Source organism: Vibrio sp. 10N.261.52.C11 (assembly GCF_041471405.1).
Lineage (GTDB): Bacteria > Pseudomonadota > Gammaproteobacteria > Enterobacterales > Vibrionaceae > Vibrio > Vibrio crassostreae_C.
In genome coordinates this window covers 1-57,671 of sequence record NZ_JBFROI010000070.1, presented here as the reverse complement: position 1 = coordinate 57,671, position 57,671 = coordinate 1, and the positions used below count along the sequence as shown (strand labels likewise).

General features: G+C 43.3%; 46 protein-coding genes. 27 read left to right on the top strand and 19 right to left on the bottom strand.

The annotated features are described in order from the left end of the window. Positions 1 to 287 precede the first annotated feature (287 nt). From AB4323_RS21235 to AB4323_RS21225, 3 genes are all read left to right on the top strand, one after another. On the top strand, positions 288 to 911 hold the full coding sequence (locus tag AB4323_RS21235) for a helix-turn-helix domain-containing protein (RefSeq protein ID WP_017064652.1): 624 nt from the start codon (positions 288 to 290) through the stop codon (positions 909 to 911). 448 nt (positions 912 to 1,359) lie between these two features. Further along, positions 1,360 to 2,493 carry a glycine cleavage system aminomethyltransferase GcvT gene (gene gcvT, locus AB4323_RS21230; protein ID WP_372153302.1) on the top strand — a complete coding sequence of 378 codons (1,134 nt, stop codon included), beginning with the start codon at positions 1,360 to 1,362 and terminating at the stop codon, positions 2,491 to 2,493. 279 nt (positions 2,494 to 2,772) lie between these two features. Further along, entirely contained in the window at positions 2,773 to 3,819 is a 1,047-nt protein-coding gene (locus tag AB4323_RS21225) for a trypsin-like serine protease (protein ID WP_372145723.1), read from the top strand. A 121-nt stretch (positions 3,820 to 3,940) separates the two neighbouring features. Here the strand turns inward: AB4323_RS21225 and AB4323_RS21220 are convergent, their stop codons facing one another. Next, positions 3,941 to 4,267, bottom strand: coding sequence for a hypothetical protein (locus AB4323_RS21220; protein ID WP_372145725.1), 327 nt, complete (start codon positions 4,265 to 4,267; stop codon positions 3,941 to 3,943). A gap of 199 nt (positions 4,268 to 4,466) precedes the next feature. On the opposite strand from AB4323_RS21220, the gene AB4323_RS21215 reads away from it, so the two are divergent. After that, complete coding sequence (locus AB4323_RS21215; RefSeq protein ID WP_017059843.1) at positions 4,467 to 4,784, top strand: helix-turn-helix transcriptional regulator; 318 nt, start codon at positions 4,467 to 4,469, stop codon at positions 4,782 to 4,784. A gap of 93 nt (positions 4,785 to 4,877) precedes the next feature. Here the strand turns inward: AB4323_RS21215 and arfB are convergent, their stop codons facing one another. Further along, positions 4,878 to 5,288 carry an alternative ribosome rescue aminoacyl-tRNA hydrolase ArfB gene (gene arfB / locus AB4323_RS21210; protein WP_017059842.1) on the bottom strand — a complete coding sequence of 137 codons (411 nt, stop codon included), beginning with the start codon at positions 5,286 to 5,288 and terminating at the stop codon, positions 4,878 to 4,880. Between the two features lie 87 nt (positions 5,289 to 5,375). On the opposite strand from arfB, the gene AB4323_RS21205 reads away from it, so the two are divergent. Then, positions 5,376 to 5,981: a beta-phosphoglucomutase family hydrolase gene (locus tag AB4323_RS21205; RefSeq protein ID WP_048608431.1), complete on the top strand. Its 606-nt coding sequence runs from the start codon at positions 5,376 to 5,378 to the stop codon at positions 5,979 to 5,981. A 63-nt stretch (positions 5,982 to 6,044) separates the two neighbouring features. Here AB4323_RS21205 and AB4323_RS21200 read toward each other — a convergent pair whose 3' ends face one another. The 4 genes from AB4323_RS21200 to AB4323_RS21185 all read right to left on the bottom strand — a co-directional run bounded on the left by AB4323_RS21200 (position 6,045) and on the right by AB4323_RS21185 (position 12,143). Next, entirely contained in the window at positions 6,045 to 7,949 is a 1,905-nt protein-coding gene (locus AB4323_RS21200) for a GGDEF domain-containing protein (protein WP_102331910.1), read from the bottom strand. 237 nt (positions 7,950 to 8,186) lie between these two features. Continuing rightward, positions 8,187 to 9,935 carry a formate--tetrahydrofolate ligase gene (locus tag AB4323_RS21195; RefSeq protein WP_017059839.1) on the bottom strand — a complete coding sequence of 583 codons (1,749 nt, stop codon included), beginning with the start codon at positions 9,933 to 9,935 and terminating at the stop codon, positions 8,187 to 8,189. Positions 9,936 to 10,229: 294 nt separating this feature from the next. After that, positions 10,230 to 11,534, bottom strand: a complete 1,305-nt coding sequence (locus tag AB4323_RS21190; RefSeq protein WP_017064646.1) for an inosine/guanosine kinase — start codon at positions 11,532 to 11,534, stop codon at positions 10,230 to 10,232. 129 nt (positions 11,535 to 11,663) lie between these two features. Continuing rightward, positions 11,664 to 12,143, bottom strand: coding sequence for a CreA family protein (locus AB4323_RS21185; protein WP_017064645.1), 480 nt, complete (start codon positions 12,141 to 12,143; stop codon positions 11,664 to 11,666). Positions 12,144 to 12,391: 248 nt separating this feature from the next. Between AB4323_RS21185 and AB4323_RS21180 the strand changes: the two genes are divergently transcribed. From AB4323_RS21180 to AB4323_RS21170, 3 genes are all read left to right on the top strand, one after another. Continuing rightward, the gene (locus AB4323_RS21180) at positions 12,392 to 12,886 is read left to right on the top strand and encodes a hypothetical protein (RefSeq protein ID WP_017064644.1); all 495 of its coding nucleotides are present in this window, start codon (positions 12,392 to 12,394) and stop codon (positions 12,884 to 12,886) included. A gap of 60 nt (positions 12,887 to 12,946) precedes the next feature. Next, positions 12,947 to 14,755, top strand: a complete 1,809-nt coding sequence (locus tag AB4323_RS21175) for an HD domain-containing phosphohydrolase (protein ID WP_372153300.1) — start codon at positions 12,947 to 12,949, stop codon at positions 14,753 to 14,755. Positions 14,756 to 15,058: 303 nt separating this feature from the next. Beyond that, positions 15,059 to 15,784 (top strand): HAD-IA family hydrolase, encoded by a 726-nt coding sequence (locus AB4323_RS21170; RefSeq protein ID WP_048612527.1) that lies wholly within the window; start codon positions 15,059 to 15,061, stop codon positions 15,782 to 15,784. Positions 15,785 to 16,192: 408 nt separating this feature from the next. Here AB4323_RS21170 and AB4323_RS21165 read toward each other — a convergent pair whose 3' ends face one another. Further along, a complete protein-coding gene (locus AB4323_RS21165; RefSeq protein ID WP_017072169.1) occupies positions 16,193 to 17,617 on the bottom strand; it encodes a methyl-accepting chemotaxis protein in 1,425 nt (474 codons plus the stop codon). 148 nt (positions 17,618 to 17,765) lie between these two features. Then, positions 17,766 to 18,989, bottom strand: a complete 1,224-nt coding sequence (locus AB4323_RS21160) for an aromatic amino acid transport family protein (protein WP_372153298.1) — start codon at positions 18,987 to 18,989, stop codon at positions 17,766 to 17,768. 445 nt (positions 18,990 to 19,434) lie between these two features. Here AB4323_RS21160 and AB4323_RS21155 point away from each other — a divergent pair, with 445 nt between their 5' ends. The 3 genes from AB4323_RS21155 (at position 19,435) to AB4323_RS21145 (ending at position 21,709) form a co-directional block, all read left to right on the top strand. Then, positions 19,435 to 19,563 (top strand): hypothetical protein, encoded by a 129-nt coding sequence (locus AB4323_RS21155; protein WP_017059831.1) that lies wholly within the window; start codon positions 19,435 to 19,437, stop codon positions 19,561 to 19,563. 205 nt (positions 19,564 to 19,768) lie between these two features. Then, positions 19,769 to 20,380 carry an ACP phosphodiesterase gene (locus AB4323_RS21150; protein WP_017059830.1) on the top strand — a complete coding sequence of 204 codons (612 nt, stop codon included), beginning with the start codon at positions 19,769 to 19,771 and terminating at the stop codon, positions 20,378 to 20,380. A gap of 57 nt (positions 20,381 to 20,437) precedes the next feature. Beyond that, entirely contained in the window at positions 20,438 to 21,709 is a 1,272-nt protein-coding gene (locus AB4323_RS21145) for a DEAD/DEAH box helicase (protein WP_017059829.1), read from the top strand. 115 nt (positions 21,710 to 21,824) lie between these two features. Here AB4323_RS21145 and AB4323_RS21140 read toward each other — a convergent pair whose 3' ends face one another. After that, positions 21,825 to 22,568 (bottom strand): TetR/AcrR family transcriptional regulator, encoded by a 744-nt coding sequence (locus tag AB4323_RS21140; RefSeq protein WP_017069888.1) that lies wholly within the window; start codon positions 22,566 to 22,568, stop codon positions 21,825 to 21,827. Positions 22,569 to 22,718: 150 nt separating this feature from the next. On the opposite strand from AB4323_RS21140, the gene AB4323_RS21135 reads away from it, so the two are divergent. Genes AB4323_RS21135 through AB4323_RS21125 form a run of 3 tightly spaced genes read left to right on the top strand, consistent with a single transcriptional unit; the run spans position 22,719 to position 27,918 of the window. Then, positions 22,719 to 23,807, top strand: a complete 1,089-nt coding sequence (locus AB4323_RS21135) for an efflux RND transporter periplasmic adaptor subunit (protein WP_017064636.1) — start codon at positions 22,719 to 22,721, stop codon at positions 23,805 to 23,807. Then, positions 23,807 to 24,862 (top strand): efflux RND transporter periplasmic adaptor subunit, encoded by a 1,056-nt coding sequence (locus AB4323_RS21130; protein ID WP_372153296.1) that lies wholly within the window; start codon positions 23,807 to 23,809, stop codon positions 24,860 to 24,862. Before AB4323_RS21135 ends, AB4323_RS21130 begins: the two co-directional genes overlap by 1 nt. Beyond that, positions 24,859 to 27,918 (top strand): efflux RND transporter permease subunit, encoded by a 3,060-nt coding sequence (locus tag AB4323_RS21125; protein WP_372153294.1) that lies wholly within the window; start codon positions 24,859 to 24,861, stop codon positions 27,916 to 27,918. The genes AB4323_RS21130 and AB4323_RS21125 overlap by 4 nt, the downstream gene beginning before the upstream one ends. 179 nt (positions 27,919 to 28,097) lie before the next feature. Here AB4323_RS21125 and AB4323_RS21120 read toward each other — a convergent pair whose 3' ends face one another. Both AB4323_RS21120 and AB4323_RS21115 read right to left on the bottom strand, forming a co-directional pair. Beyond that, positions 28,098 to 28,835 carry an EAL domain-containing protein gene (locus tag AB4323_RS21120; protein ID WP_104216360.1) on the bottom strand — a complete coding sequence of 246 codons (738 nt, stop codon included), beginning with the start codon at positions 28,833 to 28,835 and terminating at the stop codon, positions 28,098 to 28,100. Positions 28,836 to 29,410: 575 nt separating this feature from the next. Beyond that, on the bottom strand, positions 29,411 to 30,046 hold the full coding sequence (locus AB4323_RS21115) for a hypothetical protein (RefSeq protein ID WP_029236415.1): 636 nt from the start codon (positions 30,044 to 30,046) through the stop codon (positions 29,411 to 29,413). 252 nt (positions 30,047 to 30,298) lie between these two features. Here AB4323_RS21115 and AB4323_RS21110 point away from each other — a divergent pair, with 252 nt between their 5' ends. From AB4323_RS21110 to AB4323_RS21100, 3 genes are all read left to right on the top strand, one after another. Continuing rightward, positions 30,299 to 30,544, top strand: a complete 246-nt coding sequence (locus AB4323_RS21110; protein WP_017059821.1) for a DUF2164 domain-containing protein — start codon at positions 30,299 to 30,301, stop codon at positions 30,542 to 30,544. Between the two features lie 153 nt (positions 30,545 to 30,697). After that, entirely contained in the window at positions 30,698 to 31,237 is a 540-nt protein-coding gene (locus tag AB4323_RS21105; RefSeq protein ID WP_017059820.1) for a cytochrome b, read from the top strand. Continuing rightward, positions 31,234 to 31,803 (top strand): YceI family protein, encoded by a 570-nt coding sequence (locus AB4323_RS21100; protein ID WP_017059819.1) that lies wholly within the window; start codon positions 31,234 to 31,236, stop codon positions 31,801 to 31,803. The genes AB4323_RS21105 and AB4323_RS21100 overlap by 4 nt, the downstream gene beginning before the upstream one ends. A 334-nt stretch (positions 31,804 to 32,137) precedes the next feature. Here AB4323_RS21100 and focA read toward each other — a convergent pair whose 3' ends face one another. Continuing rightward, positions 32,138 to 33,589, bottom strand: coding sequence for a formate transporter FocA (focA, locus tag AB4323_RS21095; protein ID WP_372153291.1), 1,452 nt, complete (start codon positions 33,587 to 33,589; stop codon positions 32,138 to 32,140). Positions 33,590 to 33,863: 274 nt separating this feature from the next. Between focA and AB4323_RS21090 the strand changes: the two genes are divergently transcribed. Then, on the top strand, positions 33,864 to 34,769 hold the full coding sequence (locus AB4323_RS21090) for a LysR substrate-binding domain-containing protein (RefSeq protein ID WP_102333462.1): 906 nt from the start codon (positions 33,864 to 33,866) through the stop codon (positions 34,767 to 34,769). 205 nt (positions 34,770 to 34,974) lie between these two features. Further along, positions 34,975 to 35,469 carry a DUF1097 domain-containing protein gene (locus AB4323_RS21085; protein WP_017059817.1) on the top strand — a complete coding sequence of 165 codons (495 nt, stop codon included), beginning with the start codon at positions 34,975 to 34,977 and terminating at the stop codon, positions 35,467 to 35,469. A gap of 171 nt (positions 35,470 to 35,640) precedes the next feature. Here the strand turns inward: AB4323_RS21085 and AB4323_RS21080 are convergent, their stop codons facing one another. Further along, on the bottom strand, positions 35,641 to 37,398 hold the full coding sequence (locus AB4323_RS21080; protein ID WP_371725487.1) for an ATP-dependent endonuclease: 1,758 nt from the start codon (positions 37,396 to 37,398) through the stop codon (positions 35,641 to 35,643). A gap of 238 nt (positions 37,399 to 37,636) precedes the next feature. Here AB4323_RS21080 and AB4323_RS21075 point away from each other — a divergent pair, with 238 nt between their 5' ends. From AB4323_RS21075 to AB4323_RS21045, 7 genes are all read left to right on the top strand, one after another. Beyond that, positions 37,637 to 39,376: a bifunctional UDP-sugar hydrolase/5'-nucleotidase gene (locus AB4323_RS21075; protein ID WP_102333460.1), complete on the top strand. Its 1,740-nt coding sequence runs from the start codon at positions 37,637 to 37,639 to the stop codon at positions 39,374 to 39,376. Between the two features lie 574 nt (positions 39,377 to 39,950). Then, on the top strand, positions 39,951 to 40,952 hold the full coding sequence (locus AB4323_RS21070; protein WP_017059813.1) for a TerC/Alx family metal homeostasis membrane protein: 1,002 nt from the start codon (positions 39,951 to 39,953) through the stop codon (positions 40,950 to 40,952). Positions 40,953 to 41,265: 313 nt separating this feature from the next. Then, entirely contained in the window at positions 41,266 to 41,454 is a 189-nt protein-coding gene (locus AB4323_RS21065) for a hypothetical protein (RefSeq protein ID WP_017059812.1), read from the top strand. A gap of 175 nt (positions 41,455 to 41,629) precedes the next feature. Beyond that, the gene (locus tag AB4323_RS21060) at positions 41,630 to 42,370 is read left to right on the top strand and encodes a DUF1223 domain-containing protein (RefSeq protein WP_372153289.1); all 741 of its coding nucleotides are present in this window, start codon (positions 41,630 to 41,632) and stop codon (positions 42,368 to 42,370) included. Between the two features lie 201 nt (positions 42,371 to 42,571). Next, the gene (locus AB4323_RS21055) at positions 42,572 to 43,861 is read left to right on the top strand and encodes a DEAD/DEAH box helicase (protein WP_372153288.1); all 1,290 of its coding nucleotides are present in this window, start codon (positions 42,572 to 42,574) and stop codon (positions 43,859 to 43,861) included. Between the two features lie 214 nt (positions 43,862 to 44,075). Next, entirely contained in the window at positions 44,076 to 45,794 is a 1,719-nt protein-coding gene (locus tag AB4323_RS21050) for an autotransporter assembly complex family protein (protein WP_372153286.1), read from the top strand. A 228-nt stretch (positions 45,795 to 46,022) separates the two neighbouring features. Then, positions 46,023 to 46,787, top strand: coding sequence for an aspartate/glutamate racemase family protein (locus tag AB4323_RS21045; RefSeq protein WP_017070494.1), 765 nt, complete (start codon positions 46,023 to 46,025; stop codon positions 46,785 to 46,787). A gap of 101 nt (positions 46,788 to 46,888) precedes the next feature. Here AB4323_RS21045 and AB4323_RS21040 read toward each other — a convergent pair whose 3' ends face one another. From AB4323_RS21040 to AB4323_RS21015, 6 genes are all read right to left on the bottom strand, one after another. Continuing rightward, positions 46,889 to 48,346 (bottom strand): phospholipase D family protein, encoded by a 1,458-nt coding sequence (locus AB4323_RS21040; protein ID WP_372102681.1) that lies wholly within the window; start codon positions 48,344 to 48,346, stop codon positions 46,889 to 46,891. 79 nt (positions 48,347 to 48,425) lie between these two features. Then, positions 48,426 to 50,666 carry a carboxylesterase family protein gene (locus AB4323_RS21035; RefSeq protein WP_372153284.1) on the bottom strand — a complete coding sequence of 747 codons (2,241 nt, stop codon included), beginning with the start codon at positions 50,664 to 50,666 and terminating at the stop codon, positions 48,426 to 48,428. A gap of 129 nt (positions 50,667 to 50,795) precedes the next feature. Beyond that, positions 50,796 to 52,454: a hypothetical protein gene (locus tag AB4323_RS21030; protein ID WP_372106882.1), complete on the bottom strand. Its 1,659-nt coding sequence runs from the start codon at positions 52,452 to 52,454 to the stop codon at positions 50,796 to 50,798. Positions 52,455 to 52,780: 326 nt separating this feature from the next. Then, complete coding sequence (locus tag AB4323_RS21025; RefSeq protein ID WP_102427946.1) at positions 52,781 to 54,136, bottom strand: FUSC family protein; 1,356 nt, start codon at positions 54,134 to 54,136, stop codon at positions 52,781 to 52,783. A 9-nt stretch (positions 54,137 to 54,145) separates the two neighbouring features. Continuing rightward, positions 54,146 to 55,012: an HlyD family secretion protein gene (locus tag AB4323_RS21020; protein ID WP_017059803.1), complete on the bottom strand. Its 867-nt coding sequence runs from the start codon at positions 55,010 to 55,012 to the stop codon at positions 54,146 to 54,148. Positions 55,013 to 55,022: 10 nt separating this feature from the next. Further along, a complete protein-coding gene (locus AB4323_RS21015) occupies positions 55,023 to 55,235 on the bottom strand; it encodes a DUF1656 domain-containing protein (protein ID WP_017059802.1) in 213 nt (70 codons plus the stop codon). Positions 55,236 to 55,706: 471 nt separating this feature from the next. Between AB4323_RS21015 and aspT the strand changes: the two genes are divergently transcribed. Beyond that, positions 55,707 to 57,422, top strand: coding sequence for an aspartate-alanine antiporter (gene aspT / locus AB4323_RS21010; protein ID WP_372153282.1), 1,716 nt, complete (start codon positions 55,707 to 55,709; stop codon positions 57,420 to 57,422). Positions 57,423 to 57,671 lie beyond the last annotated feature (249 nt).

The following is a 57,671-nucleotide window of genomic DNA, read 5'->3' as shown; positions in this document are numbered from 1 at the left end:
GGGTCAATGCAGCACGAATTGTTTCCCAAAAAGTTCGGGTAAAAAACAGCTCTTACAAATGTTAAATCTATCATTTGCTGCAAGCTGAAGTAGCATCTCTTCATCTAACAAGTCGATAACATAGCTCCGATAAAATCAATTTTCAACAAAAATTTCCAATAGGAAACAACTTTTCTTGTTTTGCTACGGGGAGCACGCTTTATTTCTCTGTGTGCTCTTTAATCAACAAAGCGCTTCATGCAACAATGAAATGAATAGACAGGAAGTAAGAAAATAATGAGGGACCTATGTCAGAAGACATTTATGATGAGTACCCATCTTTAACGTTGGCGAAAGAAACGTTAGACCAGAATATAGAGCCACTTAGGCTTGGCCAGCGCATTAAAGATATCCGCGGCAAGCTTGGGATCACGCTAGAAGAAGCAAGCCAAAGAACTGGCTTGGCGCGTTCTACGCTCAGCAAAATCGAGAATGAACAGATCTCACCAACCTTTCAGGCTATGCAAAAATTAGCGATGGGTTTGCAAATAGATATGCCTCAACTCTTTGAGCCACCGAGAAAAAAAGTGGCAACAGGACGTCGCGATTTAACCAAGGCAGGCCAAGGTAAACCACACCCAACACCGACTTATGAACATGAGCTGCTTGCGACTGAGCTTTCTAATAAGAAGATGATGCCGTTTAAGAGCCGCGTAAGAGCACGTACTTTTGAAGAGTATAATGATTGGGTGCGTCATGACGGTGAGGAGTTCTTAATGATCATCTCTGGCGATGTGATGTTCTATTCAGAATTCTACGAACCTGTGCCAATGAGCGAAGGCGATAGCATGTATTACGATGCTAATATGGGCCACATGCTGATTTCTACCAGTACAGAAGATGCACTTATTTTGTGGGTGACTGCAAAATAAGTTAACAAACTTAGAATTTCTTATAGTGAATGCAAACGTTTGCTTTTGTTTCGAACGTTAGGCAACAGACGCGATATTGATGTGAAAATCATCAATATCGCGTTTTTGTATGCATCTATAAATTGTTTTTAGATTGTTAAATGTCACATTTTGAGCTGTTTTAATCTTGTTAAGGGTGTAAAACTCACTCAGGCTTGTTTATTATAGTGAACACGGTTTACTCATGTTGATTGAAGTTTACTGAAGTGAATTCTTAGAAAGTGAGTTGTATGGGATTTGTACAGCTATTCAGATTTATAAAGCTAACAATATAAGCCTATATAAAAGACATCACTTTTTACTATCTACTGTTTCTAACGTTAATCCGTATCGTTAGAGGCGACTCTAAATAGAGATATAAGCGGCAGACTCGATTTTGGACAGCCTGCAACGCTTCATGGAGAATAAAATGACTCAAGAACACGCTAATCAAGACCTACTAAAAACACCACTGCATGCACTTCACGTTGAAGAGGGTGCGAAAATGGTTCCTTTCGCTGGCTACGATATGCCAGTTCAGTACCCACTAGGTGTAAAGAAAGAGCACTTACACACTCGTGACGCTGCCGGTCTTTTTGATGTTTCTCACATGGGGCAACTTCGTCTACATGGTGCAAACGCAGCTGCTGTCTTAGAATCTTTGGTTCCTGTGGATATTATCGACCTTCCTTCTGGTAAACAGCGTTACGCTTTCTTTACTAATGAGCAGGGCGGCATCATGGATGACCTTATGGTTGCGAACCTAGGCGATCACCTATTTGTTGTTGTGAACGCGGCTTGTAAGACACAAGATATCGACCACCTTACTGCGCACCTACCGGCTGACGTAGAGATGGAAGTGATCGATGACCGCGCTCTATTAGCACTTCAAGGCCCTAAAGCGTCTGAAGTTCTTGCTCGTTTCCAACCAAGCGTTGCAGATATGCTGTTCATGGATGTTCAAAAAGTCGATATCGATGGCGTTGAATGCATCGTGAGCCGCAGTGGCTACACGGGTGAAGATGGCTACGAGATCTCTGTACCGAACGATCACGCTGAAGCACTAGCGCGTAAGCTGACTTCAGAAGCTGAAGTTGAGTGGATTGGCCTGGGTGCTCGTGACTCACTTCGTCTTGAGTGTGGTCTATGTCTGTACGGTCACGATCTAGATACAACAACAACACCAGTCGAAGCTAGCCTCCTATGGGGAATTCAAAAAGTGCGTCGTACTGACGGTGAACGTGCAGGCGGTTTCCCTGGCGCTGATATCATCCTTGAGCAAATCGCGACTAAAGACGTTCAACGCAAGCGTGTTGGTCTTGTTGGTCAGACTAAAGCACCAGTACGTGAAGGCGCTGCTCTGTTCGATGCTGAAGACAACAAAATTGGCGTTGTAACAAGTGGTACTGCGGGTCCTAACGCGGGCAAGCCTGTTTCTATGGCTTACGTTCGTACTGACCTAGCGGTTATTGGCACTGAAGTATTCGCTGAAGTTCGTGGCAAGAAGCTACCTATGACAGTAGAAAAAATGCCATTCGTACCTCAACGTTACTACCGTGGCTAATCTCTTTTAAGAGAAACCACAAAGTTAAATGAAAGCCTATTGTTTGCTTCTCTTTACTGGGAAGCCTAACGGTAGGCTTTTTTGTTTTTGGTAGCGTATGTTTTTGCGAGCGTATAAGGTTTAGCGTTACCCACTAACAACGGTTACTTAAAATTCGTTTATAAAATGAGAGATGTCGCCATATCGTTACAAATACTTACTATAATCACGGTTGTGACGTGTTATGGTGGCGATTCATCATTTTTGTAAATAAGTAGTAGGGGTTACAAGGAGTTAACTATGAACGTAAACCATAAAATGAGTCCGGTTCGTAAAGCCGTTTTAGGGCTTTTAGCGCCATTGATTTACACATCAAGTGTTATGGCAACGGAAAACACGGTCGAAAGTACTCCTGATGTGGGTGTAACACCTTATATTGTGAATGGTAGCGGTGCTTCGGTAACTGAATTCCCTTCAATGGCGAGCTTGTTCATCGATAGAATTGAATATGATGGTGTCTACTCAACTGGGCCATATTGTGGTGCGACAATTTTAGATCCAACTCATATATTAACGGCTGCACACTGTATTTATGGTGATGAGAATGCTCAGTTGTTTACTGTCGTCGTCCCTCAATTAGAAGACACTTCCCAATTTCCTAACAACATTGTCCAGAAAGCACGCGTGGCTGAAGTATATTATCGTAGTGATTACTCAAATGCTCTGAGCGATCTATTGCGTAATGATGTTGCTATTCTAAAACTTGAAAGTGCACTAAACATCGATTCAATTAACGATGTTGTGCAGCGCCCCTCTGATGAGACGTATCGTAATGTCGCAAACGACTTTGTTGCCGTGGGGCACGGAGATACGCGCACTGGCTTTGACGCAACCACTTTATTACAAAAAGCCGACCTCAATTATGTTGTCAATGCGACTTGTAAGGATGTATTCGCTGCTGGTGATGAGTTAACAGAGAATCAAATTTGTTTCGTTGGAGATGTGGGTACTTCTGGCTTGTATGGTGGCACTTGTCAAGGTGACTCTGGCGGTCCTGTTTACTGGAAGGATGGTTCGATTTACAGACAAGTAGGGATCACCAGTTTTGGTCCTGAAACGTGTGGTGGTAACTCAAGAGTAACGTCGGTATTTACAGAAATCTACGACTACAAAGATTGGATCGACAGTGTTATTGCTGGTACTGAAACTGCTAAGTTTGTATCAACAGACGCGAAACGTACTGCTTATGCTGGTAGAAGCTCATCTGGCTCAGGAGGCAGTGTGTCGTTTGGTTTGCTAGGCGCGTTGATGTTACTCGGTGGGCTTAGAAGAGCGATGTCTCGTTAGATACCCATGTCTTCATGTTAGTTAAACAAACGGCCAGTCATTCAACTATGACTGGCCGTTTTTGTTTTGTTCTGTTTGTTTAAGCCATCGAGAGGTTGCGCTACTCGTTGATATTAATAGATTAGGCACAGAATTCAGTAGACGCTTTTCTGCTGTATCTTTCGACAATCTCATCCATCTCTTTAACTGCGTCGTTGATGCTTTGAATACCGCCTTGTGCGACACCTTTTTCATTTTGGTTCAGAGCAGAAAAGGCCTGCTTCAATTCTTTCTCTTCCAACATACTTCCGTGCAGCAGCACTTCTTTGTAAGTGAGTAGCCTATGCTGCACTGCAATAATTTCGGAGCGGGCATTGTCCGTTTCTAATGCGTGCTTAATGCAAGGAAATGCCAATTTATAACGATTCGCAATTTCCAATATGACGTCTTTCTTATTCGCAATTTGCAATTTTTCTAATTTCCCAACACTTGAATACTCAAGTTACCTAGCCGTACGTTCACAACTGATATCAGTGTGAAGGTTTATGAAACGTAACGGTTTTATCAAGCGAATAATATGCCTTTGATGGCTTATGTAAACCATCACAAGTCAATATGGTCTGCTTCTTGCTGAATTTAGGACATAACTGTCTTTTGAGGATGAGCTTATGTCACAAGAACCCATAATATTGGCGCTGATTGAGCGTAGGAAACAAGCCAACTTGTCTCAAGAAAAGTTAGCCTCGAGTGCAGGAATGAGCTTAAAAACCTATCAAAGGATTGAACGCGGAGAGGCGGACATCAAGATGTCTCAGTATCGTTCAATCACTAGAACCTTAAAAGTGACGGATTTGGATGTGGTGCTTGATATTGTTGGCGCATCACAAGTAACAGCGGAAGATGTAGCTGCGGTCAGTCGTCTGCTGACCAGCGAAGAGCGCCTGTTGTTGATCAAGCTGATTTTGTCGGTCAAAAAGAAGCAGTAGTCTTTCTTTCAAATAAACAGCGTAATAGATCGATTCGTTAGTCAAATTGACAGATACTTCTAGGGTAATGTGTTCTCTGAGGGCATGAAGCCATCAGCTCACTCTTCCACGCAGCTGTTTGGTGGTGCTTCTTTGTTTTTTGCTTTCTAAACGTCTTTTCTGAGAGCCACGCGTCGGCTTAGTTGCTCGTCTTACTTTTTGAACCTTTGTCGCTTCCAAGATCAATTCTTTCAAGCGCACTAAAGCATCATCTCGGTTTTGTTCCTGAGTTCTATACTGTTGCGCTTTAATGATAATCACACCGTCTTTGGTGATGCGGCTATCTTTGTGTGCGAGGAGCTTTTCTTTATAGAAGTCAGGTAGGGTAGAGTGCTTGATATCAAAACGTAAATGTATCGCGCTCGATACTTTATTGACGTTCTGACCGCCGGCTCCTTGTGCTCTGATCGCTGTTAACTGAAGTTCCCAGTCTTGAATCGAAACAGAATTAGATATTTGTAACATAAACATCCATTTTGAACGGTAATATGGCGCCATGATACTGAATATTGGTTATGGTATCAGTAACTTTATTAAAGAGTGGTAGTAGTGATGAAAATAGATTTAACGGCATATGAAGGGTTAATCTTTGATATGGACGGTACGTTGATCGATACAATGCCTGCACATGTAAAGGCGTGGCAGCAAACGGCTGAAGAGTTTGGTTTTCATTTTGAAGCGTCTTGGCTACATAGTTTAGGTGGCATGCCGAGTTATAAGATAGCCGGTGAGGTGAACAGCAAATACGGTTTATCGCTCGACCCACAAGCGGTTTCTACGTTTAAAATGGCGTCGTTTGCGGCTATTGAAGACAAAGGAGACGTTATCCCTTGTACTCACTCTCTGTTGTTAGAGCATCTGGGTAACAAGAAGATTGCAGTAGGAACGGGCAGTCAACGTAAAAGTGCCGAACAGTTGTTGGACAAAACAGATATTTTGAGCAAGCTGGATATCCTAGTGACAGCAACAGATGTGAAGAATCACAAACCAAATCCGGATACCTTCTTAGATGCGTGTTTTGGTATGGGATTACAGCCAAAGCAGTGTGTTGTGTTTGAAGATACGAACCTAGGTAAGCAGGCTGCTCATGCTGCGAACATGGATTGTATTCTAGTGGTAGAGGGGAACAAACTAGAGTTCTATCCAGCACCAAGCTGATTGAAAGGATTGGGTTGTTAAACCGCCAAACTGATAGCCTAGCGGAACAATACTGATTTTCTGTTAGGCGATTTCGCTCATTTCGCTGTCTAGGAACAGGCAAACACTGTTTCGACCTGCGGCTTTGGCTTCATAGAGTGCTAAATCCGCACACTTGTAGTTGAGAGTAGGGTCGTTGGTCAGGTTGGTGATTCCGCCACTGACCGTCACCACGTTGTCGAGCTCAATATTGACTGCGATTCTCAATCTGTTAAGCACATATTCAGCTTCTTCAGTTGTGGTATGAGGCAGAATAACGCCAAATTCTTCACCACCAATGCGAGCCACAAAATCAGTTTCTCGACACTCACGTTGTAATACCTCAGCAACGGTTTGAATGACGCGATCACCATAATCGTGACCAAATCTGTCGTTAATGCGTTTGAAATAGTCTATGTCCAAGATCGCTAAGCAAGAGTGTTCGCGAGTAGGGTATCGATTCACACGAGAGCACTCATCTCTCAGCTCAAGATCGAACTTACGGCGGTTCCAACACCCAGCTAAGGCATCTTTTTCGCTCAGGTTTCTCAGTTTGTTTTCTAGCTCTTTGTGTTTACTGATATCCACAAATGAAGCGACATAAAACTGAATCACGTCTTTCGAGTCTTTAATGGTTTGGATTCGCAATATTTCCGTGATCAAAGATCCGTCTTTACGGCGATTGACCACTTCGCCTTCCCATACCCCAGTCTTAGTGATTATGCTCCACATCTTGATGTAGAACTCTTCGTTGTAGCGACCAGAGGCAAACATGGATGGTTGGCGGCCTTTTACGTCTTCTAACTCGTAGCCACTAACACGGGTGAATTCTTGGTTTACCTTGATGATACGGTTGTTTCTGTCGGTAATCACTAAGGCAGACATACCATTCATCGCGGCTTTAGCCAGTTGACTATCGATACTGTTCTTCTTGTGGTTACTGTTCCACAATACAAAGCCAGCGGAGATCATCGAAATCAAGAAAGACAAGGTGATGATCTGAACGACAATCGCTTGTTTTTCTTGTCGGTATTGACTGCTGAAATGCTGATTCTCAATGTGAAGAACCATGTAAATAGGGCCTGCAAACTGCTTTATCTTTGGGCTGATGTCCGAGTGGAAATACCAGTTCTTACCATCGAAATAGCTAGACGAAGAGTTGTCTTGAATGTCTTTCCAAAGCTCTGGGTATAGCTTTGCGTATGTCTTGTCTGAACGTGATTCAATCACATGCCCAAATGATTCAGCTGGGTCAGGGCCCATGATGACATGACCAGTTTTGTTTAGAATGACCGGGACTGCATCTGAGTCTCCAATTTGGTAATGAAGGCGGTTGTAAATCTCTAGCATGTTTAGATTTGCAATGAAGTAACCAATAATTCGATTCCCTTCAGCGACTGGCGTCATAATGCGAAGCGCCGGCGTTAACGGGTGGATGATTTCTCCATTTTCCATTTCTAGGTCAATGCCTCTGGATCTGACATCGCCAATCTCTAATTTCTGAAGCATCTGGTAGTAATCTCGAGAAGATTTGTTCTGCAGTTCGTTCTCGGGGACGACAGTGGCTCGACCGTCTTTGTAGTTAACGCGGAACACTTCGTTGCCGGCTAGATCGAGATAACGAAGCTGGGAATAGTATTTTTGGCCACGAGCTAACATCACCCAAAGATCTTGCAGGGTTTCTTTATGGATAATAGAAGGTTCTCGAATCGCTCGGAGTAGTGTTTGAGAGTCGGCGATTGACGGAACAGAGTTAGAGATTTGCTCAACAATAACAGCGAGTTCATGAAAGCTGTATTCGATCTGGTTCTGGCTGGACTGTTGGATATTTAGCGTGTGCTGAGCTTCAACCCTGTCAAATTCAGAGTTAATGTAGAGGGCAGGGACTAGTCCTAGGGCAAAGATGGTACATAGAAATTGGCTGACTAGTTTTTTTATACTTGTATTCATCACTGTCCTCAAAGAATCAGCGCAATACTATATATTTTATAGGGTTTTTAATGTGATCTTGACCCAGAAGTTAAGACAAGATTCGCATATAACTACGATTTAAGTGCAACTTTTTGCAGTTAAGCTTGATTGTTGAGCAATCACTTCGTTAGTAAATGATTGCTCAATATAGAACACTGCTCCGAAACCTAAGCTAAATTAATCGCGATTAATTGCCGATTATCTAACTAAGGGCAGCTAGCTTAGGCCGACGATATTTCCATTACTATCAATATCTAACGACATGAACGCCGGTTTGTCAGGCAAGCCTGGCATGGTCATTACATTGCCGCACAACGCGTAAATAAAGCCAGCACCAGCACACAATTTTAGTTCTCTAACAGGCACGTCAAATTGGGTTGGTGCACCTTTTACGTGTGCTTCTGTCGAGATCGATAGTGGTGTTTTTGCCAAACAAACTGATAGGTCGCTATAGCCATGCAGTTTGAATTCAGCCAGTTGTTTTTTAGCCAGTGGAGATAGCGAAATACTTGCCGCGCCATAACCAACTTCAGCAACTGCCATCAGCTTTTCTTCTAGGCTTTGCTCTGAGTGATACAAAGGCTTAAATTCACTCTGTTTTTGGCAAGCTTTGACTACAGCGTGAGCCAGTTGAGTCGCGCCTTCGCCACCTTGACCAAATGCTTCGCTTACTTCAACGTTAACGCTTGAGTCGAAGTCGGTGATCATCTGTTTCAAAGCATCGAGCTCTTGAGCTGAGTCTTGTGGGAATCGGTTAATCGCAACAACTGTAGGCACTTGGTATTGCTTAACGTTGTTGATGTGCCATTTTAGGTTCTCAAAGCCTGCAATTAGCGCGTCTTGGTCATCATTAAAGATTGAATCTGGTAATGGAGTGCCGGGTCTCAAATCGTATAAACCAGAGTTGGCCTTTAATCCACGTAATGTTGCAACAACCACAGCGCAATCGGGCTTTTTGTTCGACGCTTTTGCTTTTATGTTGCACGCTTTTTCAAAGCCCATATCTGAGCCGAAACCACCTTCGGTCACGACAAAGTCACTCAGTTTTAACGCTATCTTATCGGCAATAATTGAAGAGTTACCATGTGCGATGTTCGCGAAAGGCCCGGCGTGAATTAGGGTAGGAACGCCTTCAAGGGTTTGCATCAATGTTGGTTCAATAGAATCCTTCATGGTTACGGTCATTGCGCCTGCAACGTTGAAGTCATCTGCGGTCAACGGCAAGCCTTGTTTGTTGTAGGCAAGTACCACTCGTCCGATGCGCTTTCTCAAATCTTGAAGGTCATTGGCTAGAGCAAGAATGGCCATTAGCTCTGAAGCAGCTGAGATATCAAATCCATCTTCTCGCTCAAAGCCGTTAATTGTTTTGTCTGCTTCGTTCTTGCCAACCGTGATCATGCGTAGTGCGCGATCATTGTGGTCAAGTACACGTCGCCAAACGATTCTGCTTGGGTCAATATCCAAGGCTTTTAAGCCAGAACGCGCTTCAAACGCCTCTAAGCCTTCCCGTTGTTCATGATACAAACGTGCATCAATGGCGGCAGAGGCGAGGTTGTGAGCGGCCGTAACAGCATGAATATCGCCCGTCAGGTGCAGGTTTAATTGTTCCATAGGGGCAACTTGAGAGTAACCACCACCCGCAGCGCCACCTTTTACACCAAATACCGGACCCATTGAAGGCTGGCGAATGCAGGCCATTGCAGATTGGTTAATCTCTGCGAGGCCTTGTGCTAATCCGATAGTAGTGACGGTTTTGCCTTCACCAAGAGGTGTCGGTGTGATCGCCGTGACTACGACTAATTTACCATCTTGTTGGTTGGCGAGGCGTTCAAGTGACGTGAGAGACACTTTAGATTTGAATTGCCCTAATGGCTGATGTTCGTTGTGGTGCAGGCCAGCTTGCTTGGCAACCTCACTGATGTTTTTAAGGGGAGTAGAGCGACAAATATCAATATCAGACAGCATATTTGATCCTTATATCAGAACCGAAAGGCGGTACGTAAACGTTTGCGTGGCGATAGTACTGTATAAATTTGCCAAGTAAAGGCAAACCACACGAATTATGTGCTGGAAGATAACAGATCTAAAGAGTCATTGCGCGAGATCAAATCTTAAACGAGCAAAATATTCGTTCTGATTACCTTCAGTTGCAATTATATTGGCGTTGAATACAAAAAGGGCTGCATATAGCAGCCCTTCAAGGAATGGGTAATCTCACTTGGCGTTAACCTCTAAGAGGTAACTACCTAATATGGCCGATTAACGATCCCAGTATGTTTCTTCTAAGCTATCTTCGCGTTCAGGCAGTGCACGAGAAAGGCGAGGAGAGTGTTGAGTCAACACTTCGTAGCTTACACGGTTTGCGTACTTACAAATTTGAGACAGTGAAGAGTACGTCAGACAAGCGTGCTCGTGTTTCTCTGAGTTTGGTACATTCACGTGGTGGTAGCTGTTTGCTGCCATGTCGTGAAGTAGTGCTGAAAGTGCACCATCGCCAGCGCCATTGGTATTCTTAATCTCAAGTGGGCCGCCTAGGTAAGGGCCAATGTGAGAGTACACTTTTACTGGGTCTTTACAGTCTTGCTTACGCATCGCACGGCTGAATTCGTATTTATTGAACTCAGGGATGTTACCCGGTAACAATGGCAGTGTGGTTTCGCGTTTCGCTGGTTCGTCAGTGTAACCTGCCATGTATAGACCAATAGGACCTGCAGTACATAGAACTAGGTCAACCCACTCAAGTGCCTTGTTAGCAGCCAATAGAGGATCTTTTTCACCCGTTAGCGCTTCACCTTCATCTTCGTTCATCGCGACGATGGTTACGTTTTCTTTCAGGTATTCTTGCCACCATTCAGCGTTGCCTTCGATCACATACTTAGTACCAAGTGTTAGTACAACAGGCACATTGTGCGCTTTCGCGTATTCAATCGCTTTTTGTACCGCTTTTGGCATCGGATCTTCAGGTTTGCCACGCATTAGGTATGACGACACAACCAATGCAGAAGCTTTCTCGAAGACTTTTTCAGGAATGCTTTCTGGAAGAAGTTGGTTCATGTGGCCTTCGTTGATTGCAAACGTACGTTCGCCATCTTCAGAAATCAGCGTGTAACAACGACCAATTGGACCATCAACAGTTTGAAGGTGGTTTAGATTCATACGAGAAGAAGTGCGGCAAAGGTAACGATAACCAAATGAGCCAACTTCAATCTTCTTAGACATTACGCCAAGCAGGACAGATTTGCTGTCCGCAAGTACGGAATAGTTGTGCAGTGTGTTGCCGATAGTATCGCCAGGATATTGATGCGTGATCAAACCGCGCTCAACTAACTCTTCATACAGCGCATCTGCTTTACTTTCTTCCAATACCAGTGAGTGACCTTTACTCAGCTCGTATTTTTCTAGGAACTCGTTGTCAACACGGGCTTCGATATCAACAATCGTTTGGCCAACACCCACAATCGTTGCGCGATGAAGCTTAGGCGTTTGTTGAATTTGGTTGACCAACGGATCACGTGCGTGAGTTGGAAAGTAGTGCTTAGATTTACGCTGTCCAGGAAACTTCATATGAAAAATACAGTGAAAAAATTTTGCCGCATGATATCACATTTTGTTTCTGTTTCTTTCATTTTTATTACATTTTGAATCACCTGCACAATGTCTGTACAGGTGATTCAACTAACTATATGTTTGAAACTACTCGGTTGGCTGTACTAACGTCGCTGGATCAACGTAAGCCTCTGTACCCCATAGTGGAACAGTTGAAAGGCTGTGTTTGAAGCTACCTTCTGTTTCTTTGGTGGTGTAAGACAAGTAGAGCAGCGACTGATTCTCTGCATCGTAGATACGACGAACCTTCATTGTTTTAAAGAAGATACTTTTCGATTGCTTGAATACCACTTCGCCAGACTTACTCTTGTCTATTTGAGCAATCATTTCTGGTGTAATTTCACCTGTTTGACGACAAGATATAGAGCTATCACTTGGATCAGAAAGGCTAAGGTTTGCTTCGATTGATGCAATATGACAGGTAACACCCGCGATCTTATCGTCATCTAATGAAGACATCTTGATATCCTTCATTGTGAAGAATCCAAGAGAGACGTCGCCAACCTCGTTGTCCGAACAGCCAGCTAACATTGTCACGATACCTGCTGCTATTAAGGCTTTTTTCATAAGAAGTCCTTTTTATTTATATAGTTCTGTTTACTATAAGGATATTGAAAGCTTGGATACGAGTGTAGAGCTTTTCGTTAAGTTCTTAAAGGATGTTGTTGGATAATGAAAAATATGAAGCATTTAAAGTACTTGTTGGCCTTGGTCATGCTCTGTATGCTCTCTGCTTGTAGCTCGGCACCTCAGCCGACCGTATGTCTTCCAAATAACTGCGATATTTGGGGATACTAACCGTAGGTACTAAAAGAATGAATAACGAAATACCTGAAATTGCACACAAGAAAAACCAATGGCTATTTAGTCAGCTCGATATTGCTTACCCCGCAAAAGAGAGCCTCCTCGGCCGTGAACTTTATCAAAGCAAACTTCCATCCAAGACATACCAACTCCTAGCACAAGATCAAACTCCTTCCCAAATTGATGAACTGCATAAAGTCGATTTCCATAAATTGACCGTGCTATTTTCACTCAACCAAGCAAGCGTTTACCAAGATGAAATCGAAAGGGCACACATGCTTGAGTTCTTGAGCCAAATTATGCTTTCTGACGATCATGTATTATATATTGGTACTCAAAACGGTGAAGTTGTGGCGAGCGCTATCGTCACAGAAGCGGATGGTTCCCTATTGATCTCGGATGTCGTTGCTGAAAATGGTCAAAGTATCAACAACTTTGCTAAGCAGTTACACGATTTTTGGGCACAAGATCATGCTTCTTGCGATAAAGTATGGATCGAGAACTAAAGATTCTTTGACAAAGCGTTAATCTAAGTACAATACCCCGTCTTATTTAAAGGGTATTGTATGTACAAGCTATTGATATCAATCGCTGTATTATGTGTTAGCGCTTATTCTTCACTCAGTTTTGCTAACGACTGGGATATTAAACGCATCCTAGTTTTACACTCATACGAACCTTCTTATCAATGGACTGCTGACTTCCAAAAAGGGATAGACAGTGCGTTCAGCCAGTCTCAAACCGAAGTTAAACTCTCAATAGAGTATTTGGATTCAAAGCGTGTCCACAGCCCAGAGTATTACGACTCTCTCGCGAACTACTTGCGTGCGAAGTATGCAGGTTATAAATTTGATGGCGTAATTGCGACGGACGATAACGCAGCCAATTTTCTTGAATCTCTGCCTAATTTGATTGATCGCTCCACACCTGTCGTTGCAGCCGGCATCAATGATTTCAGCACCGACATGTACGCGGTGTCTGACAGAGCAACTGTGCTTTACGAGAACGATCAGATAGACGTTAATATTAAGCTGATCTCCAAATTAAGACCTAATCTAAAGAATCTCTATTTTGTAAATGATTACAGTGTCACGTCTGAATTGATTCATAAAGAAATGAACAAAATGATGGCTGAATTTTCAAATATCAATCTCGTAGAAATTCGCGACTTGTCGCTGGAGCATACGAGCCAATTTTTGGAAGGGATCTCTGCGGACGATGCGGTATTGCTCAGTCATTACAACACCGAGTTAAAGCAAGGGGTTTATCACACTTACCAAGAGATTGCGTATACGTTGTCAAAAGCGAGTGCTGCTCCGGTGTTTGCTTTATGGCAGTTCTATATTTCGGGTGATGTACTCGGTGGTTACGTTAATCACTCACAAAGCATGGGTGAACAGGCCGTCGATGCGTTGGATAAATACCTTCCACTTGGTTTTACTACACCGTTAACTCCCGGAGACAACAAACGTTTTGTATTCAATTACCCTGCAATGAAGAGATACGGGATTAGTGGAAACGCGTTACCTGACGAAGCGGTTTTCATTAACGAGCCTTCATCCTTTATTCGCAAAAACTTCCAGTTGTTATTGGGGCTGTCGATGGTGATTGCGGGTTTGAGCCTGATCATCTTGATGCAATTTGTCACTCTGCGCCAAAAGAAAGAGTTGGCGAATAAGAACAAACGAATCTTAAAGCTTCAGAAACAGACCTTGAATATCCAAAAGGATATGATTCATGTTCTCGGAGAGGCAATTGAAACCCGCTCTGGCGAAACTGGTAATCATGTTAAGCGTGTAGCCAAGTTGTCTGCACTGCTTGCTAAGTATCGTGGCTTGAGCCATCGCGAGGTCGAGATGATTGAGATCATCAGCCCAATGCACGATGTGGGTAAGATTTCAGTCCCTGAATCAATCTTGGATAAACCTGGGACATTAACCGACCAAGAGTGGGAGGTGATGAAGCTTCATACTACGGCTGGCTATAACTTACTAAAGAGCGGAGCGGGTGATATTACCAACCTCGCGGCAATCATTGCTAACGAACATCACGAGCGTTGGGATGGTGCTGGATACCCGAATGGAAAAGTGGGTGATGAAATACACCTGTTTGCTCGTATCACTGCCGTAGCCGATGTGTTTGATGCGCTGCTTAGTGCACGTTGCTACAAAGAACCGTGGCCGTTAGATATGGTGGTCGATTTGTTTGAGCGAGAGTGTGGCTACCAGTTTGATCCTCAGCTAACTAAATTGCTACTGAAACACTTATCCGAGTTTGTCGCTATCCGAGATTCGTACCCCGATACTGGAACTGTAGAATATGCGTCTTCACCTTCGCTTGAAGCTAAGGTCTTAGAAGAGTCGGTTGTTAGCTAATTGTCGCTCTATCTGAGTAGCCTATAAGCCATTTTTTTTATCGATTCACCACGATCCGGCTAGGAAGTAGTGATTTATATTTTCCCCTGAAATTGAGTCGCTTATGTAAACCTCGCAGCATTTGATTTCGTAGAATTTGGGCTAATTTGATGAAAACTGTTGCTTATGCCGAGCGATAAAGTGATCAACTCCATATTTCGCGAAGAGAAATAAGCCTGTATCTGCAAACTGTTACCTCAATCATCTCGCGCATTGAAAGAACACTATAGGATAAAACTTGGATTCAATCTGAGTGAGATACCTATGCGGTTAGAACAGACTAAATGTGTGATTTTCGATTGTGACGGAACACTTATCGATAGTGAAAAGCTGTGCTGCCAAGCTTTGGTGAACGTTTTCACTGGCTTTGGAGCGGAGCTAAACGTCAACGACTGCTATGCGCATTTCCAAGGCGGGAAGCTAGCTGACATCTTAATGGATACACAAGAACGTCTTGGGCTATCTATCTCGATTGATACACTCGAACCGTTATATCGCACTGAATTAGAAGCACTGTTCCAGCGTCATTTAAAACCGATGGACGGCGCTATCGAACTTATTGAATTTCTCAAACAACAAGACATCGAGTTTTGTATTGCTTCCAATGCACCGAAATCTAGAGTTGAATCTTCATTGGCGATGACAGGCATGCTAGACGACTTCAAAGGCAAAGTGTTCTCAGCTTTTGATGCTAACAGCTGGAAGCCAGAACCTGATCTAATCATGTACACAGCCATGAACATGGGCTTTCTACCGAATGAGTGCATCTACGTGGATGATACGTTGAAAGGGATTGAGGCTGGTGTTCGCGCGGGTATCCAATCGTTTCGATTACGCCCGAGTATTGATGAAGCAATCGTAGATCCCGAAGCCGACTCAGCAGAACTCGCGGCTCAGGATATCTACAGTTTAGAAGAAATTTCAGTTTGGATTAATGGCAAGCACTGCTCAAATGGTGGTATATCGAATTCTGCAGCTTTGGTGGGGTAGAGCTTAATTGAAGGCTGACTACCTTACTAAATTGTTTGGTGTGGAAACCGCAAGATGCACAAGTAAACTTTTCTCCACTTTCTGAAAGCAGATACTCGTCGTGTTGGCATAAAGGGCATGTAATGTCGTCGGTGTTTGGTGTTTCTGTTTTATTCATTATGTGTCACCTGCAGCAAGAGGGTAAGCGAAAAAAGACCCGTTCAATTAGATTACTCCTAAGCTCGAATATTAGACAGTTCTGACACTTCTTAATCTCTCCTTTGCGACTTGCTTCATGGTAATTGATAATGTCATCGTTATTGACCATGGTTCTTGTAATGTTATTAAACAAAAGCCAAAAAGAAAGGACCCATTACGAGTCCTCATTAGTTTGTTTTCAATTCACGCCGCTAGTTCACCAGTTGATCCTTAAGTTCGGTAGCGTGCCAATGTCTGAGATAGAGAAACCGACGCTTCTGTTAGCCTAGATACGCCATTTGAAGAATTCTGAGCCACGTCTTTAATCACATCGGATTGGCTTCGAATATCGTTAAGCTCTGCTGCAATCGTATTGGCAACGTTACTTTGCTCATCGGCTGATGTTGCGATTTGGATACTCATGTCCATTAGTGCTTGAGCTGAATCTGCAATCGAGTTTACGTCGTGACCAATGTTTGAAATCAACTGGCTACTGGTTTGCGCTTGGTCAACCGTCTGTTCGGTGATCTTCGCGATATTTTGGCTCTCTTGCTGTAAGCGTTCAATCATCGCTTGGATTTCTACAGTAGCCGACTGAGTGCGGCTTGCCAGTGTTCTTACTTCATCAGCAACAACAGCGAAACCTCGGCCTTGCTCGCCCGCACGAGCGGCTTCAATCGCGGCATTTAAAGCAAGTAAGTTAGTTTGCTCTGAAATAGCATTGATCGTCGTGATGACCTCGTTAATTTGGCTCGTATTCACATTCAAGCTAGTAACAGAAGATGAGGTTTGCTCAATCAAAGAAGAAAGGGTGGTGATTTCCGAGATTGCCTGTTGAACCTTCGCGTGGCTATCGTTGATTTGCTGCGCGTCTTGTTCTGTTTGTTCAGTTGAGCGTGCAGAGATGTTAGAGACTTCATTTGCCGAAGCTGTCATCTGATCCATTGCTGTCGCTACAGAGTCTAGAGAGGCATTTTGGCTCATGATTTGTGTTTCGCTGCGCTTCATCTCTGTTTCGAAAGAAGCTGACGTTTCACTTAGCGTTGCTGCACTGTGGTTTACGTTGTTGACTAACTCGCTAAGCGTGTCCATTGAACGGTCAAGCGCACAACCAATCGTGCCGAACTCGTCACGGCCAGGGTGGAAGCCAAGGCGTGATGTTAAGTCACCATCACCAATCTTTTGAGTCGTTGAATAAAGAACCCAAAGTGCGCCGCCTAGGAAAGTCGCTACCCAGTAACAGAAAAGACCAAAAGGCACACACCACAAAAAGCTCAGTAAGAAAGTGTACAGTGCTTGCTGCTTTTGATTCTGTATATCGTTAGTTGAAACGGTAAGTGAGTAGTAGTTGCCATCTTGTGCGAGTGCTGTGGCAGTCACCGAACCATTGTTTGAAATAGTGGTTTGTTGAGCGCGAGTTTGCTGGCTAACAGAGCGAACAGAAGCAGGGGAATCTGATGCTGATAAAATGCCTTGCAGTTGATACTCGACCTGCTGTTTTGCAGTTACGTCAATGTGTTCCATTTTGTTGACGTAGTTCAGTCCAGCTAGGCTTGCCAAAGCGGCAAAAAAGATTAAGAAAATGACCCAAAATTTGTCGTTGATCGACATCTTGATAAACAGTTTGTCTATCGTTCGAAATTGTACTTCTTTCATAAAAACTCCACGGTAAATCCTTTACCGTGGACTCTAAATAACCGACCTCAATAAAAATGTGACTTCAATCGACTAATTGTGAAAATTAATGATAGTGACATGTTATTTGTGAGATCTGGATCAAGTAAATTAGTTCTGTATAGGTTTATTAGCCCAAAGAAGGCAGTAACCCTACTGAAATAAGAACTTGAATGGCAATGATAAATACGCCAAAGCTACCTGCTAAAAACAACGCTTTGCTACCGCCTAACACTTGGTAACTGGCTTCTGCAGATTGAGGTTTGACAGAGAAATCAGTGTAACGAACCTTGTAGACCATCACTGTTGGTAACAGAATCGCGAGCACTGAAAGTGCAATGGCTGCGTAGCCTAAAGCCATGATGAAGCCTTGTGGGTAAAATAAGGCAAAACCCAGTGGCGGTAAGAAGGTGATAGCAGCTGTCTTAACACGTTTTGCGTTACCTAGTTTCTTGCTCAGTGAGTCGCCCATGAATTCAAATAAGCCCAAGCTTACACCAATAAAAGATGTCAGCAGTGCAAGGTCCGCAAACACACCGACGATCACGCTTAGGTTGGATTGATGAACCGTTTGCGATAGCGAGACTAATAGCGCGCCCAAGCTTGTGTCAGACAACAACTGCTCTTGGCTAATCACGCCCAAAGTAACACTTTGCCAGAAAACGTAGATAACCAGAGGCAGTGCCGAGCCAATAATCATTACCTTACGTAAAGAACGAACGTCACCTTCTAGGTATCGAACAATTGATGGGATGCTGCCGTGGAAACCAAAAGAGGTAAACACAACCGGAATCGCCGCCACAATCAGGCCTTGCTGTAAAGGCATGCTCATTAGGTATTGAGAGGTAATGTTTGGCGCCAGGAAGCTGAGTACCAAAACCATCGCGATAAGCTTTAAGCCAAACAAAACGCGGTTAACTTTATCAACACTGTGTGTACCAATCGTAACAACGCCGGCAACTAATAGGGTAAATAGAAGCGTGGTGATTTGAGCATTAAGTTCGATACCCGCGATATCCGAAATTCGTTGGTTAAATTGCGCACCGCCGCCAGCTATGTATGCCGCACACAGAGCGTAGAAAAGAAACATCACCGCGAAGCTCGCAATCCACTTTCCTTTTGTCCCCAAAATGGTATGAGCTAACGTGTGTAGGGTAGCGTCAGATTCTGCGAATTGGTGAAGCTCTACCATTAATAGCGCAGTAAAAGCCATTAACGCCCATAAACCCAGCATCAAGAAAAGTGAAGTTGAAAAGCCAATACCTGCAGAAGCAAGTGGAAGAGCGAGCATGCCAGCACCAATGGTTGTGCCTGCAATGATCAAAGTACTACCAAAAACCTTTGATTTATTCATTGTATATAATTCTTTACGTTAGGGTGTGTTTTCATTGTAATTCTTCTAGCTTAAGCGCATAAACCCAAAGAATATCTCGATTTTGAAGTATTCTGATTGAGTTTAATTCCAAATGCAATTCTTATTGTAATTAAAAACATCCACTGTAAATTAATATTTACACAAGGGGCGTGTCAGCATTCAATTGAGCAAAGCAAACGTTTGACCATGATCGGTTTCAAAATTTATAGAGTAATTTGTTGTACTTGGTGTAAGGTGGCAGTACATATGTCGTTCGCGTATACCCCTTTAGCGCAAAAAAGCGTTAATGATCGCGAGTAGCTTTAAGCTATGAATATGGAATGGGTAGAGTAGAGTGCGTTCATCAAAGTGACATAATATAAGTCCAAGATGGTGCACTAGTTAATCGGACATCATGTCCACATCAAGGAATAGAGGGGGCACAATGAGTGACCAATCTTATAATGACGAAAGTCTAGAGTTGTTAGATGCTATGGAAATTGGCATTGATTTGTCTGACTATGAGCAGACAGTGAAACAGTTAGCAGAAGAGCTTTTCAAGTCTTCGAACTAAGCTTTTAAGATCTTTAATTCAGTTTCAACTGAAACGTTTTAAAGCTAAAAGTTTTCTTAGCTAAAGCTTCTCAAAGCAAACAATTCTAAACTGAGCAAATCGTATTCGCTCACACGTCATACCAAAACTATCCTCATTAAAGTTCGCGAAGATAAACGAGTACGTTTACCATGTTACTTAGTTCTCGATACTTTAATGAGGTTCAATGAACTTTCTCGCACACCTTCACATCGCCAAGCACTGTAACAGCAACTTAGCAGGTAACCTGTTAGGTGATTTTGTTAAAGGCGACCCTAATAAACACTATTCTGATTCCCTTTCTGACGGTATTAGGCTTCATCGATTTGTTGATAGCTATACTGATCGTCATGATGTATCTCGTTCTGCAAAATCACTTTTCTCAGACCAAACACGACGCTTTGCGCCTATCGCACTCGATGTATTTTGGGATCACTGCTTAGCCAATCATTGGGATCAGTTTTCACAGCAGACATTAGAGCGTTTTTGTTTAGATAGCCATGAGCAGATCTTTGAACATCAAGAGCCACACTGGCCTGAAAATTTCGTTATGGTTCATCAGAAAATGGCTGAGCATAGATGGTTAGAGAGCTATCAAGACATGTCATCTATAGAGGTGGTGTTGCAGCGAATGGCGTTGAGAAGGCCTAAGCTCGGTATGCTCGAGGCATGTTACGATGACCTCGAACGTCACTATGATACGTTGCAGTGTCACTTTAATGAGCTTTATCCCAACGTTTTAGAGGAAGCTAAGCAGTTTAATGCGCTTCAAATGAAGAAAAATCAAAAGGAAAGGTAAACAGCGTAATGCAGGTTTGCTACAATCCGCGCCTATTTAATCTTTGAGCATCATACTATGTCTGAATCTACAAAATCTTTTAACCAACTAGGATTATCTGAGCATCTTCTTGCCACGTTGTCTGAGCTTAATTTTACGGCTCCTACCAGTGTTCAAGAACAAGCAATTCCATTGGTATTAGAAGGCAAAGATGTACTGGCTGGTGCTCAAACGGGTACAGGTAAAACGGCTGCGTTTGGTTTACCGATTATTCAAAGATTAATCGAGACAAAAGACAACGTTATTCCGAACCCTAAGCTCGTTCGTGCGCTTGTATTAGTGCCAACTCGTGAATTGGCACAACAGGTTTTCGATAACTTAACTAGCTACGCAAAGGGCACCGACATTAAAGTCGTGGTGGCTTACGGCGGCGTTAGCATGAAGGTGCAAACTGATAACTTACGCGGTGGCGCAGATATTCTTGTCGCGACGCCTGGTCGTCTTATTGATCACATGTTCACTAGAAACATCATGTTGAGCCAAACGGAAGTACTGGTACTGGATGAAGCTGACCGTATGTTAGATATGGGCTTCATGCCTGACATCAAGCGTATTCTTTCTCGCATGAACGAAGTGCGTCAAACTCTGTTCTTCTCTGCAACGTTTGATAACAAAATCAAAGCGATTGCACACCGTATGATGCAGAAGCCAAGTGAAATCCAAGTTACGCCAAAAAACAGCACCGCTGAAACCGTAACACAGATGGTTTACCCGGTAGATAAGTCGCGTAAAAGTGAGCTATTAGCGTATTTGATTGGTTCAAAAAACTGGCAACAAGTGTTGGTGTTCACAAAGACTAAGCAGGGCACTGATGCTCTCGTTAAAGAGCTTAAGTTAGACGGCATTAAAGCGGCATCAATCAATGGCGATAAGAGCCAAGGTGCGCGTCAAAAAGCCCTAGACGATTTCAAGTCAGGCAAAGTTCGTGCGTTGATCGCAACCGACGTGGCAGCTCGTGGTATTGATATTCAGCAGCTAGAACAAGTTGTGAACTATGACATGCCATTTAAAGCAGAAGATTATGTTCACCGCATCGGACGTACTGGCCGTGCGGGTAACAGCGGCTTAGCGATCTCTTTGATGAGTCAGGATGAAGCTTACCTATTGGGTGACATTGAGCGATTACTTGATACGCGCTTGCCTCAAGAGTGGCTAGAGGGCTTTGAACCAAGCCTTGAAAAAGATCTAGCGCCCGATCGTGGTGGTCGCAGCAAGAGCCGTTCATCAGAAAAACGTAAGATGAAAGCGAAGCTTAAGATTCACCAAAACCGCGGTAAAGCACGTCGTTAACAAGCTGGACAAAGCTCCAGTTTAAAGATCTATACATATAAAAATGCGCCGTTACAGTGACTTCTGTAACGGCGCGTTTTTGTATCTTATAAGCTCATCATGGGTATGAACCCGATTAAGCTTTATGTTCCTGGTTACACTTCCATTCACATGGCACTTCATAAATCAGCTCTTCAATCGAGGTTGGGTTTAGAACCCACTCTTCATCAATATTGAACTTGCTGACCATCTGCGTGTTGAAAAGCTGCCAATGCTTAAGTAGAACATCTTCAGGAGAGGTGACCATATCGCCTTCATTCCAAGTGCTTTCCATAAAGGGAGTGAGGCATACAGCGCCGTTTGCGTACATGATCATTTGCCATTTAACTTCGTAAATGTTGATCATTTTGTCTGGGTTAGCTGCATTGTACTCAGCGGCAAGCCCGTTAATCTCTTTTTCAACATCGCCGACATTGTCGATGAAGTAATCAACTAGGTTGTCTTCTTGGCGAACAGAGTCTGAAATAAGCTGCATTGGCCTACGTGAGTGAATCATGTTGGTGAACAGACGCATGCTAAACAGGTAGATAGCGATATTTGGCGCAACATCTTTTGGCAGCTCTTCCATAATCTTACTGATGTAAGACTGAAAATAATCGTGTAAACAATCACTTATTGCATGCCAAATCTTTTCTTTGCTACCAAAGTGGTGGCGGATAAGGCTATGCGAGACGCCTGCCTTTTCACTGATGTTTCGCAGTGATACACGATCGTAGCCAAAGTCACAGAACATGTCTGCGGCAACGCTCATGATCAAAAAACGCGTCTCTTCGGCGTCTTTTGCACTTCTTCTACCTTGCTTCTTTTCGGTCATCTTCATTTCACATAATTACCTGATTACAACATTCTACACTGTTTTTACTGAAATAAAAAATACTGCACAAGTGGAAAGTAAAACTTGAGAATTATTTAATATTAAATATACTGCCCACATGTGTAATAAATCATAATAATTAAACGGAGAGGCATCATGCAGTTCAATTTGTCTATCAATGCCATATCGAGCAAGCGCATGGGAGCTGTTATTGCAGCACTATTGCTCGCAGGCTCTCTAACTGGATGTGACAAAGTTCAGTCAGAGGAAAATGTGCAGGTAATCAAGCCAGTCAAGCTGTTCGAAATCCCACAACAGACTGATATTGATCTCGATAGCTTCATTGCAAAGGTTGATGCAACCGACCGTGCGGCACTTTCTTTCCAAGTGGGTGGAGATATAGAAACCTTCGATGTTCGTATGGGACAAGAAGTGAAGAAAGGTCAGGTGTTAGCCGTATTAGACGCGACGGATTACCGTATTGCCGTTGACGCAGCCCAAGCTAAATTTGATCTGGCGAACAGCCAATACAAACAAGCTTCTGAGTTGTATGCGAAAAAACTGGTCAGTACCGATTACTACGACCAAGCCGTAAACACCTTTACTGCCGCTGAAGTTGAGTTGGACCAAGCAAAAACAAACCTTGGCTACACTACCTTAGTTGCTCCATTCGATGGCGTGGTATCGATGGTGTTTGGAAAGCAATATCAATTGATCGCAGAAAAGCAGCCTGTACTGAATATTTTGAATCACAGTGAAATGGATGTGACGTTTTCAATTCCAGTATCAAAGCTTGAAGACCGTTCTATTCAAGACCTAACGAGCTCAAACATGTGGGTTGTGATGGACAGCCACCGCGGCATTCGTATCCCGACTCGCTTTAAAGAAATCTCAACGCAACCAGATGAAGATACCAACAGCTACCAAGCGGTTGTGTCTATCGAAAAGCCAGAAGGCATCAATCTACTTTCTGGTATGACAGCGCAAGTTGAAGTTCAGAAAAGTAAATCTGACTACGGCATTGGTATTGTGGATTCAGCTTGGTTAAACAAAGACGTAGGCCATGGTGAACTATGGCGTTATAACCCTGACTCTCAACTGATTTCTAAAGTACAAGTCCTTCTTGATGAGCAAGGCAAGGTTATCGACGGATTGTCGTCTGGTGACCTTATCGTTGAAGCGGGTGTGGATGTGTTATCAGACGGACAACAAGTAAAAGCTTGGCTTCGTGAGGGCGGTATTTAATGAACCTTTCAAAATTATCAGTTGTTGTCGCGTCGGTTCTGTTACTTCAAGCCTGTAACAATGAAGCTGTACACCGTGAACAACCACCTTTGTTGGTTTCTACCTTTGAAGTTGGCGCACCGCTTACTAATCAGTTCAGAAGTTTTAATGGACAGGTGATGCCAGCTGAATTGACTCCCTTGGCATTTAAGCTAGCAGGCGAGATTCAACAAGTATTAGTAGAAGCGGGCGACAATGTCGAAAAAGGGCAGTTATTAGCCACCTTAGATAACGCAACGTACGTACAAGATCTGACTGATGCTCAATCTCAATTCAAACTGGCAAGCAAACAGTTGGCCCGTGGAACGGAGATGTTTGGCAGCGAAATGTTATCGCAATCAGAACACGACCAACTGACGGCTAACTATAAGCTCGCATCGGCGAATTTGGCGGCGGCGAAACGCAAGCTGAGTTACACAGAACTTTTAGCGCCGTTCTCAGGAACAGTTTCAACTGTCGATAAGCAACGATTCGAAAATACGACGCCTGGAGAAACACTACTGAGTGTGTACCAGAACGACAAGGTGTATGTGCGAATTCAAGTATCAGATTCGATCTTGGCGTCAATTAGCCCAGACATGCGTTCAAGTAGCTATCGTCCTGAGGCGACCTTTGGCGGTCACACAGGCCAATATCCACTGACGTATCTAGAACACACCAGTGAACTGCACCCACAATCCCGTACCTACGAATTTTGGATGCAGATGCAGCAGCCTGAAAGTGAAATCCTGCCAGGCACGAGCGTTACGGTCAATGTAGATATGGCGAAAGCGGGCCTGAGCGATGTTCAAGGCTACCAATTACCAATGACAACGCTAGAAGCGGGCTCTGAAGCGAATCAGTTCTATGTGTGGAAAATGGAAGACGGACAAGCATTCAAAAGCGAAGTAGAAGTCGACAAGATCAGTGGCCAAGGCGCACTCATCGCTCATGGTGTTGAGCAAGGTGAGCTACTCGTAAATTCGAATTTAAGAAAACTCCGTGACGGAATCCAATTGTCAGGAAAAGCAGAATGAACATCGCAGAATATTCAATAAAGAACAAAGTAATCAGCTGGCTGTTTCTAGTCATTTTGGCCATTGGCGGTGTGACGTCTTTTGGTAATCTATCCCGTTTAGAAGACCCAGCTTTTACCATTAAAGATGCAATGATTATTTCAACTTACCCTGGCGCTACGTCAATGGAAGTTGAAGAAGAGCTGACTTACCCACTAGAAAAAGAGATAAGACAGCTTCCGTACATCGACAAGATTACCTCGACATCATCGAACGGTATGTCCCAAATTATGGTCAGTATGAAGATGGACTACGGTCCAGACGAGCTGCCTCAGATCTGGGATGAAATGCGCCGTAAGATCAACGATCTACAACCAACACTGCCAAGTGGTGTAAATTCCGTTCAGATCATCGATGATTTTGGTGATGTGTTTGGTGTGATGATCATGCTGACCGGTGATGGTTACGATTACGTTGAGCTCAAACAGTACGCAGATTACCTAACGCGTGAAATCGAACTGGTTGACGGTGTCGGTAAAGTTAGCATTGCAGGTGACCAACAAGAACAACTGTTTGTTGAGATGTCACTGGAACGCTTAGCCGCATTGAACCTAGATATGTCGACGGTGACAGCATTGCTAGCACAGCAAAACAGTGTGGTATCGGCAGGCGAGGTGATGCTGAATGGTCAAAGCCTTACGATCAAGCCAAACGGCACCTTAAGCACGGTTGAAGAACTAGAAAACCTGATCATTCATGGTCGCGATACAGGTAACCTGATTCGCTTGAAAGATGTCGCTGAGGTCACTCGTGGTATTCAAGAAAAGCCGGGCAATGTATTAACGTACAACGGTAAACCAGCAATCAACTTGGGTATTGCGTTCTCTTCTGGTGTAAACGTGGTTGAGATTGGTAAAGCACTGGATGCGGAACTGGATCGCCTAGAAAGCATTAAGCCAGCGGGTGTAGAACTGAATTACTTCTACAACCAAGCGCAAGAAGTAGACAAATCTGTGGCTGACTTCTTAATCAGCCTAGTTGAAGCGGTAGCCATCGTTATCATTGTATTGTTGTTCGCAATGGGCTTACGCAGTGGTTTGATCATCGGTTTGGTTCTTCTATTGACGGTATTCGGTACCTTCATCCTGATGGATTACAACGATGTTGAACTGCACCGCATCTCTCTGGGGGCACTGATCATCGCGCTGGGTATGCTGGTGGATAATGCGATTGTTGTCGTTGAAGGTATTTTGGTGGGCTTGAAGAAAGGCAAAACCAAGCTTCAAGCAGCGAAAGACATCGTCAAGCAAACACAATGGCCACTGTTAGGTGCGACCATTATCGCTATCACAGCGTTTGCACCGATTGGTTTGTCGAAGGATGCGACAGGCGAATTCATGGGTTCACTGTTTTGGGTACTGTGTTTCTCACTGTTTTTGAGTTGGGTAACTGCACTAACACTAACGCCATTCCTTGCCGAGATGTTGCTTAAAGAAGAAGACAAGGTTGATGAGAACGAAGACCCATACAAAGGCATCCTGTTTGTGGTATTCGGTGCGTGTCTGAAAGTAGCACTTCGATTTAGATGGCTTACTGTAGTTAGTATGGTCGCTCTATTAGCAGTTTCTGTCGTCGGTTTTGGTATGGTGAAGCAGCAGTTCTTCCCGCCGTCAAATACCCCAATGTTTTACGTAGACATGTGGATGCCAGAAGGCACCGATGTTCGTGAAACGATCAAGCAGACAGAAAAAGTTGAAAGCTACATTCGCCAGCAAGACGACGTGGAGTTTGTAACGACAACGGTTGGGCAGGGCATGCAACGTTTCGCACTGACTTACCAACCAGAGAAAAGCTACGAAGCGTACGCCCAGTTACAAGTAAGAACCACTGACCGCGACACTATGTTTAAGGCTCTAGCGGCGCTAGACAAAGACTTAGCGAACGAATTTGAGCAACCAACGTTCCAGTTCAAGTTGATTGAGTTTGGTCCGTCACCCGCTTCAAAAATTGAAGCGCGTATTATCGGTGCCGATCCACAAGTACTGCGTAACATTGCAGTTGAAGTCGAAGACATCTTGCTTGCCGATCCAGGCTCTCGAAATGTTCGTCATGACTGGCGTGAACGCACTAAAGAACTTGTACCACTGTTCAACGAATCTAAGGCTCGTCGCCTAGGCATTTCAAAAACTGACTTGTCTGAGACATTACAGATGGCGTTTGGCGGTTACAACATCGGCCTACTGCGTGATGGTACTCATATGTTACCTATCGTGGCGCGTTTACCGGAAGAAGAGCGTTTTGATTTCGAATCGCTAAACAATGTGAAGATTTGGAGCCCATCACTACAAACTTACATCCCAGTTGAGCAAGTGATTGATGGCGTAGAGCTTCAATGGTCTGAGCCACTGATTCAGCGTCGCGACAGAAAACGTACGCTAACAGTATTGGCTGACCACGATGTTCTTGGTTATGAAACGCCAGCGAGTCTGTTTGCTCGTGTGAAACCAAAGGTAGAAGCATTAGATTTACCAGAAGGCTACAGCATTAGCTGGGGTGGTGAGTACGAAAGCTCTAAAGATGCGCAAGAATCTCTGTTTGGCTCACTGCCAATGGGTTATTTGCTGATGTTTATCATCACGATGCTTCTGTTTAACTCGGTTCGTAAGCCGCTTGTGATTTGGTTTACGGTTCCACTCTCTATCATTGGTGTTTCAATTGGTCTGTTAGGTACCAATATGCCATTCAGCTTCACAGCGTTCCTTGGCTTATTGAGTCTAAGCGGCATGATTTTGAAGAACGGCATTGTACTGCTTGACCAGATCAACAGTGAGCTATCAACAGGTAAAGACCCATATTTAGCGGTTGTCGACAGTGCGATTAGTCGTGTACGACCGGTATCTATGGCAGCATTAACGACTATCTTGGGTATGATTCCTTTGGTATTCGATGCATTTTTCGGCTCGATGGCGATTACCATCATGGCAGGCTTAGGCTTTGCTACCGTACTAACGCTAATAGTAGTACCGGTGATGTTCGCTATTTTATATAGAATCAAACCGTCCACTGCGGGTTATTAGGGAATGATATAAAACAGATTCTTTTAAGCCAGCCCAGTCAAATTTGACTGGGTTTTTTATGCGTGTTGTCCCGTCCTGAAATGTGTTGACACGTGAGAGCGGTAAGAGGGGACGAATAGGCAAGCATTAAAAAATCCGCTACTCAATGGGCAAGCGGCTTTAAGAACAATAGGGCGATTCTAAATTGCTAGCCGTATGTCTAACTCAATCGGCTTTGGCATGGCTAAGTGGTAGCCTTGATACATATTGAAGCCTAAGCCTTGCATCGCTTCGAGTTGTTGTTGGGTTTCAATACCTTCAATCACTGTCTTTGCGCCAATTTGGTTTGCAAGATCAAGTACTAACTCCATTTCTCGAGTGTCGCCTTGTTCAAAGTCCAACATAACCGAGCGATCTATCTTGATGATATGAGGATTAATATGGCGAACCCGCTGTTCTGTTGATGCTTGTGTTCCGAAATCATCAACAGCGATTTGAAAACCATTTTCCGCCAATGAATGGGCTGCGTCTTTCAAACGTTCTTCACTCTCTACATTAAGCTCGACCAACTCCATCACAATTTGTTCGCACGATAAGTTAAGCTCATGCAGGCGCTTAGCTAACAAGCTATCGCTCACTTTCTCTGCGGCAAATAACTCGCCAACATTAGGAAGAACATTCAAGAATAGGTGTAAATGACGAATAGTCGACTGTGCGAAGTTGCGTATATGAATGGCTCGGCTCAGCCTCTCGACATTAATTTTGTCTGTGCATGAGGTTTCGTCGGAATGAAAGAAGTGATCAGGGCGAACAATGGCACCTTTGCTGTTCGAAATTCGAACTAAAGCCTCTACACCTATCTGAGTCATAGAAGAATCAAATATAGGTTGGTAGACACTTCTAAGTGTTAGGTCTTGATATTTCGCAATAAACTGCATATCGGCATCCACAGATATACAGCTAATAAATTCACTTCTGTCTGATAAAATCATAGTCGCTAATAAAGGTGTTTATTTAATGACGAGAATATACGTCACGGCTGTCACAATATTGACAGGTGTTACTAAATTGTCAATTAATAAAAATTCATTTGTAACGTCAATATTTGAATTAATATAACCAACGAAAAATCAGCATGATAAATGACATTAATCATTAAATTTACTTATCATTGACTGCGTTTGATAGTTTAAGTGAATCTAATGGCTGAGTGACGTCTCACATATTAACCCCAACCAATATAAGGCTAGAACGCTGATACACCAGAGAAAAGTAGGGTTAATGGCTTAAATTATGGGGGAGTGTCAAAGTTATAAAATAGATTGACTAAGCGAGTTACACAGAAATGATATCTATCTCTCAAAATCGAGACTGTGATTCGATTGGCTATTAATAATTAAAACAGGAAGTTCGAATAATTAATGAACAGGGAATGAGTTGCCTTTTATAAAATACTGGGATAGAGGTCTAACAATGTACTTTCAAAACTGATTGAAAAAGTTGACCCGTATTCTTACTGCCATTGAAGTACCGCATAAAGTTGCAGGTATTTACGAACCAGTTGTTGATTTCCTGACCGTTTTAAAGGGTGTCCAAATTTAATAAAGCAAGGGCTGATTTTAAAGTTGTTATTTAACTCAGTGGCGAATTGAGAATCACTCTCTCTTAGCGTGATACCTTGTTGACTATATTCCGTGATCTCATCTGGGAGTTCACCCATCCACCAATGCAATAATTCGCCACTGTTTTTACTTCGGCTAATCCAATGGTCGGAGACAATGATCAAAACGTCATTGGGTTGAATGGAAAATCCATACTCTTGTTGCCAATTATGGATGTCCAACATCAACTTTCTACGACATGTTTTCCCGGCGCTCACCATATGATGACTGATCATCCAAACGGTACCGATTTCGGAAGATATTCGGAAGTGTCGAGGCGTTTCTCTAGAGGAAAGCATTTCAAGTGGGCTGATGTTGCTTGCATGATTAAAGCTAACGAAGGTGTGCTCCATTCGGCGAGCAAATGCCTTTCCTATATGGTGCTCACTGATCCCTTGATTGTGCACCGTAGGGTAGTGGCGTTCACAGAGCTTTAGGCAATCGTCTTGAAATTGATTAACGCTTTTAATCACTAGATCTAATAACAATGAAGTCCCTTATACACAGCTACTATCTTATTGATGGGCAATAGTACGGTAATTGCGGTTCCGTTACCTATCGTCAAAGTGCGAGTTCTTGATCTCTCTATCAAAATTAACCATTGCTGAGTGATTTTATGGATAGCACTGGCGCTCTACAGGTCTGTATTCTAAATTATGAGGAATTCTAGCTAGTTACCTCGACTATAGTCTAGTCAGCAAATCACAATTGATCTACTTACTCTTTATTTGGAAACATTCATGACCATTCAATTAGATTCGAAACAAAAGTCTGAGCTTACTCATACGCTCCAAAAGTACCTGCAGGATGAACTCGATGTGGAGCTTGGTCAGTTCGACACAGAATTCTTGGTCGATTTCATAAGTAAAAAGTTTGGGGCGGTTTACTACAACAAAGGGATAGAAGACGCTCAAAAAGTCATGGAACGTAAAATGTTAGATATCTCAGATGAGCTTTACGAGATCGAACAAATCGTTGAAATCTAACGTTTAGCCCAAACTTGTTCAAATAATTTGAATAACTCGTTTAATTTGAAATGATGTTACCAATGTAAAGCTTGGTAAATAATATGTTACACAAACTTGGTGTAGGGTACGCTTTTCGAAACTACACTACTCGTTAACATTCGGAAGAGATGCATGGACAACAACGTTAGAAATTACAACCCTTTAGCAAGAGCGATGCATTGGATTTCAGCTCTCGCGGTATTTGGCTTATTTGGTGTAGGCCTGTGGATGGTTGATCTTTCATATTACAGCGAGTGGTACAAAACAGCGCCAGACTATCACCGCTCGGTAGGCATTCTTTTGGCTACTGTTACTGTTATCCGCTTGGTTTGGAAACTAGTTACCGCGTCACCTAAAGTAGAAGGTAAAAGCTATGAAGTTGCAGCAGCGAAGATCGCTCACGGCTTTATGTACATTAACTTAGCGGTTTTATTTATTTCAGGTTATTTGATTTCAACATCAGATGGCCGCGGGATCGACGTATTCAATTGGTTCACTGTACCAAGTATGGGTGAACTGTTTGCAAACCAATCTGATCTCGCAGGAACGATTCACTACTATGCTGCATGGGTACTGATCATCATGGCATCAGTACACGCCTTAGCGGCGATAAAACACCACGTTATCGACAAAGACGATACGCTACGAAAAATGATAGGAGCTTCAAAATGAAAAAGTCAATTATCGCTACAGGATTAGCATTTGCAATGGCAATGCCTTTCGCTGCGAACGCCGCTGATTACGTGATTGATACAAAAGGTGCGCATGCTTCAGTTAACTTTAAAGTTAGCCACCTGGGTTACAGCTTTATCCAAGGTCGTTTTAACACATTCTCAGGTGACTTCTCATTTGATGAAAGCAACGTTGAAGCGTCTACAGTAAACGTAACGGTTGATACTACAAGCCTTGATTCAAACCACGCAGAACGTGATAAGCATATCCGTAGCGGCGATTTCATCGATGCTGGTAAGTTCTCTGATGCGACATTCAACAGCACGAAAGTTGTTGATAAAGGCGACGGAAAACTTGAAGTAATGGGTGACCTTAAACTTCACGGTGTAACTAAGCCTATCGTTATCGAAGCTGAATTCATCGGTGCTGGTCAAGACCCATGGGGCGGTGAGCGTGCAGGTTTCGTTGGTACAACTCGTCTAGAACTTGCTGACTTCAACATTCCAGTAATGGGCGCTTCAAGCTATGTAGATATGGATCTGCACGTTGAAGGTGTAAAGAAGTAATCTAGCTTTCTAGCTTTCTAGTTTTCTAGCTTTCTGACAGGTATCAACATTTTTTAGAGACATCAAAAGTTTGGTCGATACTAAATTGGTCAGCAGCTAGTTAGCTAGTTGGTAATAGGGAAAGTAGCAAAACAGCTAGAAATAAAAGTAGAGAAAGGCGCAAAGTTTTCACTTTGCGCCTTTTTTATTGAGGTAAATGGCCACGCGTTTAGGTCTGTTTTGTGTCAAACCTTTTACAGCGTCTTAAGCCACCATTTACTTCTGCCAGTCAACGTTGCCATGACTGAGTTATCTAATTGAACTACTAATCCCTAATAGTTCAACTTACGATTAGTTAAGCCGTTTCTAGTTCAGCTTGAGGAACCACGTTTAGTCGGTCACCGTAGATTGGACGTAGTGCTTGCATCACTTCAATGCGAGTTAATACACCGACCATTACGCCATTTTCTAACACTGGCAGCATATGTGGTTGGCTTACTTTCATCGCTTTTGCACGCTCTTCTAGAGAAAGAGAAGTCAGGCGAGTTGCGAAGCCCATGCTTGTAGTCGGGTACAGTTGTTCTTTGTCGATGCATAGGAACTCAGCAACGTCGACTAACTTGTCGTTTGCATCGATAGCCACAACGTCACGGCTCATTAGGTCTACGACTTTCTGACCTTTTGTCGGGATGTAATCTTGGCACCAAAGGTCAACCATTACGTCGTGAACAGAGAAGATACCCACTAGACGACCTTCAACATCGCAAACAGGAGCGCTAACAAGTTGAGCGTCTAGAAGGGAATCAATTGCGACTGATGTAGGCATTTCTACGCTCAGTGTAATTGGTTGGGTGTTCATGATTTGCTTGATAGTCGTTGCTGTGTTCATAGTGATTTCCTTAACTGACGTAATTTCTGTTGTTTGTGTAATTGCTGTAATTTTTGCTGCTTTCAGCTGCGGGCGACGGTAAATGCTCCAATTGGCTAAGCCGACCAATACTGAACCACCTACAATGTTGCCGACCGTCACTGGTATTAAGTTTGCGGTGACAAATTTCATGATGTTTAAGTCTGCGTACTGAGCAGGCGTTGCTCCGATTTGCATCCAAAAACTCTCTGGTGCGAATGTTTGAATCGTGATGCCTAGTGGAACCATGAACATATTCGCCACACAGTGTTCAAAGCCTGAGCTAACGAACATTGCAACAGGTAATACGGTCATCATTGCTTTGGTCATGGCGTTCGCAGAGCTGAACGTTAACCAAATCGCTAAACACACCAATAAGTTACAAAGCACACCCAAAGCAAAAGCTTGAACAGGGCTGTGGTGTAGCTTGTGTTGAGCAATGTTCAGAGCGTTTAAGCCCCATTGACCGCCATCCAGTTGATATAAGCCTGCTGCGCTTACCAAAGCCAATAGGAACATGGCACCGATGAAGTTACCGACGTAGACCTTGCCCCAGATAGACAGCATCTTAGTGAAGGTGATTTGCTTGTTAGCCCATGAAATGCTTGATAACACTGAACTGGTAAACAGCTCGCCACCGCAAATCACAATCAGGATTAACCCCATACTGAATGCAAGACCGCCGGCTAAACGACTCAATCCCCATCCAGCATCAGCGCTACCCGTGGTCACCGTGATGTAGAATAAAAAAGCAAGCCCGATGAATGCGCCAGCCATGATTGCCAAACTCAATGTCATGCTGCTGGTTTTATTTGCTTTGCTTAATGCAAACTTCTCGGCTTCCGCCATCATTTCTGTTGGCGAGAACAGTTGCTGATTTTCAGAAGTGCTGGTTGCCATATCCCCCCCTTGAACAATCCGTCATGTGTAATTCCTAGTGTTAATGACTTGGTTAATCCGTAATGGTTAATCAGTAATGTTTTGCAGGGCTCGTTTGTGTCCTGCCATTCCAGATTAGGGGGTTGAGGGGTAGAGGTAAAATTGATAATTTTTAGAAACCACATCAAAATTATTGATATAGATTTGGTTACGCGTAGAATGAAATTAATTGCTCATCGGCTTAACAAAAAACGAGCAGCAGGACATAAGTTATTAAAAGAATTAAGGATGAATTTTGCGTTATTCATTAAAGCAACTCGCGGTATTTGATGCAGTGGCGGATTCCGGGAGTGTTAGTCAGGCAGCAGACAAGTTGGCGTTGACTCAGTCAGCGACAAGTATGTCTCTTGCACAGTTGGAAAAAATGCTCGGCAGGCCTTTGTTTGAAAGGCAGGGCAAGCAAATGGCTCTTACTCATTGGGGTATGTGGCTAAGGCCTAAAGCGAAGCGTTTACTGCAAGATGCGCAGCAAATTGAGATGGGTTTTTATGAGCAGCATTTACTAAGTGGAGAGCTCAAACTCGGTGCAAGCCAAACACCAGCGGAACACCTTGTTCCTGACCTCATCAGTATTATTGATAACGACTTTCCTGAGATGCGAATCTCGCTCGGCGTGCAAAGTACTGATGCGGTTATTGATGGCGTATTAGATTATCAATATGACTTGGGTGTTATCGAAGGTCGTTGTGATGACAACCGAGTTCACCAAGAAGTGTGGTGTACCGACCATTTAACGGTGGTTGCATCGGCTCATCACCCGTTTGCGAAGCGTGAACGAGTCAGCTTGGCACAATTAGAACAAGCAAAGTGGGTATTACGCGAACATGGTTCGGGTACTCGCAAAGTTTTTGATAGCTCTATTCACCATTTAATTGGCGATCTCGATGTATGGCGAGAGTATGAACACGTTCCTGTTTTAAGAAGTTTGGTTGCAAACGGCCCATATTTAACGTGTTTACCTTATCTAGATGTCGAACAGTTTGTTGAGTCTGGTCAACTTGTGACGTTGAATGTTTCTGAGCTTGAAATGGAAAGAACCTTGTCCTTTATTTGGCGTGCTGACATGGCAGAGAACCCACTTGCTGAATGTATCAAGCGTGAAGGTAAGCGCATGATGAAAGGCAAACGGTCGGTTCTTTAGCCGCTATTCAACACCAATGCTAATAACTAAATGTGTTGAATAAGCGATTCCGGTCTCTATCTGGTGATAAATGAACAACTTCATACATTATTAATGTGATCGTGATCGGCTAAATAAGGGCTATCTTCCCATAGTATGCTTACTTGATTTTAAGTGAGGCTAAATCCGGTTGCGTTCAATTACGTAATTAGGCTTTAGAAATAGTATGAGTACACTAGTCGCGATTTCATTAACAACAGGTATTTTGTCAGGTCTATGGGGATGGATTGCTATCTCTTTCGGCTTATTGTCATGGGCAGGTTTCTTAGGTTGCACCAGTTACTTTGCTTCGCCAACAGGCGGCGTTAAAGGACTTGCAGGTAGCCTATTGACCAACATGACTGGCGTATTCTGGGCAATGGTGATTATCGAAAGCTCAACCTTCGCAGGGTTAGAGATTTTAGGCTACATGATTACTGCTATTGTGGCTTTCTTTATGTGTATTCAAGCGAAACAAGCGTGGCTAGGTTATATCCCAGGCACCTTCATTGGTTGCTGTGCGACGTTTGCTGCAGGTGGTGATTGGCAACTTGTAGTGCCATCTTTACTGCTTGGTGGTGTATTTGGATACTTGATGAAAGCAACGGGGCTATGGCTTCACGAGAAATCGACTCAATCTTCGGAAGTTGTTGAACAACACGCTAAACAGGCAAAGGCTTAATTCGTTAACCTAACCTTAGTTAGTCACTGTGAACTCTTGCAAGATAACCCCCAATTAATTTGTATATCGATTTATACAGGCACACCGTTTGGTGTGCCTTTTTTGGTTGAGGCGACTAGCTAAATATTTCATCAGTAGAGCAACTGATAGCATCTATAAAACAAATTATGTTTAGGTATTTCCATTCGCCATGGTGATCACGCGTTTTAATGTCCACCTTAATAAAAGCGGAATGCATTCTTGTCCTTGATTCTCGCAATGAGAAACAATGGCGAGTGCAAGGTCGGGTTTTGCATGTTTCTTCAATACCTTGGCAACCACTTTCTTTGGAGGGATAGGGTGATCGTATGGAATCTTAACCATGTCACGGAAAAAGCTCTCAAATCCATTCATATATAGGTAATGCTCGATATCTTTATCTGGCAGTTCCGTGAGTCGATGTCTTTCCTGATCATTACCAAGCTTCGATAGCACCGTTGCTGCGTATTTTTTACCCGCCGCATCGCCGTCAGTTACCACATGCCAATCGATGCCAAACTCTTGCGCGACCTTAATCAGTGCCTTAAGTCCTGATTGGGCGAACTCAATAATCTGCACACCTTCCGCTGCTAGGTTATAGCCACATTGGTTGGCAAGTTCATTGAACAACCAAACCTCGGTTTCACCTTCTACTAATAGCCAACAGCGAGCAAATAGTGCCCCAGAGCGGTGGAAACGGATATGAAAACCAATTCGTCGAAGTTCATCCTTACTGAAATGGTTCATGTTGAGTTGATTGGCGATGGTTTTGTCTGACTGACGAACCAAGCGACGAATCGATTGAAGTGGGACCGCCGCAAGTAGGTCGCCACTGTTGGTGGTCAGGATTTTCTGCATGGGCAATTTCTGCATCAAGCTCCAAGCTCTTGCCAAGTGTGTTGGGTGCAATCGACCTTCTGGATCTTCAAGGATCAACAGAGGGCGCGCACATCGCCTTAAGTCGTTTGGCCCTTTAGCTTGTAGATAAGCGTTAAGTAACCCCATGAATAATAAGCGAGTTTGTTTGTTCTTGGTCTCTTCGACGAGTTGATGAATACTCTGATCATTGGTACCCGCAGAATAAAGCAATCCGTCTCGCTGTTTTCTAGGGTTACGACGAGAAGTACTTTTGAAAGAAAAATAGTGCTCAATCAAACTTTGCATCGACTCTAGGCTACTGCGCATTTCACCTTTATTAACATGTCCGGGTATCGCCATAAGACGGCGGCAGGTGTTGTCTATTCGTTTTTCTATTCTTGCTTGTCGACCATTACCGTTATTGGCGCCGTTTCCATTTGTTGTGCCATTGCTCGTGTGATGGTTCCCGTTCCCGTTCCCGTTTGAATTTGCATTAGTTGCGTGAACATTAGTCGGCAGGTGAGCATTGTGGTTAAGGGACTTGCCGTTGAAAGGACGATCAAAGTGCCTTGCATCACGCAAACGGATAACGGGATGTAAGGTCATTAATTCTTGAGCAAGCTTTTCTGAATGATGAAGCTTGAGCGGATTACCGTCCAAACCAAGAAATGCATAGTGTGTTGTTGTCTCATACTGTTCTAACGTCGCGCTGATGCGATAGTAGATGCGAAATACGCCAAATTCATCTTGAACCCAAATAGGTTTGAGTTTGCGATAACGACCTGCGTTAAGTTCGCTCTTATCGTTAGCTTTTAAAGCGAGAACAATTTGAAGATGTTGAGACTGCGGGTGTGAAACAGAGTAATCGACATGAAAATCGGTCATTTCAAAGTGATATGGCACACCGTCTGAGGGCAGAATGACGGAAAGGGCATCCAATAATGAAGACTTACCCCAAGTATTTTCACCAATAAGCGTGGTTAGCTCGTCAAACGCGAGTGACATGCGCTTGATACCTCGAAAGCCAGAAATCTCGATTCTTTCTAGTTGCATAGGCTTACTCCTAACGGAAGGCTCTGCTAATTATTTGAAAGCTAACAGATATCTTTAATCATAATCGAAAAATCCAAATCCGGTATGCTCACCTGTCACAAAACCCGTTGTTTATTAATACGGTGCAAAATGAGATTTTTGATCTATCTCGAGTATTTTTTTGCAGTGCAGTTTCATAAAATTCACGATTCTGTCATGATTCTCGACCTAGTATGAAGGGACAAAGAGAGAAGAAAATATGACTAAAAAGAATAAGCCGACAAAAATAGTGTTGGCACACATCAACGACACCCACTCATACTTTGAACCAACCTCGTTACAGCTATCACTTAAAATGAACAACCACATCATTGAACCTTATGTCAGTGCTGGTGGCTTTGCTCGAATTTCAACACGCTTCAAACAAATAGAACAAGATGCCCAGCGTCAGAAGGTTGGAACCTTGTTCTTGCACGCTGGTGACTGCTTCCAGGGCACGTTGTACTTTTCCTTATTCAAGGGAAAAGCCAATGCCGATTTGTTGAATGCCCTTAATATAGATGCCATGACGCTCGGTAATCACGAGTTAGACATGGGTAATGAGCCCGTTGCGATTTTCGCGAAAAGAATCAAATTCCCGCTGTTGGCCGGTAACTGGAATCTATCGAATGAGGATATCAATAAAACTCATACGCTAGCGGACAACGACATTGTTAAGCCTTATCTGCCTGAAACACGAAGTGCTTCTTTTATAACGAAAGAGTTTGATGGCGAGAAGGTCGCAATATTCGGCTTAAGCATCGACAAGATGGCAGGCATCGCTAACCCAGATATCGATACACCGTTTGAAAATGCTTTGGAAACAGCAAAAGGGACCATTGAGCAAATCCATCAAGCAGGTATCAACAAGATTGTGTTACTTAGCCATCTTGGTTACGAAGCTGATTTAGAGTTAGCAGCCAACGTAACAGGTATTGGTGTCATCGTTGGTGGTCATAGTCATCGCTTACAAGGTGATTTCTCTGATATCGGCTTAGTTAAAGATGATGAATACGGTGTGAAAATTGGCGATACCTATGTTGTGCAAGCGGGTTTCCACGCCATGAGCTTAGGACACTGCGAAATCGAGTTCGATTCTCAAGGCAAAGTGACGCACTTCAATGGTAAAAACGAACTGTTATTAGGCCGTCGACTCTTTATAGACGCGAAACTGAGTGAAGTAGGGCAAGACGATGCCCACGATATGGCGTGTGAGTTTTTAAACAATCACCCTAATATTGCAGTGTGTAAGAAAGATCCTGAGCTGCAGAGCATTCTGACGGATAAATACCAGCCGCGAGTTCGAAAGCTTCAGCAACAAGTGATTGCTCATGCAGACACTAAACTTCGCCATGTACGTATTCCAGATGCTAAAGGCCCGAGTCAACTAGCCCCCTTGGTTGCTCAATCATTTCACCATCTAATGAACAAGAAAGGGCATCAGGTTGACTTTGCCATTCACAACGCCGGTGGTGTAAGAAATTCACTGAACAGCGGCGATGTCTCTGTTGCCGATATTGCCGGAAAACTACTACCGTTTGCTGTACCTATTGGTGTGTATGAAGTAAAAGGTGAAACGATCGCTGGCATGCTTGAAGGTGCAATCAATAACGCGATTGATAATGGTGTCGTGGGCACAGGTTCAGGTAGCTTTCCTTATACACATAATTTGAGGTTTTGTTACCACAAAGAAGCGCCTATAGGACACAGGATTCACCATCTAGAAATTCACTCTGATGATTCAGGTTGGCAAGCTGTTTCTCGCAACCGTATTTACCGGGGCGCGTCGTCAGCCTATACAATGAAAGGCAAAGAGGGCTATAACGCTGTGTTGGATATGATCGGTGATGGCACGGTCACCACTGACTCTATGGCAGACTGCTTCATCGAGTTTCTGCAAGACCACCCAGAGTCGCTTCAACTCAATGAACCGTTGAATTGCATGGAGTGTTTTAGATAACTAAAGCTGATACTGATATTTAACACTATTACTTTGGGTTATTTATAAAATTGGCATTGTTTATGCTTTATCTCTGCAGGTCGCCTTCTTGTGGAGATATGCATGGATAAGAAAGATTGGTTAGATGCGGTAGCGGTTGTCGGTTGGGTATCAGTTTGGTCAGCGTTAGTGTATTTAATACCTGCCGCAGGGCTGTAAATTGCTCTTTTTGCAACTTCATTACGCAGTGCAATAGTGTGTTTGACTTGCGAATTTATTCTTAGAATCAATTCGCGTGTCTATTTGACAAAGTGGCATCAATCAGAAAGGAGCGTTTGCTCCTTTTTTGCTTTTTCCGTGCAAATTTATATAGACGAAACACAACCAGAGGATTATTATCCACGCGTTTGGGGAGTAGTTAGCGCAAGTTTACATATCGTCATCTCGTTAGGCCAAGAGTCTATCCGGTATGTAAAAGTGAAATCCCATATTTCACTTCAACGAGACCAACGCAATCACAGTCAAGATCCGTAATGGAGCTTGATATGCTTTGTTTGCGGAAGGTCTTTGTACAGTTCTTCCGCCCGGAGGAATAATGAACTCAACTCAATCTCTATTATCTACAAATAGTGAATCCTTTTTTTCATCGCCAATCATGACGACTTATGCGGGCTTTTTCCTGCTAACGGTTATTCTCGTCTCTATTGATATCTATCAGACTCGTGGCGGTAACGTTACTATCAAGAAAGCGGCAATCTGGAGTGTTTTCTGGTTTGTACTTGCGTTTTTGTTTGCTGGCTCGATTTACCTATTTTGGGACATTTATGCGCCGAACAGTGACTACACAGCGCAAAAAGCAACCGTGTCATTCATTACGGGTTACTTGTTAGAAAAATCCCTTAGCGTAGACAACTTGTTTGTTTTTGCGATGATCTTTGCTCAATACCAAGTTCCTGAGCATCTAAGACCTCGTGCGCTTCTTTGGGGCGTAATTGGTGCATTGGTGCTTCGTGCAATTATGATCGCACTAGGCGCACAGCTATTGGCGGAATATCACTGGGTGCTTTACGTGTTCGCTGCGTTCTTGATTGGTACAGGTATTAAGCTGGCATTAGACAAGGGCGAAGAGGAGAGTGTGAATACTCTGCCTGAAAAGCTACTTCGTAAAGTGATGCCGGTAACAGAGGACTTCCATGGCCCTGCATTAATGGTTAAACAGGGTGCTAAATGGGCATTCACTCCAATGATGTTGGTCATCGGTGCGATCGCAGTCATGGACGTGATGTTTGCATTAGACTCTATCCCTGCGATCTTTGCGGTAACACAAGAACCGTTCTTGGTACTTGCGGCTAACGTGTTTGCGTTACTTGGTCTTCGCTCGTTGTATTTTGTACTGCAAGGTATGATGGACAAGTTCATCTATTTGAAACCCGCGCTTTCATTCATCATGGTGTTCATTGGTGTGAAAATGCTTCTGGTTGATAGCGAGTGGGCTATCCCAACTTACTGGTCATTGGCGGTATTGGTTTCTACGATGACGATTGCGGTTATAGCGTCGGTTTATGCGAAGAAGCCAGGCATTGAACAAGTAAATTAAAAACAAATATAACTTATCGAAAAGTCGATAATGAACACGTGGCTGATGAAGTGGAAAATTTATTTATGTAAATTTTCTGTGACATTGGCCACTGTTGTTTGCGGGGTATTTGTACTAAATGCATGATTTAAACATTATATTGAATTTGTACTCACATAATCTGCATATCTATTTTGTGGCATTGTTAATGGTTTGTTTTATTAGAAAAACTAATCCCAAAATCTAATTTTAGTCATTTTTTAACCTGCAAAAGATCACCTATTATTCTTGTCATCAGAACGAAACACATTAATAAATTTATAGAGAGGCAATCATGGCTCAAGCAGTACAAATGAATACTATCGCTGTTCCTAACTCTATGGATAAGAAAACCTACTCGGTTAACTTCAAAGGATTGATTGCACACATTTTCGATATTCTTTTCGTAGACAACTCTCCACGTAGTTACTACGCAAGCGACCTATCTGGTCACATGCAACGCGATATCGGTATTAACCGTTAATCTCAGCGTTAACATGTAAATATAGAATTTTAAGAAAACGCCAGCTTCTAAAGCTGGCGTTTTTGTATCTGAAATAAACTCAATCTCTTCGTAAACTAAGCACCTGAAAGAAAAACCTAGGCATAACGGTCTGTATTTGAGCGCCATTCAATTCGCTTTGTACAAGGATCTCGGTATGTCACACGCCAAACGCAATTCATCATTGATTAAACTTTGTTTATTTGCCTTACCGATCGGCTTCTATTCCTCAGTGTCGCTTGCACAAACCTGGAGTAATGAAGGCCAGCCCGCACAGGTTATCGAGCTCTTCACCTCTGAAGGTTGTTCAAGTTGTCCTCCCGCTGATGCGTATCTAAGTACATTTGAAGATGACCCACAACTGTGGACACAAGTCATTCCTCTCGCTTATCACGTCGACTATTGGGACTACCTCGGTTGGGGGGATAAGTTCGCGAGCAAGGCGTTCAGTCAGAAGCAACGACTGTATAAAGCTTACGGCTTAACAAGTGGGGTTTACACGCCGGGCTTTGTTGTCGATGGAAAAGAGTGGCGCGGTTACTTTAACTGGTTAGACAGAACGTTACCTTCTCTTAAACAACAAAATAACCCCAAGCTAACGGTCAACCATAAAGGCGATACGTTCAGCGTAAGTTACGAAGGCAAAGGTGATTATGTGGCACATATCGCTCTATTGGCGATGAACGAAGTCACCAGCGTTAAGGCGGGCGAGAACAGGGGTAAGAAACTCGAACATGATTTTGTTGTGGTTTACGATGGTTATCAGCGTGGTGAGTCTGAATGGCAATTTAATATCAATTTTGAGCCACTTGTCGCTACACCAGACGCAGTCGCTGTTTGGTTAACCGAGCCGAATTCGTATGCACCGGAACAAACGGTAGCAGGTTGGCTGAACTAACTGCAACCCACGACAATTGTGTAGCTGGAATACTCTTAGACGAAGTTGGTACGGCGAGTATCGAGGTTCTCACATCGATAACTTCGCTTCTGACGGATATTAATCAGTGAAATAGAAGCGAAAGGGCGATTTAGTTACGTAATACTGCTGAAATACGTTAATATAGCGCGCTATTATTTTAGCTTTGAGTTCCTGCAATTAATGACTAACACCACTACACCAACCAACTTCTCTGATCTTGGCTTAATCTCTCCTTTGATGGCTCGTTTATCTGAGCTTGAATACCAACAGCCAACGCCTATCCAAGCGCAAGTTATTCCAAGTGTGTTAGCAGGACGCGATTTAATTGCAGGCGCAAATACCGGTTCAGGTAAAACCGCAGCATTTGCACTTCCACTGTTACAAAAGATTCATGAAGATGCCCCTCTGGACCGTCGTTCAGGCAAAGGTAACTTTGTTTCTGGCCTTATCTTGGTTCCTACTCGTGAACTTGCTAAGCAAGTGGCTGACAGCGTTAAATCTTACGCTGTGCATTTCAATGGCGCGATTAAAACGGTTTGTGTGTTTGGTGGTGTATCGGTAAACACTCAAATGCAGGCGCTACGTGGCGGCACTGATATCTTGGTGGCAACACCGGGTCGTCTGCTTGACCTTATTTCAAGCAACGCTATCAAGTTAGACAAAGTGAAAACGTTAGTGCTTGATGAAGCTGACCGAATGCTAAGCCTAGGTTTTACCGAAGAACTTGATGCAATCTTGAAGCTCTTGCCGAGCAAAAAACAAACCTTGTTGTTCTCTGCAACTTTCCCAGAGCAAGTTAAAACGCTGACTCACGAACTTCTAAGCGATCCAATTGAAGTTCAACTTCAAAGTGCCAATGCGAGCACACTGGTTCAACGTGTATTCGAAGTAGAAAAAGGTCGCAAGACAGCGTTACTCGCACACCTAATTCAACAACATGAATGGCGCCAAGCTCTGATCTTCGTTAATGCGAAGAACAGCTGTGAGCACCTAGCAGACAAGCTTTACAAGCGCGGTATCATCGCAGAAGTATTCCACGGCGATAAAGGGCAAGGTTCACGTACTCGTATCCTAGAAGATTTCAAATCTGGCGAGATTGACGTTCTGATCGCGACAGACATCGCGGCACGTGGTCTGGATATTGAGAAGCTTCCAGTGGTAATCAACTTTGACTTACCGCGTAGCCCGTCAGACTACATGCACCGTATCGGCCGAAGTGGTCGTGCAGGTGAAGTTGGTCTTGCGTTATCTCTGATCGATCACGAAGATTACCACCACTTCAAAATCATCGAGAAGAAGAACAAGATTCGTCTTGAGCGTGAGCAAATTGAAGGCTTTGAAGTGGATGAAGAAGCGACAGCTGAACTGATCGCAGCACTAAAACCTGTTGCGCCACCGGCCGGTACTGGCCAGAAGAAAAAGAAGAAGAAAGCTCCAAAAAACCAAGATGTGTGGCTGAACAACAACTGATCTTGAGTCAGCAAGCCATATAAATCAATAAGTAATAGACATTCAAAAGGTGCTTAATTGCGCCTTTTTTGTGTCTGTAGGGCTGGGATTTGAGTCGTTAATAAACGACTGTTGCAGTGTTAAACAACCCGATAAGCCGTTCGAAGGATAGCGTCCTCCATAAGAGATTCGGCGATTTAACGCTTTGCTCATAACCTGTTCGGGTTTTGAGCAATTGGGTAACCGCGTGAAGACCTCGATTAAACAATTAGTGCTGGCCACTTCATTTTTCCTGTTTACCCAACACTCTTCTAGTGCTGCTGAATTTGAGGTTAAAGGGGTTAATAAAACTCTCACCGAAAATGTAGAATTATATTTAGAACCTTTAGCCGATGTTCCTGCATCACAGCTATCGAAAACGAAGCTATCTAAACGTATTCAAGATGCACTCAACCCTTATGGTTATTATCACCCACAGCTCGATATCGACCTCAATGATTCTGATAACGTGATCATTAACATCGATTCTGGTCCTGTCATGCGCATCGCAGAATCGATAGTAAAAATAACAGGTGAAGCTAGCCTAGATGCGGAGTTCATCAATATACTCAATCAAAGCAAGTTAGGCTCAGGTTTAACTTTGTCTCACCAAGAATATGACCAAACTAAGCGTGCGATTTTCTCTTTAGCAAAGCGGAAAGGTTATTTTGACGGCAGGTTTATCGAGTCAGAGATTGAAGTTATTCCTAGCGAGAACATCGCGAATATACACTTGTATTTTGCAAGTGGTCCACGCTACAAGTTCGGTTCTATAAGTATTCCTGATGATGGGGTTGACCCTACTCGTATCGAGAAAATACCCACCTTTAAAAAAGGTGATGACTTTGACACCATCAAGTTAGGTGAACTGCAATCTGATTTGTCAGACACTCAATGGTTTCGAAGTGTCATCGTACATGGTGACTTTGACAAACTTGATGACAACCTAGAAGTTCCAATTGAAATCATTGCCGAGCCAAGTTCTCGAAATATCGTGCAGGTCGGTGGCGGCTATTCTACAGATCTCGGTTTACGCGCCTCTCTCAGTTGGTCAAAGCCTTGGTATAACCGGAGAGGCCACAGCTTTGAAACACAGACATATTTGTCTGAACAGGAGCAATCACTTCAGTTGGGGTACAAAATCCCCACAGAGAAAGTCACAACGGATTACTTTGGTATTCAGTTTGAATCGAAACGAATTGATCATCGAGACACCAATAGCTTTACAAACGATCTTAAGTTCGAACGTTACTGGCAATTAGACAGTGATTGGCAAAGCACCATTTATGTCAAATACTTGCACGAACAGTACCGTCAGGCGTCTGAGGAAGAGCAATCGCAATTACTGTTACCTGGCATCAGTTTTTCTCAGGTTGATCGTAAAAATGATCAGTTGGAGCTCAATCATCGACACATCTATTCTGTCGAGTATTCTGACCCTAGTCTGTTCTCTGACTCAAGGCTGTTGCGGTTGGAAGGAAACAGTGTCCTTTCATGGGATATTAGTGACAGGCAGAAGCTCCATTTCCGCTCCAACGTAGGCATCAACATTGCCAAATCATTATCTGATGTGCCGTCGTCACTGCGGTATTTTGCTGGTGGCGATGGAAACCTGCGAGGTTATGGTTACGAATCTATCTCCCCTAGAGACGAGAATGGTGAACTAACGGGGGCACGTTATATGTTAACTGCTGGGCTCGAATATCAGCATCAAGTCTATCGTTCAATTTGGTTGGGCGCATTTCTTGATGTGGGTGATGCATTTGATCAACAAGCGGATTGGAAGCGTGGGACGGGCGTGAGTTTGATTTGGAACTCACAGTTAATGCCAGTTAAGCTCGATTTTGCTTACGGCTTAGATGCGCCTGAAGGCGACGAATTTCGTATTCATTTTTCCTTTGGTACTCAATTCTGATTTTTGTACGCTGTTTATGCACTCGCGAGGATGCGAACCATCTAATAGGATTCAAGTAAATCGAAAGAGCGTAATAACCTTTGTGCTTTAGCAAACACAAAGGTAAAAACAATGAAAAAGCTACGATTCGGTGTATTTGGTAATATGGGCCCTGAAGCAGATGCTCTGTTCCAAGATATCGTCGCCAAGAAAGAAATTGAACACGGCGCACTTAAAGACTAAGACCACATGGCCATGATAGTGGTGAAAAACTCAGATATCCCCGATCGATCTGAAGTGATTAACGAAGGCGGTACCGATCCTGTGCCTGAACTGATTGAGTCAGCGTGCATTTTAGAACATGCCAATGTTCAGTTTGGCGTAATGACCTGTAACACCGCTCATTACTTTAGACCTGAGGTTCAAAAGCACACCAACGTTTATATCGTCGACATGCTTCAAACCACCGTTGATCAAATCAAAGAGCAGAACTCTGAATCTGTTGTTGGTATTTTATGTACCAACGGCACATACAATTCGGGAATCTATGATCGTTACCTAACGGACGCGAATCTGGTGTTCGTTAAGCCAGATTCCTTTGAGCAAGAGCATAACGTGCATAGTGCTATCTATGGTGAAGTAACCGGTGAGATGACAGAGTGTGGACAAGCAATCCGAGAAACCAACGGGATCAAAGCGGGCGAGTTTGAGCGTAATGCCGCACTGCTTGCTGTAGCGATTCAATCCATCGTAGAGAAGGGCGTTGATACGGTTATTTGGGGATGCACGGAACTTCCTTTGGTTAGAAAGCAACTTGAAACGGCATTTCCAACAGTCACTTTTATTGATCCTATGGAAGCGGTAGCTGAGCGTGTCGTTGATATTTACCGTCTCGCTGAGCAATATGTGGAGCGTGGACATGTGGATTACAACATTAATGATGTTAATTCGATCTTCACAACGCTTGATATGGTGAACTACGTAGCCCAAAGAGCGATGACCTACCGTCTATAAGCTCAGATACGTGTATTTGAAACATGAGAAAGCCGCGAATTACGCGGCTTTTTTACATTTGGACTGGAGAAAATTAAAAATTAAGATTCGAAGCTGAACACTTAAAGCTCGAACTCGCCATTCATTTTTCGAAATAACCAATCAGGTACCTTGTTCCATGAACTGTAGTTCGGGTTCTTAGTATGGATTTGTTCCTCTGAAGCCCAGATGGTGTCACCTGATTGTTCTCGCGACACAGCCCAGAACAACTCCTCTTTCTGACGTGTTAAGTAGTGTGTCACTTGCTTCGCAAACTCTTCACTGTCAACCAACACCCCAAACTCAACGTTGAGAAAGTCTGATCTTGGATCGAAGTTAGAAGAGCCAATATAGGTGACACGCTCATCTAAAATTACTGTCTTGTTGTGGTAGTAGGTATCAACATGAAAGTAGTGATCATCATTGATCGCTTGGCTTTTGTACTCATAGATACTTACGCCCTTGTCGAGTAGAGTCTCACGGTGTTTTTCGTAATACGCAGGCACAAAGCCCGAATCATTAGAAGCCGATGAATTCGTCAGTAAGGTGACTTCGGCTTCGCTCTCTCTAAGTGCATCGACGAATACAAACTTGTTATCGCTTGGCACCATATAAGGCGTAGAAATAATAACCTTAGAAGGTGTCGGTACTTTTTGCTTCATCAAGTGTTCAATACGTTGGCGAAAGTAGGGCTTGTTGTCATTGAGTTTCTCCAGTGAGTCAAATACCGGCGTGACAGAGGCTGAAATGAACTTCGGTTGGTTTAAGCTCTTTATCTGCCTTTCGACTTCAGACGTGATCAATGCTTGATTCTTTTCACCTTTGTTCAACGCTTTGGTGAACGCTTGGTATTGCTCTTTCTCTTTGATTTTAATGCGTTCTTGAATTGGCACTACATGCTCACTGTTCCACAACGCTTGGTAGTTTCGGTCGAAAGCAGCAATCACGTCGCCTTTAAACAGCACATCCATATCAAAGAAGTTGGCACTTTCGCTGTAGCCAAAGTAGTCATCACCGATGTTGCGCCCACCGAGGATCATCGATTGGTGATCAACGTTAAAGTATTTCTCATGCAGTCGATTATCTAACTGTTTTTGATGAGTAGAGAAGTTGAGCGCACGACCAATCCAGCCAGCTTTACGTGACTCAAAAGGGTTGAACAGTCGAATCTCAATATTGGCGTGTGAGTCCAACTCCGCAAGCCATTTGTCATTGAATACCAACAAGTCATCCAGTGTGAGGCGCACGGCCACATCGCGGTCAGCGGCGTGTTTCAGCTCGTTTAACAGCATCAGACCCAGAGTGTCGTTTTCCCAAGAGAAGTAAGTCATATCAATCGAGTGTTTTGCTTGGCGAACCAGATCAATGCGGCGCGCAAAGGCTTCAGGCGCACTCGGGATCAAATAGACTTCGGCTTGATGTTCTGTGCTTTGCCAGTTAGCTTCGAAGTCAGGTTCAACATCGGGGTAAGGTTGGGCGCAGCCAGTAACTAAGATCGACAAAAATAGCACTATCAGCGCGTGAATACGTGTGAAGTACATTGTGATGTTCCGTAAAAATAGGGTATAGGTGACAATGGCCAGACAACTGGCCATTGTGGGAGTGATTGGTGACTAAGCGTTAGTTCTGGTTAAGAACTTCGTAATCAGGCATGTATTTTAAGGTTAGCCCAAGATCATTTAAGCCTTGAAGTCTACCGTTAGGCATACTGCCATCTTCAGATTCGTTGAATAGAGCATCCCAATCGTCTTCAATGGTTATTTGACCATCACCATCGACGAACATTACGTTATCTTGTTGCTGGCTGTACTCGTAGTCTGTAAACAGATTGTCGCTGAACCATAGGCGAGACATGTCGTTCATCAGAGCTTGGTCTTTTGAACTTAGGCTCACTTCTGAACCGTCTAGTTTATACGGTTTGTTGAAAACAAACGGCAGTTCTGAACCACCACAAGCACCGGAGATACAAGCAAACGTTTTTAGTAGGTCACCGATATCTAAATCACCATCTTCACCTTGAGTGTTGTATGTCCAAACGTTGAAGCTAGGCTTGAACGCAAAATGGTACATTGAAACTGGCGCGTATACGTCTGCATTTTCAGTTGAACGAATCGCTTGGTTACGTGCTGGCGCTTGGAATAGCATGTCATTCATCAGCATTTTGAACTCAGTCATGTTCTGTGTTGCACCACCCAGTTCATTTTCCAACTCAGGCTTGTAGTCTGCAAGTTCCAGTAATTCGTTGTTCATGTCAGAGTTACCTAGGCCAAAAAATAGCTTGGTCACGGCTTCATATGCGGTGGATGGTAGTAAATTTAGCACATCACCGAGTTCAATCTGCGCTTGAACTTCTTCAGCAGACATTGCTGACACCATATCGATAATGCGTTGCTTATTGCCATCAAGTTGCAGCCATACCGCGATTTCTAAACCTCGATTGTTTTCACTTAGCGATTCAAAAGTACCGCTGTCTACATCTTCCTTTAATAGCTCCAAAATGGCCGGAATTAAGAATGTAAGACTAGGCAGCATAGCCATCGTGTCCGCATCTTTTTCATTGTTACCAATGACGGTTGGTACTGAAAGGTTATCCAGCGCAGGTTGTGAGACCAGATGATGACCTTTAGAAAATATTGATTTATATTCGACATAGGGTGCGAAAGGTAACAAGTTTGTCATTGGCGTATTATTGTCATGGCTTAGTAGTGGAATGTCGTTTTGTAACGTCAATACACTTTCGATAACCCAATCTAGTGTTTTGTTGATTGGATCGAGTAATACTTTATCTTGAGCTTCTAAAATCGAACTGAGAGGTAGTTGCTTTTGTAGTTCTATGTAGTTGTCTACACAAACGGTAGTATCCACCTGATCAGGCATCCCATCGACAATCGGCTCTAATACTTCTTTGAAGTCGTCAGAAAATTCCATCAAGATTTTGAGTGCTGATTTGAGTGTATTGCTGTCGCTTTCTATTTGTGAAACACCAGTCGCTTCACAAATAGAAGTACTATTTGTTTCTGCTGAATCATAACTTTGATATTCAAAACCATACGCATTACTTTGCATTATTGAACGTTTGAAGTAACCATTGTCACCGGCGATTGGCTCTTTACCATCGGTTTGTTGAAGTATGCCAACCGACATTGCTCCCGAACCTTGGCCCATCAAAGTGACGTTTTCAGCGTTACCACCAAACTGAGCGATATTCTCGTTAACCCACTGCATAGCACGCTTTTGGTCACCAATACCAAAGTTACCACCAGTTTCGTCTTCAACCCACATTGAACCCAGTAAGCCTAAACGATAGTTAAATGTCACGTAAATAAACGGGTTACCTTCGTCGGCACCTTGCGCTACAACAGTATCACCTTGGATGAGCGGCTCTGCACCAGAACCGTATTCGAAATCACCACCGTGGATGAATACATAAACCGGTAGATCTGCGTCAGCATCTACGCCTGCTGGGCGCCAGATATTGAGGTTAAGGCAGTTCTCATCTTGTGTTTGTGTTGTCGTTTTTAGTTGAGGACAAGCATAACCGAACTGAGTCGCATCCAAAGTACCTTCAACAAGGTTTACAACTTCACTGTGTTCAAAGCGCTGAGCCTCTGCATATTGAATCCCTTTGAAAGATTCAACGGAAGCCAGTTTGTCGTCTTCGGTATTCGAAGTTATAACCAGTTCTTCTATCGTCGCTTTAATCGTTACGTTACCGATTTGAGCATCAAACGGTTTAGCCGGTGCCGGAACTAACGGTTCGGGCTTGTCTGGGAATGGAACAGTAGGGGCACTATCAGTATCGCAACCTGCTAAGGCAGTAGTAATAGTAAGAGCGATCATTGAACGGTATGCAATAGTCATAAAATGAGTTTCCACAATAGTATTCGGCGTAGTCTGTTTCATCGCTATCTGCGTAGATAACAGAACTACAAAATTTCTTATTAAGAACAACCTGGTTTAAGGGCTAGGCTGGTAATCAACGTTCGGTGACTAGAATCGGTAGCCAAGGTTCAATGTCACAGCTGAACGAGTTTCGCCTTTGTTGTACAACATGGTCATGTTGTAGTTTTTGCCGATCTGCTTGTTAACACCTGTTAGGAATGCCCACTGGTCGATATCGACGCCAACGTCATAATCAAATTCGATGTCGTCGGTTTTTACGGTGCCTTGCATACGTGAATTTAAACCTTGGTATTCAGCACCCACGAAAAACTGAGCTCGATAATCGACTAATTGGTAACCCAGCATGGGTTGAACCGTCACAATGCCATCACCCCAATCATCCAACCCTTTCAGGCGTGTTTGGGAGTAAGTACCCGTCACTGAGGCAAAGAATTCTTTGTAACCAACAGATAATGTGGTGCCCGCGCCGCGTAAGTCATATTCAAGATGAAGTGGTACATTCAAACGACCACTGTTACATAAGGCAGAGACACCTTCGCAAAGTGCGTTACCTAGCCCTGGCAATTTGTTATTGAGCTTGTCTTTTAAGTATTCACCTGCGGCGCCGGTATAAGAGGCGTCAATATTCGCATCAACGTTTACCTTTCCTACGTACCCGAATACATTCCAGAATGGCAAGATATTTACGTCGCCGCGTATCGAAACACTTTCCGCTTTGACCGTCGCAACACTGTCTTCCGGGTCAAATAAATCATTCAAGCGCACTCCACCAATCACGTAATCTGTCATGGGTATATCCATATCTTGATTGCGATAAGCCACTGATACGCCGAATGGAAGGGGTAAATCGATACCTTGACGACGCACCATGTCACCCATTAAAGGGAATACTCGATCTAACTTAACACTCGCTTCTTGCATACGAGGATCTGAAACTTCTTTTAGACGCTCTTCATGCAGGACATTAACGCCGTTGTCGTCTTCATAAATTGCGACGGGTTCAGTTACAGCGCTCATGGTCATCGGTTTCGTTTTAGACGTACCCTCGATGTTAGTTGTCTTACGTTCAATAACGACTTTACCAGAGTCTAACGTTTGGAAATCAATCACTTGGTAATAGGTATCGACTTTTGACTTACCAAGATTAAATGGCTTGTCGTTGGTGATTACCATGCGTTTTGGTGTGCCGCCTACAAGTTCAATATCAACATTCAAGAAACGGAAATAGGCGATGTCTTGTGGTAAGCCGTATTTCGAATAGTTGAAGCTAATGGTCACGTCGCCGTTGTCTTTTTCATTGACTTTCACTGACGATGGATCGAAGCTTTCTGCATAATTTCTTAGTCGATACTCAGTGCGCGTAAACTCTTCAATTTCATCGATCAGTTTTTCGTTTTCATCCAGCTCTTGCGGGTTGTATTTGATGCGCAGGTCGATGTTGCCTTTGCTGTCTGTGTTTTTTATCAGATAGACGCTTGAGTCACGAACCTCATCGCCAATTTGTATGGTTCGATGTGCGTGTTCAACTAGGTGTTCGCCCTGTACGAGCGAACTGATTGCTAGCTTTGGTAAATCATGACTGATGCCATATTTGTCAAATAGTGCTCGACCTTTTTCCATAACTTCGCTGTAAGTCTTGGTTTCTGCCGCAGACGCAAAATTGGGGGTGGTAAGTAATAGGGCGCTCGCTAACACAGAAAGAGTATGGGTCTTACAGGCGCTGGTGCGTATTTCAAAAAAACTCATGACGGTTTCCACGCTGAGTGGCCTCAAACCTTCGAGACTCAAACAGTCGATGTAATACTGAACGTCGTGTTCAGTTGTTATGTATTTATCCGTTAGGATTGCTAGTGTGAATGTCGCGACTAAAAATGCATTGCGTCAATCAATGAGAGGATTTTAAGAGGAGGTGGCAGATCGCGTTAATCGCTTTTGATGGACGCTATCCTCACTTAGTAATGATTAGCGTTAATCAATTGATTTATAATGATTTTCAATAGATAAAAAAACGGCCTGTGAAGTAAAAATACTTGGCAGACCGTTTTGTTGTGAGTTGTTAAGCGCATTTAGTTCTAAGCAGTTACCCTCACTCTAAATAGATCAGTAAACAACTTCGCTATCATCAGAATAATCAAAATGTTTACGAGCATCAAAAGTGGCGTTTCAATTCCATAAACAGGTGTGAGGTTGAGCGCACCAGATGTGAGAACAACTAATAAGTTAATACCCAATATTCGGTGTACCATGAGCTTAGGTGTCGCGAACACTTTCCATATCACCATAATGTTAAGGAAGTAGAATAGTCCCAGCTCCCATAGTTCTGTCATTAATGGCATCACAAAGATGTATTGCAACAGAACCACCGACCCTGTACCCAACACACCATAAAAAGCGTCCTTAATAACGCTTGGTGGCATGGTCGGCACCATAGAAGAGAATACACCGGCTAACATAGGAAATATGAAACCACCTGGAACTGGAAGATAAATCCAAATCAACAGCGATGTGATAAACATCGACACGCCTTGCAGTACTTTGCGCCCATCTTCATTCAAATGTTCAACAAACGTGCGATGTGCATGATGCCAAGACACGTCTTTATGATCACCTATGACATTGAGTTCACCCTCAACAAGAGATTGTTCTGGTGTTAATACATCGAACGTCTTCAAGTTGTGAGTAAGAACTGCCCATTGGATATCTAAGTCTGATTCGCTGTTACTTTGTTTGAGTAATGTATCTTGGATATGTGCCATTTCATCGATACGCAAGCGCCATGTTTGGATGTTCTCTTTAAGGTGGTAGCTTCCGGTCAGTGGCAGATCTAAAAGTTGATACAGCTTATCAATATTCGCGGTGTTGCTTTCAAGTGCGGCAATGTCGATGTTGTCTGTTTTTTCCATCGCATCTAACAACGCTTGTTTACTGGTTTCGAAACGTTGTACAAAGTTGAGTTCAGTATTCACAGGCCACACGATGCGATACACAATAGAGAACACAACAACACCTAATAGTGTTTCTTGAAGTCTAAGTACAGCAAAGTGAAAGGTGGTTTGGTTATCAAACCCGCCCATACAAGCAACAATCGAACACACGGTAAATCCTATTGAAAAGATGTAGCCGTATTTCTCGTCACTAGACATGAAAATACAAGTGCCTAAGAACACGGTAAGAAATGTTAGAAACAAAAATCGATCTTGTGAAAACATCGCAATGAGGAAAAAGGCATAACCGGTCCCTAACAAGGTTCCCATTAACCGGTTATGGCCTTTGTTTATTGAATGGGCGAAGCTCTCGTTCAATGCCATCACTGCGACGGCTATCGCAGCCCAATACGGTTTTTCCCAACCAAACCACAACGCTAGGCAGATTGCGATAACGATAGAGAGTGCGACTTTAATCGCGTCTTTAGTCGATGCAGTGAACATAAGAATCACCTAGCTATTTTTGATTATTTTGATCGAGGCAGTCATACCAACACGCAGTTGTACGTCTTCTGGTATTTTGTCTAACTTCACTTTGATAGGGATGCGTTGAGCTAGGCGTATCCATTGGAAGTTTGGATTCACGTTTGGCAATAAATCATTACCTGTGCTGCCGTCTTGCTTCGCGATACCAAAACCAATACTTTTGATATGTCCTTCTAGCTGAACATTGTTGTGCATCATTAAGGTCACATAAGCAGTGTCCTGAGCATCGACACCGACTAAATCAGTCTCTTTGAAATAACCTTCAATCCAGAAGCTATCTTCATCAATTAGCGCAACCACAGGTGAATTCGCGACAACTTGAGAGCCAACACGTAGGTTCAGATTGGTGATATAGCCGTTAGTAGGCGCATATACCTTGGTGTACTCAAGGTTGAGATGTGCTTCTTCTACGTTCGCTTTTGCCAGTTCGACATTTGCGGCGCTGGTTTCTACCGCGTTGTTCAAGTTGTTTAGTGTCAGCACGGGCACGGCACCGGGCGTTCTTTTCTCTAAATTCAACGCGCGTTGCTCTTCGTTTTTGGCTTTGGCGAGTAGGGCAAATGCTTGTTTTTGAGTCGCAAGTGCTTTTCTGTAGGTCGCCTTGTAAATACTCGGATCGATCTCAAAAAGAAGATCGCCTTTTTTTACCTTCGAGTTGTCTTCGACATGCACTTCAATGACTTGACCCGTGACTCGAGGTGTAATCGAGACGATATAAGCGCTGACTTGTCCGTCTCTGGTCCATGGGTTACTTGAGTACGACTGGTAATAGCTATAAACCACAGTTCCCGCAGCAGCCAATAATAAAAGTGTGATGAGATAACGTTTGATCACAGTAAGTGCCTCAAAAAATGGTAATAAAATGGCCGATAGCGCCAGTAAAAATCACGATCAAGCTCAGTTCTGCTATTGCAGGAAAGGCGACGTACTTATGAAGGCCAAACCGTGTCGCGATTGACCCTGTTAGCATTGTCAGTATGTAAGCCAGTGCGATAACCAATAACAGCGGTGGGAAGTAGACTTCATCCCACACAAGCTCATGCGGCATGGTATTCATGGTTCTGTTCTCTATTTGTTTAATGAATGCAACGATAACGGAGTTCGATTTATTGTGATAATCGCTTATAGAGGATCGTACCCATCAAAATCCAACTTTATTCGGTGATTATGCCAACTGCCTCTTTGTTGAGAGCCGTAAGCCAGTAAAACAACGGTAGGTAGGTTGTCGTTCTTGAAGTGGAAACACTTAATTGAAATTGATTTCGAAAATCATCTACTTTTGCCGATTTAAGATAAATCTATTTAAACCAATTACTTAAGGTGTAAGTTGCACTTCAAAAACTATGCGAACAGTTAAAGTGATGATTTGATCCATCAAATGGGATTACATAATAAAACCTTTTGTTCTTAATATTCGGTTCGAAGCAACGAGATGCTTTATTTATTTTGAATAATCCAACAAATATCATTATTAAGTTATTAGTTAGATTATTTACTCCTTATATTTAGTAACAAGAGTAAATTTGTCATGGACATTATTTCTAATCTGTTTGACATGGCACCATTTGTCGCACTATTTATTACACTCTCATTGGGTTATATGGTTGGTAAAATTACTATCGGCCGATTTGTTTTAGGCGGTGTGGCCGGAACATTATTAATGGGCGTAATTATTGGGCAATTTGGTGTTCAGATTGATCCCGGCGTAAAAAGTATTTTCTTTGCGCTCTTTATTTATGCTGTGGGTTATCAAGGCGGCGCACAATTCTTTAAAGCGCTTAACTTTAGAACCATCAACATTCTGTTGTCTGCGGTTGTTATGACGGTTTCAGGCTTATTGTGTGTACTTGCCGCTGCGTGGTTGTTTGACTTAGATAGAGGTACTGCTGCGGGCCTAGCTGCCGGTGGTTTAACTCAGTCTGCGATCATTGGTACTGCAGGCGATGCGATCGCCCGTTTGGGTGGTGTGTCTGAAGAAGCCAAACATCTGATGCAAACTAACGTTGCTGTAGGTTACGCTGTAACATACATCTTTGGTTCATTAGGTCCAATCTTGATGGTGACTTGGGTATTCCCAACGTTGATGAAGTGGGACATTCGCTCTGAAGCAATTGCGTTAGAGGAGAAAAATTCTAACGGTAAACGTGATTTGGCAGATGGCGAATTTAACGCAGTCACAGCTCTAGTGACACGTGCTTTTAAAGTCACTCACGACGATAAACTGGTTGGAAAAACACTCGCGCAATTGAATCAATCATCACTTGCTGCGTGTATCGAACTTATTGAACGCGACGGAAAAAAGCTGAGTGCAGACAAGTTCACAGCACTTAAAGCGGGCGACCTTGTTGTGGTTACCGGCCGTAGAAATGCGGTTCATGAGCTACAGAGCAAGGCGCAAAGTAATGAAGTCGCATTACCGGAAAGCTATGAAGTTATTGAAGAAAATCGTCAACTTATCGCTGACAATCGCAAACTGATTGGTCGTTCGCTAAGAGAGATCAAAGATAGCTCAAATCAACGTTCGTTCCGTGGTGTGTATGTTACAGACTACATGCGTGCTGGTGTTTCAGTCGCCATTACTGATGATCTGATTGTTCAGAAAAACGACGTTATTCAATTAACAGGCACCGCACAAGACATCAACCGAGTTGAAAAACACATCGGTAAGCGTATGGGCTCAGCAACCATGACTGATTTCATCGTACTGGGTTTTGGTATGGTGTTGGGCCTTCTTATCGGCTTAATCAGTTTCAAGATTGCAGGTATTCCAGTAACGATTGGATCTGGTGCAGGTTGTTTGATCTCTGGTTTGCTTGTTGGTTGGTTACGTAGCCGAAACCCACATGTGGCTCAGTTCCCTGCGGGTGCAGCAAACTTTATTCGTGACTTTGGTTTAGCAGCATTTGTTGGCATCGTTGGCCTCCAAGCGGGCCCTCAAGCAGTTGATACCATAAAAGAACATGGTATGTCGCTTCTGTTCTTGGGTATGGCGGTCACCATCATTCCACAGATTATTTCATTCTTTTTCTCGTACTTTGTATTGAAGATAAAGAACCCAGTAGAAGCGTTAGGTTGTGTAACCGGTGGTCGAAGTGCAAACCCAGCGTTCGCTGCATTGATGGAAAAAACAGGCAACGCAACGCCAGTATTCTCTTTTACTGTGACTTACGCCGTAGCCAACGTGTTACTGACTCTATGGGGCCCAATTATCGTCGGCATTATTACCGTTAATGCGGGTATGTAATTAAAACCTACAACTCATTATAGATTTAAAAAATCATCAACTTATTAACAGACCTACCCAATCAAAAATAGGGTAGGCCTGAATAATCACGCTTAAGTAAAACACTTTATTTAATTACAAGTGTTTAATATTAAATTATTAGGTAAATATTATGACTACAAAAAATACAAATATCGACTTTTCAAAATTCGCTGATTTAAGCCCATTTGAATTAAAAGACAAATTAATTGAAGTTGCTCAAGCAGTGCC

What these genes read in the sequence shown, in the direction of transcription:
- AB4323_RS21235 (WP_017064652.1), top strand. Translation starts at nt 288, where the DNA reads ATGTCAGAAGACATTTATGATGAGTACCCATCTTTAACGTTGGCGAAA.
- gcvT (WP_372153302.1), top strand. Translation starts at nt 1,360, where the DNA reads ATGACTCAAGAACACGCTAATCAAGACCTACTAAAAACACCACTGCAT.
- AB4323_RS21225 (WP_372145723.1), top strand. Translation starts at nt 2,773, where the DNA reads ATGAACGTAAACCATAAAATGAGTCCGGTTCGTAAAGCCGTTTTAGGG.
- AB4323_RS21215 (WP_017059843.1), top strand. Translation starts at nt 4,467, where the DNA reads ATGTCACAAGAACCCATAATATTGGCGCTGATTGAGCGTAGGAAACAA.
- arfB (WP_017059842.1), bottom strand. Translation starts at nt 5,288, where the DNA reads ATGTTACAAATATCTAATTCTGTTTCGATTCAAGACTGGGAACTTCAG.
- AB4323_RS21205 (WP_048608431.1), top strand. Translation starts at nt 5,376, where the DNA reads ATGAAAATAGATTTAACGGCATATGAAGGGTTAATCTTTGATATGGAC.
- AB4323_RS21200 (WP_102331910.1), bottom strand. Translation starts at nt 7,949, where the DNA reads ATGAATACAAGTATAAAAAAACTAGTCAGCCAATTTCTATGTACCATC.
- AB4323_RS21195 (WP_017059839.1), bottom strand. Translation starts at nt 9,935, where the DNA reads ATGCTGTCTGATATTGATATTTGTCGCTCTACTCCCCTTAAAAACATC.
- AB4323_RS21190 (WP_017064646.1), bottom strand. Translation starts at nt 11,534, where the DNA reads ATGAAGTTTCCTGGACAGCGTAAATCTAAGCACTACTTTCCAACTCAC.
- AB4323_RS21185 (WP_017064645.1), bottom strand. Translation starts at nt 12,143, where the DNA reads ATGAAAAAAGCCTTAATAGCAGCAGGTATCGTGACAATGTTAGCTGGC.
- AB4323_RS21180 (WP_017064644.1), top strand. Translation starts at nt 12,392, where the DNA reads ATGAATAACGAAATACCTGAAATTGCACACAAGAAAAACCAATGGCTA.
- AB4323_RS21175 (WP_372153300.1), top strand. Translation starts at nt 12,947, where the DNA reads ATGTACAAGCTATTGATATCAATCGCTGTATTATGTGTTAGCGCTTAT.
- AB4323_RS21170 (WP_048612527.1), top strand. Translation starts at nt 15,059, where the DNA reads ATGCGGTTAGAACAGACTAAATGTGTGATTTTCGATTGTGACGGAACA.
- AB4323_RS21165 (WP_017072169.1), bottom strand. Translation starts at nt 17,617, where the DNA reads ATGAAAGAAGTACAATTTCGAACGATAGACAAACTGTTTATCAAGATG.
- AB4323_RS21160 (WP_372153298.1), bottom strand. Translation starts at nt 18,989, where the DNA reads ATGAATAAATCAAAGGTTTTTGGTAGTACTTTGATCATTGCAGGCACA.
- AB4323_RS21155 (WP_017059831.1), top strand. Translation starts at nt 19,435, where the DNA reads ATGAGTGACCAATCTTATAATGACGAAAGTCTAGAGTTGTTAGATGCT.
- AB4323_RS21150 (WP_017059830.1), top strand. Translation starts at nt 19,769, where the DNA reads ATGAACTTTCTCGCACACCTTCACATCGCCAAGCACTGTAACAGCAAC.
- AB4323_RS21145 (WP_017059829.1), top strand. Translation starts at nt 20,438, where the DNA reads ATGTCTGAATCTACAAAATCTTTTAACCAACTAGGATTATCTGAGCAT.
- AB4323_RS21140 (WP_017069888.1), bottom strand. Translation starts at nt 22,568, where the DNA reads ATGAAGATGACCGAAAAGAAGCAAGGTAGAAGAAGTGCAAAAGACGCC.
- AB4323_RS21135 (WP_017064636.1), top strand. Translation starts at nt 22,719, where the DNA reads ATGCAGTTCAATTTGTCTATCAATGCCATATCGAGCAAGCGCATGGGA.
- AB4323_RS21130 (WP_372153296.1), top strand. Translation starts at nt 23,807, where the DNA reads ATGAACCTTTCAAAATTATCAGTTGTTGTCGCGTCGGTTCTGTTACTT.
- AB4323_RS21125 (WP_372153294.1), top strand. Translation starts at nt 24,859, where the DNA reads ATGAACATCGCAGAATATTCAATAAAGAACAAAGTAATCAGCTGGCTG.
- AB4323_RS21120 (WP_104216360.1), bottom strand. Translation starts at nt 28,835, where the DNA reads ATGCAGTTTATTGCGAAATATCAAGACCTAACACTTAGAAGTGTCTAC.
- AB4323_RS21110 (WP_017059821.1), top strand. Translation starts at nt 30,299, where the DNA reads ATGACCATTCAATTAGATTCGAAACAAAAGTCTGAGCTTACTCATACG.
- AB4323_RS21105 (WP_017059820.1), top strand. Translation starts at nt 30,698, where the DNA reads ATGGACAACAACGTTAGAAATTACAACCCTTTAGCAAGAGCGATGCAT.
- AB4323_RS21100 (WP_017059819.1), top strand. Translation starts at nt 31,234, where the DNA reads ATGAAAAAGTCAATTATCGCTACAGGATTAGCATTTGCAATGGCAATG.
- focA (WP_372153291.1), bottom strand. Translation starts at nt 33,589, where the DNA reads ATGGCAACCAGCACTTCTGAAAATCAGCAACTGTTCTCGCCAACAGAA.
- AB4323_RS21085 (WP_017059817.1), top strand. Translation starts at nt 34,975, where the DNA reads ATGAGTACACTAGTCGCGATTTCATTAACAACAGGTATTTTGTCAGGT.
- AB4323_RS21080 (WP_371725487.1), bottom strand. Translation starts at nt 37,398, where the DNA reads ATGCAACTAGAAAGAATCGAGATTTCTGGCTTTCGAGGTATCAAGCGC.
- AB4323_RS21075 (WP_102333460.1), top strand. Translation starts at nt 37,637, where the DNA reads ATGACTAAAAAGAATAAGCCGACAAAAATAGTGTTGGCACACATCAAC.
- AB4323_RS21070 (WP_017059813.1), top strand. Translation starts at nt 39,951, where the DNA reads ATGAACTCAACTCAATCTCTATTATCTACAAATAGTGAATCCTTTTTT.
- AB4323_RS21065 (WP_017059812.1), top strand. Translation starts at nt 41,266, where the DNA reads ATGGCTCAAGCAGTACAAATGAATACTATCGCTGTTCCTAACTCTATG.
- AB4323_RS21060 (WP_372153289.1), top strand. Translation starts at nt 41,630, where the DNA reads ATGTCACACGCCAAACGCAATTCATCATTGATTAAACTTTGTTTATTT.
- AB4323_RS21055 (WP_372153288.1), top strand. Translation starts at nt 42,572, where the DNA reads ATGACTAACACCACTACACCAACCAACTTCTCTGATCTTGGCTTAATC.
- AB4323_RS21045 (WP_017070494.1), top strand. Translation starts at nt 46,023, where the DNA reads ATGGCCATGATAGTGGTGAAAAACTCAGATATCCCCGATCGATCTGAA.
- AB4323_RS21040 (WP_372102681.1), bottom strand. Translation starts at nt 48,346, where the DNA reads ATGTACTTCACACGTATTCACGCGCTGATAGTGCTATTTTTGTCGATC.
- AB4323_RS21035 (WP_372153284.1), bottom strand. Translation starts at nt 50,666, where the DNA reads ATGACTATTGCATACCGTTCAATGATCGCTCTTACTATTACTACTGCC.
- AB4323_RS21030 (WP_372106882.1), bottom strand. Translation starts at nt 52,454, where the DNA reads ATGAGTTTTTTTGAAATACGCACCAGCGCCTGTAAGACCCATACTCTT.
- AB4323_RS21025 (WP_102427946.1), bottom strand. Translation starts at nt 54,136, where the DNA reads ATGTTCACTGCATCGACTAAAGACGCGATTAAAGTCGCACTCTCTATC.
- AB4323_RS21015 (WP_017059802.1), bottom strand. Translation starts at nt 55,235, where the DNA reads ATGAATACCATGCCGCATGAGCTTGTGTGGGATGAAGTCTACTTCCCA.
- aspT (WP_372153282.1), top strand. Translation starts at nt 55,707, where the DNA reads ATGGACATTATTTCTAATCTGTTTGACATGGCACCATTTGTCGCACTA.